The 55,113-nt window shown below is 70.9% G+C and carries 55 protein-coding genes; 27 read left to right on the forward strand and 28 right to left on the reverse strand.

From position 1 onward, the window contains the following. Positions 1-366 precede the first annotated feature (366 nt). The 6 genes from ACFXMF_RS21525 to ACFXMF_RS21550 all read left to right on the forward strand — a co-directional run bounded on the left by ACFXMF_RS21525 (position 367) and on the right by ACFXMF_RS21550 (position 5,136). Positions 367-1,422, forward strand: coding sequence for an Ig-like domain-containing protein (locus ACFXMF_RS21525; RefSeq protein ID WP_379991445.1), 1,056 nt, complete (start codon positions 367-369; stop codon positions 1,420-1,422). Beyond that, positions 1,392-2,348: a hypothetical protein gene (locus ACFXMF_RS21530; RefSeq protein ID WP_379991444.1), complete on the forward strand. Its 957-nt coding sequence runs from the start codon at positions 1,392-1,394 to the stop codon at positions 2,346-2,348. Before ACFXMF_RS21525 ends, ACFXMF_RS21530 begins: the two co-directional genes overlap by 31 nt. After that, the gene (locus tag ACFXMF_RS21535; protein WP_380017956.1) at positions 2,345-2,605 is read left to right on the forward strand and encodes a hypothetical protein; all 261 of its coding nucleotides are present in this window, start codon (positions 2,345-2,347) and stop codon (positions 2,603-2,605) included. Before ACFXMF_RS21530 ends, ACFXMF_RS21535 begins: the two co-directional genes overlap by 4 nt. Before the next feature lie 172 nt (positions 2,606-2,777). After that, positions 2,778-3,233, forward strand: coding sequence for a tellurite resistance TerB family protein (locus ACFXMF_RS21540; RefSeq protein ID WP_360310322.1), 456 nt, complete (start codon positions 2,778-2,780; stop codon positions 3,231-3,233). 152 nt (positions 3,234-3,385) lie between these two features. After that, positions 3,386-3,973 carry a hypothetical protein gene (locus tag ACFXMF_RS21545; RefSeq protein WP_360310320.1) on the forward strand — a complete coding sequence of 196 codons (588 nt, stop codon included), beginning with the start codon at positions 3,386-3,388 and terminating at the stop codon, positions 3,971-3,973. Beyond that, complete coding sequence (locus tag ACFXMF_RS21550) at positions 3,970-5,136, forward strand: PrsW family intramembrane metalloprotease (protein ID WP_379991443.1); 1,167 nt, start codon at positions 3,970-3,972, stop codon at positions 5,134-5,136. The genes ACFXMF_RS21545 and ACFXMF_RS21550 overlap by 4 nt, the downstream gene beginning before the upstream one ends. A gap of 349 nt (positions 5,137-5,485) precedes the next feature. Here ACFXMF_RS21550 and trxA read toward each other — a convergent pair whose 3' ends face one another. Next, positions 5,486-5,857 (reverse strand): thioredoxin, encoded by a 372-nt coding sequence (gene trxA / locus ACFXMF_RS21555; protein ID WP_360310316.1) that lies wholly within the window; start codon positions 5,855-5,857, stop codon positions 5,486-5,488. 272 nt (positions 5,858-6,129) lie between these two features. On the opposite strand from trxA, the gene ACFXMF_RS21560 reads away from it, so the two are divergent. Further along, positions 6,130-6,390, forward strand: coding sequence for a hypothetical protein (locus ACFXMF_RS21560; RefSeq protein ID WP_020554669.1), 261 nt, complete (start codon positions 6,130-6,132; stop codon positions 6,388-6,390). Positions 6,391-6,502: 112 nt separating this feature from the next. On the opposite strand, the gene ACFXMF_RS21565 is transcribed toward ACFXMF_RS21560, so the two are convergent. The 4 genes from ACFXMF_RS21565 to ACFXMF_RS21580 form a co-directional block, all read right to left on the reverse strand. After that, positions 6,503-7,363: a hypothetical protein gene (locus ACFXMF_RS21565; RefSeq protein WP_379991442.1), complete on the reverse strand. Its 861-nt coding sequence runs from the start codon at positions 7,361-7,363 to the stop codon at positions 6,503-6,505. Positions 7,364-7,492: 129 nt separating this feature from the next. Next, positions 7,493-8,305: a serine hydrolase domain-containing protein gene (locus tag ACFXMF_RS21570; protein ID WP_360310312.1), complete on the reverse strand. Its 813-nt coding sequence runs from the start codon at positions 8,303-8,305 to the stop codon at positions 7,493-7,495. 11 nt (positions 8,306-8,316) lie between these two features. Then, entirely contained in the window at positions 8,317-8,850 is a 534-nt protein-coding gene (locus ACFXMF_RS21575) for a hypothetical protein (protein WP_379991441.1), read from the reverse strand. Between the two features lie 29 nt (positions 8,851-8,879). Further along, complete coding sequence (locus ACFXMF_RS21580; RefSeq protein WP_360310308.1) at positions 8,880-9,185, reverse strand: GNAT family N-acetyltransferase; 306 nt, start codon at positions 9,183-9,185, stop codon at positions 8,880-8,882. Between the two features lie 211 nt (positions 9,186-9,396). Between ACFXMF_RS21580 and ACFXMF_RS21585 the strand changes: the two genes are divergently transcribed. Then, on the forward strand, positions 9,397-10,218 hold the full coding sequence (locus tag ACFXMF_RS21585; protein WP_360310306.1) for an SDR family oxidoreductase: 822 nt from the start codon (positions 9,397-9,399) through the stop codon (positions 10,216-10,218). Positions 10,219-10,435: 217 nt separating this feature from the next. Then, positions 10,436-11,080: a restriction endonuclease gene (locus ACFXMF_RS21590; RefSeq protein ID WP_360310304.1), complete on the forward strand. Its 645-nt coding sequence runs from the start codon at positions 10,436-10,438 to the stop codon at positions 11,078-11,080. An 82-nt stretch (positions 11,081-11,162) separates the two neighbouring features. On the opposite strand, the gene ACFXMF_RS21595 is transcribed toward ACFXMF_RS21590, so the two are convergent. Continuing rightward, positions 11,163-11,375, reverse strand: coding sequence for a zinc ribbon domain-containing protein (locus ACFXMF_RS21595; protein ID WP_360310302.1), 213 nt, complete (start codon positions 11,373-11,375; stop codon positions 11,163-11,165). A gap of 41 nt (positions 11,376-11,416) precedes the next feature. Then, entirely contained in the window at positions 11,417-11,737 is a 321-nt protein-coding gene (locus ACFXMF_RS21600) for an antibiotic biosynthesis monooxygenase (protein WP_360310300.1), read from the reverse strand. A gap of 215 nt (positions 11,738-11,952) precedes the next feature. Between ACFXMF_RS21600 and ACFXMF_RS21605 the strand changes: the two genes are divergently transcribed. Continuing rightward, a complete protein-coding gene (locus ACFXMF_RS21605) occupies positions 11,953-12,231 on the forward strand; it encodes a hypothetical protein (RefSeq protein WP_360310298.1) in 279 nt (92 codons plus the stop codon). A gap of 64 nt (positions 12,232-12,295) precedes the next feature. On the opposite strand, the gene ACFXMF_RS21610 is transcribed toward ACFXMF_RS21605, so the two are convergent. Further along, positions 12,296-14,590 (reverse strand): collagenase, encoded by a 2,295-nt coding sequence (locus ACFXMF_RS21610; protein ID WP_380020726.1) that lies wholly within the window; start codon positions 14,588-14,590, stop codon positions 12,296-12,298. Positions 14,591-14,921: 331 nt separating this feature from the next. On the opposite strand from ACFXMF_RS21610, the gene adh reads away from it, so the two are divergent. Beyond that, positions 14,922-16,439, forward strand: a complete 1,518-nt coding sequence (gene adh / locus ACFXMF_RS21615) for an aldehyde dehydrogenase (RefSeq protein ID WP_380020728.1) — start codon at positions 14,922-14,924, stop codon at positions 16,437-16,439. Further along, positions 16,439-16,870, forward strand: a complete 432-nt coding sequence (locus ACFXMF_RS21620) for a DUF779 domain-containing protein (RefSeq protein WP_360310292.1) — start codon at positions 16,439-16,441, stop codon at positions 16,868-16,870. Before adh ends, ACFXMF_RS21620 begins: the two co-directional genes overlap by 1 nt. A gap of 60 nt (positions 16,871-16,930) precedes the next feature. Here ACFXMF_RS21620 and ACFXMF_RS21625 read toward each other — a convergent pair whose 3' ends face one another. Both ACFXMF_RS21625 and ACFXMF_RS21630 read right to left on the reverse strand, forming a co-directional pair. Further along, positions 16,931-18,220 carry a prenyltransferase/squalene oxidase repeat-containing protein gene (locus ACFXMF_RS21625; protein WP_380020731.1) on the reverse strand — a complete coding sequence of 430 codons (1,290 nt, stop codon included), beginning with the start codon at positions 18,218-18,220 and terminating at the stop codon, positions 16,931-16,933. A 156-nt stretch (positions 18,221-18,376) separates the two neighbouring features. Next, entirely contained in the window at positions 18,377-19,417 is a 1,041-nt protein-coding gene (locus ACFXMF_RS21630; protein ID WP_360310288.1) for an MBL fold metallo-hydrolase, read from the reverse strand. A gap of 311 nt (positions 19,418-19,728) precedes the next feature. On the opposite strand from ACFXMF_RS21630, the gene ACFXMF_RS21635 reads away from it, so the two are divergent. Together ACFXMF_RS21635 and ACFXMF_RS21640 are read left to right on the forward strand one after the other, a co-directional pair. Then, complete coding sequence (locus tag ACFXMF_RS21635) at positions 19,729-21,192, forward strand: aldehyde dehydrogenase (protein WP_360310286.1); 1,464 nt, start codon at positions 19,729-19,731, stop codon at positions 21,190-21,192. Between the two features lie 81 nt (positions 21,193-21,273). After that, on the forward strand, positions 21,274-21,504 hold the full coding sequence (locus tag ACFXMF_RS21640; RefSeq protein WP_380017961.1) for a ferredoxin: 231 nt from the start codon (positions 21,274-21,276) through the stop codon (positions 21,502-21,504). 54 nt (positions 21,505-21,558) lie between these two features. Here the strand turns inward: ACFXMF_RS21640 and ACFXMF_RS21645 are convergent, their stop codons facing one another. Beyond that, complete coding sequence (locus ACFXMF_RS21645; RefSeq protein ID WP_360310283.1) at positions 21,559-22,164, reverse strand: TetR family transcriptional regulator; 606 nt, start codon at positions 22,162-22,164, stop codon at positions 21,559-21,561. A gap of 197 nt (positions 22,165-22,361) precedes the next feature. Here ACFXMF_RS21645 and ACFXMF_RS21650 point away from each other — a divergent pair, with 197 nt between their 5' ends. From ACFXMF_RS21650 to ACFXMF_RS21665, 4 genes are all read left to right on the forward strand, one after another. Further along, a complete protein-coding gene (locus tag ACFXMF_RS21650) occupies positions 22,362-23,777 on the forward strand; it encodes a glycosyltransferase family 4 protein (RefSeq protein ID WP_379991972.1) in 1,416 nt (471 codons plus the stop codon). Positions 23,778-23,842: 65 nt separating this feature from the next. Further along, on the forward strand, positions 23,843-24,610 hold the full coding sequence (locus ACFXMF_RS21655; protein ID WP_379991968.1) for a class I SAM-dependent methyltransferase: 768 nt from the start codon (positions 23,843-23,845) through the stop codon (positions 24,608-24,610). Continuing rightward, positions 24,607-25,740, forward strand: a complete 1,134-nt coding sequence (locus tag ACFXMF_RS21660) for a prenyltransferase (RefSeq protein ID WP_360310279.1) — start codon at positions 24,607-24,609, stop codon at positions 25,738-25,740. Before ACFXMF_RS21655 ends, ACFXMF_RS21660 begins: the two co-directional genes overlap by 4 nt. A 289-nt stretch (positions 25,741-26,029) precedes the next feature. Then, positions 26,030-27,847 (forward strand): serine/threonine-protein kinase, encoded by a 1,818-nt coding sequence (locus ACFXMF_RS21665; protein WP_379991969.1) that lies wholly within the window; start codon positions 26,030-26,032, stop codon positions 27,845-27,847. 82 nt (positions 27,848-27,929) lie between these two features. On the opposite strand, the gene ACFXMF_RS21670 is transcribed toward ACFXMF_RS21665, so the two are convergent. The 7 genes from ACFXMF_RS21670 to ACFXMF_RS21700 form a co-directional block, all read right to left on the reverse strand. Then, positions 27,930-28,943 (reverse strand): LLM class F420-dependent oxidoreductase, encoded by a 1,014-nt coding sequence (locus ACFXMF_RS21670; RefSeq protein ID WP_379991970.1) that lies wholly within the window; start codon positions 28,941-28,943, stop codon positions 27,930-27,932. A 192-nt stretch (positions 28,944-29,135) separates the two neighbouring features. Beyond that, positions 29,136-30,020, reverse strand: a complete 885-nt coding sequence (locus ACFXMF_RS21675; protein ID WP_360310273.1) for a hypothetical protein — start codon at positions 30,018-30,020, stop codon at positions 29,136-29,138. A 180-nt stretch (positions 30,021-30,200) separates the two neighbouring features. Further along, positions 30,201-31,196, reverse strand: a complete 996-nt coding sequence (locus ACFXMF_RS21680) for a hypothetical protein (protein WP_379991971.1) — start codon at positions 31,194-31,196, stop codon at positions 30,201-30,203. Between the two features lie 111 nt (positions 31,197-31,307). After that, positions 31,308-32,312, reverse strand: a complete 1,005-nt coding sequence (locus ACFXMF_RS21685; RefSeq protein WP_379988402.1) for a hypothetical protein — start codon at positions 32,310-32,312, stop codon at positions 31,308-31,310. A 238-nt stretch (positions 32,313-32,550) separates the two neighbouring features. Next, positions 32,551-33,666: an N-acetylmuramoyl-L-alanine amidase gene (locus tag ACFXMF_RS21690; protein ID WP_379988400.1), complete on the reverse strand. Its 1,116-nt coding sequence runs from the start codon at positions 33,664-33,666 to the stop codon at positions 32,551-32,553. Beyond that, positions 33,656-34,918 (reverse strand): hypothetical protein, encoded by a 1,263-nt coding sequence (locus tag ACFXMF_RS21695; protein WP_379988399.1) that lies wholly within the window; start codon positions 34,916-34,918, stop codon positions 33,656-33,658. Before ACFXMF_RS21695 ends, ACFXMF_RS21690 begins: the two co-directional genes overlap by 11 nt. Before the next feature lie 214 nt (positions 34,919-35,132). Then, positions 35,133-35,771: a class I SAM-dependent methyltransferase gene (locus ACFXMF_RS21700; protein ID WP_360310263.1), complete on the reverse strand. Its 639-nt coding sequence runs from the start codon at positions 35,769-35,771 to the stop codon at positions 35,133-35,135. A 206-nt stretch (positions 35,772-35,977) separates the two neighbouring features. Here ACFXMF_RS21700 and ACFXMF_RS21705 point away from each other — a divergent pair, with 206 nt between their 5' ends. The 3 genes from ACFXMF_RS21705 to ACFXMF_RS21715 all read left to right on the forward strand — a co-directional run bounded on the left by ACFXMF_RS21705 (position 35,978) and on the right by ACFXMF_RS21715 (position 40,247). Next, on the forward strand, positions 35,978-38,182 hold the full coding sequence (locus ACFXMF_RS21705; RefSeq protein ID WP_360310261.1) for an acyl-CoA dehydrogenase: 2,205 nt from the start codon (positions 35,978-35,980) through the stop codon (positions 38,180-38,182). A gap of 76 nt (positions 38,183-38,258) precedes the next feature. Further along, positions 38,259-39,461: a lipid-transfer protein gene (locus ACFXMF_RS21710; protein ID WP_379988398.1), complete on the forward strand. Its 1,203-nt coding sequence runs from the start codon at positions 38,259-38,261 to the stop codon at positions 39,459-39,461. Between the two features lie 393 nt (positions 39,462-39,854). Continuing rightward, entirely contained in the window at positions 39,855-40,247 is a 393-nt protein-coding gene (locus ACFXMF_RS21715) for a hypothetical protein (protein WP_379988397.1), read from the forward strand. Between the two features lie 34 nt (positions 40,248-40,281). On the opposite strand, the gene ACFXMF_RS21720 is transcribed toward ACFXMF_RS21715, so the two are convergent. Further along, positions 40,282-41,580, reverse strand: coding sequence for an NYN domain-containing protein (locus tag ACFXMF_RS21720; RefSeq protein ID WP_380017669.1), 1,299 nt, complete (start codon positions 41,578-41,580; stop codon positions 40,282-40,284). A gap of 181 nt (positions 41,581-41,761) precedes the next feature. Here ACFXMF_RS21720 and ACFXMF_RS21725 point away from each other — a divergent pair, with 181 nt between their 5' ends. Beyond that, positions 41,762-43,444 (forward strand): long-chain-fatty-acid--CoA ligase, encoded by a 1,683-nt coding sequence (locus ACFXMF_RS21725; RefSeq protein WP_360310255.1) that lies wholly within the window; start codon positions 41,762-41,764, stop codon positions 43,442-43,444. Between the two features lie 73 nt (positions 43,445-43,517). Here the strand turns inward: ACFXMF_RS21725 and ACFXMF_RS21730 are convergent, their stop codons facing one another. The 6 genes from ACFXMF_RS21730 to ACFXMF_RS21755 all read right to left on the reverse strand — a co-directional run bounded on the left by ACFXMF_RS21730 (position 43,518) and on the right by ACFXMF_RS21755 (position 47,385). After that, entirely contained in the window at positions 43,518-43,865 is a 348-nt protein-coding gene (locus ACFXMF_RS21730; protein WP_360310253.1) for a helix-turn-helix transcriptional regulator, read from the reverse strand. 23 nt (positions 43,866-43,888) lie between these two features. Next, the gene (locus ACFXMF_RS21735; RefSeq protein WP_379988396.1) at positions 43,889-44,245 is read right to left on the reverse strand and encodes a type II toxin-antitoxin system RelE/ParE family toxin; all 357 of its coding nucleotides are present in this window, start codon (positions 44,243-44,245) and stop codon (positions 43,889-43,891) included. A gap of 166 nt (positions 44,246-44,411) precedes the next feature. Continuing rightward, entirely contained in the window at positions 44,412-45,062 is a 651-nt protein-coding gene (merB, locus tag ACFXMF_RS21740; protein WP_360310251.1) for an organomercurial lyase, read from the reverse strand. Continuing rightward, positions 45,059-46,039: an EamA family transporter RarD gene (rarD, locus tag ACFXMF_RS21745; protein ID WP_379988395.1), complete on the reverse strand. Its 981-nt coding sequence runs from the start codon at positions 46,037-46,039 to the stop codon at positions 45,059-45,061. Before rarD ends, merB begins: the two co-directional genes overlap by 4 nt. Positions 46,040-46,138: 99 nt before the next feature. Beyond that, on the reverse strand, positions 46,139-46,999 hold the full coding sequence (locus tag ACFXMF_RS21750; RefSeq protein ID WP_379988394.1) for an SDR family NAD(P)-dependent oxidoreductase: 861 nt from the start codon (positions 46,997-46,999) through the stop codon (positions 46,139-46,141). 92 nt (positions 47,000-47,091) lie between these two features. Continuing rightward, positions 47,092-47,385 carry a hypothetical protein gene (locus ACFXMF_RS21755; RefSeq protein WP_379988393.1) on the reverse strand — a complete coding sequence of 98 codons (294 nt, stop codon included), beginning with the start codon at positions 47,383-47,385 and terminating at the stop codon, positions 47,092-47,094. A 157-nt stretch (positions 47,386-47,542) separates the two neighbouring features. Here ACFXMF_RS21755 and ACFXMF_RS21760 point away from each other — a divergent pair, with 157 nt between their 5' ends. Continuing rightward, complete coding sequence (locus ACFXMF_RS21760) at positions 47,543-48,157, forward strand: TetR/AcrR family transcriptional regulator (RefSeq protein WP_379988392.1); 615 nt, start codon at positions 47,543-47,545, stop codon at positions 48,155-48,157. Positions 48,158-48,388: 231 nt separating this feature from the next. On the opposite strand, the gene ACFXMF_RS21765 is transcribed toward ACFXMF_RS21760, so the two are convergent. Together ACFXMF_RS21765 and ACFXMF_RS21770 are read right to left on the reverse strand one after the other, a co-directional pair. Then, complete coding sequence (locus tag ACFXMF_RS21765; protein ID WP_379988391.1) at positions 48,389-49,345, reverse strand: tetratricopeptide repeat protein; 957 nt, start codon at positions 49,343-49,345, stop codon at positions 48,389-48,391. Beyond that, a complete protein-coding gene (locus ACFXMF_RS21770; RefSeq protein WP_379988389.1) occupies positions 49,342-49,719 on the reverse strand; it encodes a hypothetical protein in 378 nt (125 codons plus the stop codon). The genes ACFXMF_RS21765 and ACFXMF_RS21770 overlap by 4 nt, the downstream gene beginning before the upstream one ends. A 379-nt stretch (positions 49,720-50,098) precedes the next feature. Between ACFXMF_RS21770 and ACFXMF_RS21775 the strand changes: the two genes are divergently transcribed. The 3 genes from ACFXMF_RS21775 (at position 50,099) to ACFXMF_RS21785 (ending at position 53,203) form a co-directional block, all read left to right on the forward strand. Further along, positions 50,099-51,133 (forward strand): Scr1 family TA system antitoxin-like transcriptional regulator, encoded by a 1,035-nt coding sequence (locus ACFXMF_RS21775; RefSeq protein ID WP_379988388.1) that lies wholly within the window; start codon positions 50,099-50,101, stop codon positions 51,131-51,133. Further along, positions 51,112-51,216: a DUF397 domain-containing protein gene (locus ACFXMF_RS21780; RefSeq protein WP_379988403.1), complete on the forward strand. Its 105-nt coding sequence runs from the start codon at positions 51,112-51,114 to the stop codon at positions 51,214-51,216. Before ACFXMF_RS21775 ends, ACFXMF_RS21780 begins: the two co-directional genes overlap by 22 nt. 421 nt (positions 51,217-51,637) lie before the next feature. Next, entirely contained in the window at positions 51,638-53,203 is a 1,566-nt protein-coding gene (locus ACFXMF_RS21785) for an ABC transporter substrate-binding protein (protein ID WP_360310235.1), read from the forward strand. 61 nt (positions 53,204-53,264) lie between these two features. Here ACFXMF_RS21785 and ACFXMF_RS21790 read toward each other — a convergent pair whose 3' ends face one another. Continuing rightward, a complete protein-coding gene (locus ACFXMF_RS21790; protein ID WP_360310233.1) occupies positions 53,265-53,966 on the reverse strand; it encodes a PaaI family thioesterase in 702 nt (233 codons plus the stop codon). 149 nt (positions 53,967-54,115) lie between these two features. Between ACFXMF_RS21790 and ACFXMF_RS21795 the strand changes: the two genes are divergently transcribed. Then, positions 54,116-54,976: a MaoC/PaaZ C-terminal domain-containing protein gene (locus tag ACFXMF_RS21795; protein WP_379988385.1), complete on the forward strand. Its 861-nt coding sequence runs from the start codon at positions 54,116-54,118 to the stop codon at positions 54,974-54,976. Positions 54,977-55,113: the final 137 nt, after the last annotated feature.

Consider the following 55,113-nt stretch of genomic DNA (forward strand, 5'->3'; position numbering starts at 1 on the left):
CTGGAATACCAACTCCGATGCCGCGCCGGGATTTCTTTCCCGGGCGCGGCTTCGTGCCGTGCCGGGCTTGGCGGTTGCATCCAGGCGGTGTCGACACCGTCACACCCCGCCCGGGCATGGGGAATTGCTCCGCATTGTTACTGTTGAACGATTCCCGGTCGTCCAGATTCGTGAGGTCAGCACGTGCGAAAGCCCCTGATATCCGGCTCCCGCAAGGGAATTCGTGTGGTTGCGCTGCCGTTGGCGGCGGCTGCCGTACTGCTTGCGGGATGTGGCTCGGGAGGGGCCGACAAAGCGGCGAAGTCGGACGCGGCACAGGCGAAGCCGGGCTCGGACGAGAATGAGGCGAAGGACACACCGGCGCGGGTGAGCGTGGATCCGGCGGACGGCACCCAGGGCGTGGCGCCGGGCAAGCCGGTCACGGTGACCGCGGACGCCGGCACGCTGGCCTCGGTGCGCGTGGTGGACGCGGACAACCGGGCGCTGGAGGGCACGGTGGCGCCGGACGGCCGGACCTGGACCTCGACCACCCGGACCGTGCCGGGCGCGGCCTACACGGTGACCGCCACCACGCGCGGCAAGAAGGGGGCGGAGTCCTCGGCCACCACCCGGTTCGGCACCCTCAAGGCCGACATCGTGAACAAGGTCACACTGCGACCGGCCAACGGCGGCACGTTCGGCGTCGGCCAGCCGGTGTCGATCATGTTCGACCACGCGGTCAAGGACAAGGCCGAGGTCGAGCGCAACCTCAAGGTGGCCACGAGCACGAACGTCGAGGGCTCGTGGGGCTGGACCAAGGACCAGTCCGGCAAGGACCGGGTCGACTGGCGGCCGCGCGAGTTCTGGCCCAGTGGTACGAAGGTCACTCTGAACGCGAACCTGGCGGGTGTGGCCAGCGCTCCGGGCACCTACTTCGCCCGCGACTACGAGAGCACCTTCACGGTCGGCACGAACCGGGTCGTCGAGGTGGACATCACCAAGAAGCGGCTGACCGTGGTCGAGGACGGCGTCGCGGTCAAGACGCTCAAGATGTCGGCCGGTTCGAGCGAGTTCCCCACCCGCGGCGGCACGCACGTGATCCTGAACAAGAACGCCAAGGAGACGCTCGACTCGACCACGGTCGGCCTCGGCGACAGCTACAAGCTCCCGGACGTCCCGTGGGTGGTGCACTTCACCTCGTCGGGCACCTTCTTCCACTCGGCCGACTGGAACACCGCCAACATCGGCGTCGCCAACACCAGCCACGGCTGCGTCGGGATGACCATCCCGGACGCCGAGTGGTTCTACAACCGGGTCCAGGTCGGCGACCCGGTCGTGGTCAAGGGCTCGTCCAACACCGAGGCCACCGAGCCCGGCAACGGCTTCGGCAACTGGCAGCTGACCTACGACCAGTGGAAGGCCAAGAGCGCCCTGGCGGGCTGACCCCCGACCGCCGAACCGCTCCCGAACCGATCTCGCTGCGCGAGGCGGTCCGGACGCACGGACCGCTGTCCGAGGAGGCGGTCCGGGCGCTGGGCGCCGGGCTCGCCGCCGCGCTGGTGACCGTGCACGAGGTTCGGCTGGTGCATCGCGACCTCAAGCCCTCCAACGTGCTGCTCACGCTGGACGGTCCTCGGGTGATCGGCTTCGGGATCGCCCGGGCCGCCGACGCCACCGCGCTGACCACCACCGGGGTGTTCGTCGGGTCGCCCGCGTTCATGTCGCCGGAGCAGGCCGACGGCCGGGAGGCCGGCCGGCGACGTGTTCTCGCTCGGTTCGGTGCTCGTGCACGCGGCGACCGGCGTCGGGCCGTTCGGCGAGGGGCGCACATGTACCGGGTGATCGGCCACGAGCCGAACCTGTCCCGGGTGCCCTACTCGATGCACCCGGTGATCGAGGCGTGCCTGCACAAGGACCCGGAGCAGCGCCCGACCCCGGAGCAGATCGTCGCGGCGCTCGCTCCCGACGGGAACCCGCGCGTGTTGTTCGGGCCCGGTTGGCTGCCGGGCGGCGTGGTGGAGGTGATGGCCCGGCGGGCGGTGGACCTGCTGGAGATCGAGACCGAGCCGGAGCCGGCCGCCGATCTCGCACCGACCCGGGTGGCGGGCGCGGAGCCCACGCGCGTGGCGGGGGAGCAGGGGACTCGACTCGCCCCGGAGTCGACACCGGCGGGCCCGGCGCGGCCGAGCGGGAGCCGGCGCGGATGGTGGTGGAAGTACCCGCTGAGGACAAGCCGGCCGCGCGAAAGGCGCCGGAGCCGCAGGTCTCGGCACCGCTGGAACTGCCGATCGAGTTGGCGCACAAGTGGGAGGGGATCCTTCCGGCGACCGAGGACCCCAATGTGCCGCTCAAGATCGTGGTCACGATGAGCAAGGGTCGGATCGGCGATCCGGTCGGCCGGGTCACGTACATGAACCGCTACAACTCGGTGATGTGCGAGGCGCCGATGAGCCTGAAGGAATACACCAGGGGTCGGATCGTGCCGGGCGGCGGCATTCGGCCGGACAACTTCGGCTTCTGCACGCGCAACGACGTGGTCCTGTCGATCGTGGCCGACGGGACGCTCGAATTCGCCTCCACCGACAGCTACAACCGGACCTTCGCCGCGACGCTGGGCGGGGTGTGAGCGCGCCGCCGGCCGGATCGGTCGGCGGTCGGCCGTCGGGTCGGTCGTCCGGCGCGGCGCCGGTGGATTGCCGAATGGATTCTGCAACCCTCGTGGGGGAGAGGTATCTTCTACGAGTCTGTAGATCAACGGCTCGAAGCGTACCTGCGTGTGCGAGAGACAGAGGACTCCGATGGCTCTGTGGGACAAGTTCAAGCAGTCGGCCCAGACGATGCAGGGGCAACTGGAGGCGAAGAAGAACGAGTTGAAGAGTGGTGGCTTCCGGGACGCGAGCATGGCGATCTGTGCGCTGGTGGCCGCGGCCGACGGCTCGATCGACCCGGCCGAGCGGCAGCGGGTCACCACGCTGATCACCACCAACGACGTGTTGCGCAACTTCGCCGCGAGCGACCTGGAGCAGCGTTTCGAGGCATACCTGGCCAAGCTCACCGCCGACTTCGAGCTGGGCAAGGTGTCCCTGCTCCAGGACATCGCGAAGGTCAAGAAGAAGCCGACCGAGGCGCGTGCGGTGGTCCAGATCGGCATCGTTATCGGCGGCGCCGACGGCCACTTCGACAAGACGGAGCAGGCCGTCGTGCGGGACGCGTGCTTCGCACTCGACCTCGCGCCGGTCGAGTTCGGGCTCTGATTCAGGTCGGGCCCCCGATTCCGCTCGGACCCTGATTCCGGGTGGGTTCGCCGGCGGGGCGTGCGCACCCGTCAACCCTTTCGAGGGATCGATTCCGCCCGACGGCCGATGTTCGTCGGGCGGAATCGGGGGGCCCGTCGGACGTTGGAGACATGACCGACGCCCGCATGCGTTCCGGGCCGCGGCGGGCTCGCTGGTGGGGGCCGCTCGCGGTTGCCGCCGTGTTGGTACTGCTCGCCGGCGGGTGGCCGCTGATCGGGTCGTGGATCTCCGGGGACGAGCGGATCACGACGGGCACGGTGTTCCGGGTCGGGCCGGACGGGCACCGCGCGTGGTTTCGGGTCGGCTCCGGGTGGACGTTGGACCAGGCGGCGACCACGCCCTCGCGGGTGTTCGTACTGCGGCACGGCGACGTGGACCTGTCGATCGCATACATCTCACTGCCCCGGGCCGAGGACGCGGACGCGTTGTGGAGCGGGCTGCGCAGGACGATCCGGGTCGGCGACCCGCATGCCCGGCTCGGTCCGCCGGCGCCGTTGATCGCCGACGCCGGGGCGCAGGGCATGGCCGGCACGCTGATCCGGGGCGGCGACACCGGGCGGGCGGTGATCTATCCGGGCCCCGAGGACGCGTTCGCGATCCGGCTGCTCGCGCTCGCGCCGGCACGGACCACCGACCCGCAATGGTTGCCGGTGCGGGACGTGCTGCGGTCGCTGACGTTCACCGAGGAGGCCGCGTGAGCGCTGTCCCGGTCCGGCCGGCCGGCGAGCGTCCGGCGCCGATCGCCGGGACGGTGGCGCTGCTCGGGTGCCTGTTCGGCCTCGCGGTGATCGGTTACGAGTACCTCGACGTGGTGCGGGTGTTCCCGGCGGCGGCCGCGCTCGCGGGCTTTCTGCTTCTGCTCACCCTGGGCGTGGGCTATCTGTTGCCCCGGCGGATCCGACCCGTCGTCGCGCCCGGGCACGCGGCCTCGCTCGTCTGCGTCGGCTGGGGGATGACCGCCGCGACCGGGTGCGCGATCCCGGCCAACAGCGGGCTCGGCGGGATCTGGGCCAAGACCCTGGGCGTCGACTTCGCCGACGCGTGGGGCGCCGCGTCGACCGCGCCGTTCAACGAGGAGACGCTCAAGGTGTGCGGCGTGCTGATGCTCGCGCTGATCGCCTCGCGCGTGATCCGCGCGCCGATCGACGGGTGGGTGTACGGGGCGCTGGTCGGCCTGGGCTTCCAGGTGGTGGAGAACCTGCTGTACGCGCTGAACGCCATCCTGTTGGACGGTGCGACCGACCCCGGCGCGTCCGTGAACGCGTCGTTCGTACTGCGCGTGGGGATCACCGGGTGGGGTTCGCACTGGGCGATGAGTGCGGTGGCCGGCACCGGTATCGGCTACCTGGTCGCCCGCGACGGTCGACCGCTCGGCCGACGGGTGGTGGTCGCGCTCGGCTGCTGGGGGACGGCGATGGGGATGCACTGGCTCTTCAACGCGCCGGTCCTGCCCGGGTGGCGCGGCACGGTGCTGAAGGTCGTGGTGAACCTGGTGATCGCGCTGTTGGTCTACCGCTCCGCCCGCCGGCACTATCTGGCCCGGTTCCGCGAGGTGGCCGCCGAGGAGGCGGCGACCGGTGCGATCCGCCCGGAGGAGGCCGCGTTGTTGCCGCGCCGACGCGGTCGCCGACAGGCCCGGGGCGGCCCGCGTCCCCGCGCGACGCGGGTGCTGATCGGCGAGATCGAGGATGCCCAACTCGCGCTCGTGGCCGCCCGAATCGCACGCGCGGACCCGCCGTCCCGACCGCCGGCCGAGGACCTGCGTGTGGAGATCGCGACCCTGCGTTCGCACCTGCGCGGGACCCGGACCGGTGGCCGGCCGGCCGGCCCGGACGCACCCGGCGCGGCACCGGGGCCGTGAGGGTGTGCGGGGAGCCTTTGCAAGTTCGCGGCGGTGGAGTTCTACTTGAGGGAGCGAGAGGGGTCCGATACGGATAGACGCGGAGGAGCGGTCGAGATCGGGCCGCGCACCGCGCAATCAGGATCCGCGAGAAGTGGATGGGCCCCTCTCGACCGCCTCGTCGTGCGTCGTGGTTGCGCGGCCGGGCGGGTCGGTGACCCGGTTCGACGACTCGGTCACCTGGAGCAGGCGACACGGAAGCCCGCCGGACATCGGTCCGACGGGCTTCCGGGCTGTCGGCGATTTACTTGTCCGCGCTGTTACGGACCCACTGCCGCGGGCCGCCACCGACGCGGCCGGGGCGCGAGGGTCAGCCCTGGGCGGCTATCTTGCGCTTGACCTCGTCCATGTCCAGGCCCTGCGCCTGCTTGATCAGGTCGACGAGTGCGGCCTCCGGGAGCGCGCCCGGCTGCGAGAACACCACGACGCCGTCCCGGACCAGCATCACGGTCGGGATGGACTGGATCGAGAACGCCTGCGCGAGATCGGTTTCCGCCTCGGTGTCCACCTTGGCGAACACCACGTCGGGGGTCGCCTCCGAGACCTTTTCGAAGGTCGGCGCGAACGACCGGCAGGGCCCGCACCACGACGCCCAGAAATCGAGCACGGTCAGCCCGTCGCCGGATACGACCTCTTCGAAGTTCTCCTTGGTCAGTGCGACCGTGGCCATGCGTCCTCCCAAACGTTCGTGCCCCGTGTGTTGCCTGTCCGGCGGTACGTGCCTGTCAACAGGCGCGGGGGCGCGGGCATTCCTGGACTCCTTCCCCGGCTCGACCGAGCGACTCCGGGAGCGGGTCACGAGTCGGCGCCGAGGCGGCGGGGTCCGTCGGGAGCTGCCGGGGCCGCGGACGATACGGCTGTGTACGCCCCGTGATCCCAGCCGTCACACCCGCACCATAGGCTTGTTCGGACCGGTGCCGAACGCCGGTTTCCGTGCAGCCGAGGAGTCCCGCCATGCGCTACACCCGCCGCAGCGTCGTCAGTCTCGCCCCGGCCGAACCCGGCTGGGACGTCGAGGTGACCAAGGCCGGCGAAGAGGCCGTTCTGTGCCCCGTCATCGGCTGGGCCATCGTCGTGCTCGACACCAGCGCCGAGGGGCTGACCGAGACCGCGATCGAGCCCGCGTTCGTCTACGACGGTGCCGTGTACACCCCGGCCGAACTGGCGCACTCGATCGGTGAGCTGGACTACCAGATCATCGAACCCGAGGAGTGATCGGGCCGCGATCGGGCGCCGCCCGGTCGTGGTGTCTCGGCTCGGATCGGCTCGGATCGGCTCCCGTCGCACGGTCGGCGGGAGCCGTCGGCATGTGGTGGCTCGCCCGGCCCTACGGATTCGACTCGTCGGGCGGGTGGGCGCCGTCGGGCTCGCCCTCGGCGAATCGGGACAGGGCGATCGCGCCGGCCACGGCCAGCACGAAGCCGGCCAGGGCGAGCGGGACGTACGGGCCGGGGCGGCTGTGGTCGCCGAGGAAGAGCAGGCCGACGCCGGCGGGCAGCACGGTCTCGCCGACCACGAGTGCGGCGGCCACCGAGGTGACCGCGCCGCTCTGCAGCGCGACCGTGTACAGCAGGAAGGTCAGTGCGGCGCCCAGGAGCAGCGCGTAGGCGGCCGGGTCGCGAAGCAGCGCGGCCGGGGACAGGTCGGTGAGCACGCGCGTGGCCAGCGCGATCAGGCCGAAGCCGAGTCCGGAGAGCAGGCCGAGCAGGCGTGAGCGCCAGGGTTCGCCCGCTCGCGCGCAGCCCCACCCGGCCAGGCCCAGCAGCGCGACGCAGCCCAGGAGCGACCAGCGGAAGGCGGCGTGGGTGTGTGCGGGCCCCTCGTGTCCCGCGGAGACGCCGAGCAGGGCCAGGCCCGCGCAGACGGCGGCGACGGCGCCCCACTCGCGGCTGTGCAATCGGGCGCCCAGGACCGGGACGGCCAGCACCGCGGTGACCGCGAGGTTGGCCGACTGGGCGGCCTCGACGGCGAAGATCGGCAGCTCGCGCAGCGCGACGAACTGGCAGACGTACCCGGCCAGATCGAGTCCGATGCCGAGGACGAAGGGCCATTGCCCCAGGGCCCGGACCAGGACCCTGGGGTCGAGCCCGCTCGCGCTCGCGGTGCGCCGCGCGCCCAGGGCCTGGAATACGGTCGCGACGCCGTAACAGAGCGCGGCGGCGAGCGCCGCGAGCACGGAGAACAACACGGTTCGACGGTATGCGCCGCCGGGTCCGGGTCGGCGCAGGACGGGCGGGGCGAAGGGGTGACTCGGCGTGCGGCCGCCGCCCCGCAGCGAACTGCCGCTCCGGGACGCCCGGTTGGCCGGATCGGCGGATCAGCGCAGTTCGGCGACCACGGCGTCGTTGAGCACCGGCCAGACCTGGGCGGCCCACGGGCCGAACTCGCGGTCCGTCAGGCACACACAGGCCGCGTCCAGCTCCGGGTCCACCCACAGGAACGTGCCGCACGCGCCGAAGTGGCCATAGGTCGCGGGCGAGTTGGTGGTCCCGGTCCAGTGTGGCGACTTGTGGCCGCGGATCTCGAAGCCCAGCCCCCAGTCGTTGGGCCGCCGGGTGCCGTAGCCCGGCAGTACGCCGTCCAGGCCGGGGAAGACCACACCGGTGGCCTCGCGCACCGTCTCCGGGGCGAGCAGGCGCGGGGCGAGCAGCTCGGCCGCGAACCGGCTCAGGTCGCGCACGGTGGAGATGCCGCCGGCCGCGGGGGAGTCGCCGATCGTGGTCTCGGTCATGCCCAGCGGCGCGAAGACCGCCTGGCGGACGTACTCGCCGAACGGGATGTCGCACGCCTTCTCGATGGTGGCCCCGAGCAGGTTGAAGCCGGTGTTCGAGTAGATGCGCTTGCGACCGGGCCCGGCGAGGACGCGGTCCTCGTCGAAGGCCAGGCCCGAGGTGTGCGCCTGGAGGTGGCGGATCGTGGATCCCGGTGGGCCGGCCGCGTCGCCGGGATCGATCGCGCCCTCCTCGATCGCGGCGAGCGCCGCGTACGCGGTGAGCAACTTGGTCACCGAGGCGAGTCGGAACGGCTCGTCCACCGGGCCGTGCTCACCCTTGACCACCCCGTCCCGGGTGATCACGGCGGCAGCGGCCTTCCCGACGGGCCAGGTGTCGATCATGCGCAGGCTGTTCACGGGAGTCGAGCCTACGGTGAGCCCACGCGGGCGCCCAACCGAGGGAGCAGATCATGCATCAGGGCGGCCAGTTCGTGCGCACACGCGACGAAATCGGCGACCTCGCCGCCGCCCGGGTCGACCACGTCCTCCCAGTCCGGTTCGAGTTCGACCGAGGCGAGGTCGAGCCCGGCGAGCCGAGGGGCCAGGGGTCGGTCCGTCGGGCCGGCGGCGGGCAGGTCGCGGACCAGGCGTTTGAGCGTCGCGGTGCGGGCGGCGCCGTGCGGGTGGTGCCGACGGATGTACTGGACCTGTTGGTACTCCTGGGTGATCACCAGGTCGGCGGCGGCCACGTGCGCGTCGGTGAGTTGGGTGCTGCGGTGTCCGGGCGCCCGCAGGCCCAGTTCGGCCAGGGCGCTGCGGGTGCGCCAGCTGATCGCCAGGCCCTCGACCACGAAGGTGCCGGCCGTGGCCACCGGCCAATCGGGTCGGGCCGTCCGGGCGAGCTCGCCCGCGATCACCGAGCGGGTGGCGTTGCCGGTGCAGACGAAGAGCAGCGAGGTCATCCGCACATGATGGCCTCGTGGGTGCGGGGTCAGTCGGTGACCTTGCTCGGCGGGGCGTCGTAGACGAGGTCGAAGTAGTCGGGGTGCCTGCCGATCCAGGTCTTGACGAAGGGGCACAGCGGCAGGACCTTGCGATTGCCGGTGCGTACCCGATCGAGTGCCCCGCGGACGAGTGCGCTGCCGACGCCCTTGCCCTCGAACCTCGGGTCCACCTCCGTGTGGGTGAACACGATCAGCACGTCGGTGGTCATGTAGTCGGCGAAGCCGGCCAGGTCGCCGTCGATCCGGGCCTCGAAGCGGTTCTGTGCCGGGACGTCCTCGACCGTGATGTCCATGTGATCCCTCGTCTGCGTCGGTGTGGGGGTCGGCCGGTGCCGACCCGTCGGTCTCTCGAATCCATTCGAACGTATACCGGGGCGGGTCGCGACCGCGTCGATCGGCACTCCGGTGATCGTTTGCCGGGGCACCGCCGTTGACCTCGTGGGCGACCTGGGAGAGCATGCGCAGATCTGACGCATCGTCACATTCGCCGAGGAGGCACCATCCATGCTTGATCCCGAACCCCTCGCCGGTCAGGTCGCGGTCGTCACCGGAGGCGGCGCGGGCATCGGCGGCGGGGTCTCCCGGCTGCTGGCCCGAGCGGGTGCGCTCGTGGTGCTGAACGACATCGACGCGGATTGGGCCGAGCAGGCCCGAAAGGACATCGAGGCGGCCGGCGGCCGGGTGCGGGTGGTGCTCGGCGACATTCGCGAGTCGGCCACCGTGGAACGGCTGCGGGACGCCGCCGCGGCGGCGGGCGGCGCGGACGTACTCGTGAACAACGTCGGCGACTATCGGCCCTCGACCACCTTCCTGCGCAGCACGGAGGAGCAGTGGCGGGCGCTGCACGCGATCAACTTCGAGCATGTGTTGCGGGTCACCCACGCGGTGCTGCCGCAGATGATCGAGCGTGGCTCGGGAAGCATCGTGAACGTGTCCACCGTCGAGGCGCTGCGGGGCATCCCGGGCTGCCCGGTGTACTCCGCCTACAACGCGGCGATCATCGCGTTCACCAAGAGCCTCGCGGTGGACGTGGCGCGCAAGGGGGTCCGGGTCAACGCGATCGCGCCGGACATGGCGAACACGCCGCAGACGACATATGAGGCGAAATTGCGGGACCGTGACCCCGAGTTGATCGGTTCGTGGGTGCCGATGGCGCGATTCGGCGAACCCGATGACTACGCGAAGGTTGTGCTCTTCCTGGCGAGTGCCGCATCGTCGTATGTGACGGGTCATCTGATCCCGGTGGACGGCGGTACGACCGCCGCGAGCGGTTGGTACGGCAAGGCGGACGGTCGCGGGTGGACCAACCTGCCGGATGGTGCGTGAGTGGCATTTCGTAGGGTGTCCGGTTGTTGTTCGGGGCGGGAACCGAGCAGGTGTCCCAAACGTCGGGACAGCAATAGGGGAACGATGGTGTGACCGACCGAGTCGGTCGCGCCGATCGGATCGGGACGGCGTGAACGACACGAGCACGACCACGAATACGACGATGAGTACGACCACGTGCACGACCGGCCGAAGCGTCACCGGGGGGACGACGGACATGGCACGTACGAGGGTGAGGGCCTACCTCAATCTGGCCATCCTGGTCGCCGGGCTCGAACTCCTCGCCGTCGGGATCTGGTTCGTCCTCGAGGGTCTTCGGTTCGACCAGTCCGACGCCATGATGGTGGTCTACGTCGCGGCCGCGGCGGTGCTCGGTTCGGTCATCTGGCTGGTCGGATATCGGCCTCGGGCCGGGGAGTCGGCCGAATATTGCGACGACACCGCGCTGCGGGACGCGAAGGCCCGCCTGGACCGGATGGACCCGACCCGGCTGGCCGAGCACGTGGCCGAACTGTGCGAGCGGGACGGGCTGGCCGAGGTCGAGACGGTGCGCGTGGTCGAGGACGCGTACGCGGTGGACATCCACGCCAGGCGCGGCGACGGCACCCCGGCCCTGCTCCGCTGCCGCAGCGCGGAGGGCCCGGGCCCGGTGGCGGGCGGGGTGGTCGAGGACTTCGTATCCGCGCTCGCCGCCGGCCCGGACACGAAGCGGCCGGGGCCACTGCTCCTGGCGACCACGGCGGGCTGCTTCTCCACCAAGGCCGAAGCCCTCGCGGCCGGCGCCGGGGTGATCCTCCTCGACCGCTCGGCCCTCGCCCACTGGGAATGCGACAAGGAGATCCCGGAGGTCCTGGCCGCGTAGGCGTGGTCCACCCGGTGGGTCCTACCGCCGGGCGGTGCCGATCGTCGAGGGCTTCGGCGCGATGTGTCGGTCGGGCCGAAGGTCAGGCGCAGCAACCTCCGCCGCAGCAGCCTCCGCCGCCTCCGCCGCCCGTGCTGGGGGCGGAGGCGCCCGTTGCCACGGCGACGGTCGACAGGAGCTTTGTGCTGTCGGTGTGGCCGTCCGGGCAGGTGGCGGGGTCGTTCGCCGCCGACATCGGGCGGTTGAGTTCGTAGGTGAGTCCACAGGCGCGGCAGCGGTAGTCATAGCGAGGCATGGCGCCAAGGCTAGTACCGGGGCAGGCGTCGGCGGAGCGGGTCAGGCTTTCGGGCCGTTGCTTTGCACGACCTCGAAGGACCACAGGGCCGAGTCGGTGGAGGCGGGCTTGGGGCGCTCGGCGCCGTCGCCCTGTGCGTGGGCGGCCTGCATGTTCCCGGCCATCCACGCCTTGAAGTCCTCCTCGCTGCGCCAGCGGGTGTAGACGAGGTACTTGTCGGTCCCTTCGACCGGGCGCAGCAGCTCGAACCACTCGAAGCCGTCCTGCGAGTCCACCATCCCGGCGCGCGACGCGAATCGCTGCTCCAGGGTCTCCCGCATCTCGGCGGGTACGGTCAGCGCGTTGATCTTCACCACAGACATGACCCCAGTGTGCCCGACACGCGCCGGCGTGCCGCCCCCGCCCGGTGTGGCGCCGGCTCAAGGATTGCCGGTCATTCGGAACGGTCGTGCCAGGCCCCGGGGTTCCCCGGTGGCCATCCAAGCGACCGCCCAGGAGGGTCGGGCATCCGCGCGTCCGGGTTTGTCGCGCGAGACGTACGCTCGGAGATCCGGCTGCCGAGGAATACGCCGGAGAGGTGATTGCTCGGCTCGCACCGAAGGAGCCGGAAGGAAAATTGGTGCGCCGGGCCGCAGTCGCGCATCTCGACCCGGCCTTGATTCTGCTTGGCGTCGGCAAAATCGACGAGGCGTGCGACGCAGCCCGACGCGCCATCTCCTCGCGCAGGGTCGTGCCGTCCGGCCACTGGCGGGTGCTCGACGTCGTGAAGGTGGTCGAGGGCCGCCGTATGCCGGAGGCCGCCGACCTCAGGGCCGCCTATGACGGCTTGAAGCAGTCCGGGACCGCCTCCACCTGATCGGGCGTGGGACGGCCCCGGGCGCGGGGTGGGCAGCGCTCGGGGCCGTCGATCGGGGGTGTGGTCAGGGGCGGAGGGGGCCTTCGCAGGTGTAGGGGGAGGTGGCGGCGAGGGTGTTGGGCCAGGGGACCGGTGGGGCGAAGTGGCAGTTCATGTCGGCGAGGTTGTTCAGGGCCGCGCCGGCGCGGGTGAGGATGAAGTAGTCGACCGTGGCGGCCATGTCCTTGTGCATGCGGCCGGGGTCGGTCGAGCCGATGTTCGCGGTGATCGAGCCCTTGCAGGTGAAGCGCGGCTGGGCTTCCCGGGTCGCGGTGCACGAGGTCGGGTCGTTGGCGGTGGCCTGGCGGAAGACCTGGCGGATGTAGTCGGGCCCGGTCGCCGAGAGTCGGGCGGTCGGGGTGTAGGTGGCCACCGGGACGATCAGGTTGTCCACGCCGGCGATCTGCCGGTCGAGGTAGGTGTCGAACTCGGCCTGGAAGGTCGGTCCGCTGACCCGGTCCAGGAAGGCGTCGTAGCCGGCCACGTCGTTGCCGCGCAGGTGGGTGTACATCTCGGTGAGCAGGTCGGGGTGGTCGCGGCCGAGCATCGAGAAGAACGAACCGGAGTAGGCGTAGTAGCGGAAGAAGTAGCCGTCGTCGTCGTACTCGAAGTGCAGGGTCTCGCGGACGGTGGGTCGGCTGCCGTACTTCTGCACGTCCGAGATCACCTTGGTGACCAGTGACTTGCGCAGTTTCACGCCCTGGTCACGGGTCGAGCCGGCCAGGTATTCGGCCATGCCCTCGTCGAAGGCCGTCGTCCGGTTCTCCGCGTACCAGGGTCCCTGGCCGAACGAACCGGGCACCGCCCAGCGGCCGTTGAGGTAGTGGGTGTACTCGTGGCGGAACAACTCCTCCAACTGGAGGAGGGAATCACGCGGCACGACGCGCTGGTACGTGTAGAAGGTCGCGCCCTCCTCGATGTACAACCCGCCGTTGCCGGTCGAGTAGCCGTACAGGAACGGCTGGTAGGTGTGGTAGTCGGCCATGCTCGCGTAGAGCCGGACCGTCAGCTTGTGGTTCGGGTCGCCGGCGAGCGGCAGGTCGCTGCCGATCGTGCGGAAGAACTGCTCCTTGACCTGCTTGGACGCGTAGTACAACTGCTCGACGGTGGCCCGGTCGAGGGACGTGTGCACCTCGATGTCGCCCAGGTCGTAGGTGTACGTGTTCGGGAAGACCATCGCCTCGACGTCGGCCCGACACACGCCCGCGGCATGGCAACTGCCGTAGTTCTCCAGCCAGTGCGCGACCTCGCTCCACGGCACGGAGAACCGGCCGTACCAACCCTCCGTGTCGGTGAGCAGCGTGCCCAGGCCGGCCACGGTCTCCGCGGTCAGGCTCCCGATCTGCCCGAGTCGGCCGTACTCCAGCACGCCGTTGCGCAGCAGCCCCGACGTGCCCGGCGTGTTCAGGTGCCGGTAGCCGACGAATGCCTTGAGCCCGGCCCGGTACGCCGGATCGGCCTGCACGGCGGCGATGAAGCCCGCGTCGTGGTTGTAGATGCCGTGGTAGGCGATGTTCTGCGCGGCCAGCGTGGCGGCCGGGCGGTTCGGGCTCTGCCAGGCGTTGGTGCTGCCGTCCATGTCCCGGAACACCCGGGTAAGCAGCGGCAGTTGGTGCTGACGGACGCCGTCGACGTCGGCGCTGATCAGCACCTCGCGCAGCAGCGCGCCCGAGGTGGGGGTGACGTCGAACGCGTGCGGCCCGGCGCGGAAGGCGTCGGCCGCCGTGTTGATCGCCGCCACCACCGCCGGTCCGCGCAGGTCGATCGCCGGGTTGTCCCAGTCGAGATAGAGCGCGGCGTGCGTGAAGTACCAGAGTTCGTACAGGTGCGACGCGTTGGTGCCGTCGTAACCGGGCGCCAGCGCGGTGATTCGGGCCAGTACCGCCTGGAGGTGAGCCGGCGTCAGCACCCGGCCCAACTCGGGCGTATAGGTCCACAGGAAGCCGCGCAGGCAATCGGGTCCGACGTCGGCGCGGGTGAGGAAGTCGACCAGCGCCGGTGGGGACAGTGCGGAGAACTCGGCGAGGGTGCACCCCGGCACCGCGGCGGCGGTCGTGGCGCGCTGGTGCGCGGGCGGGCCGAGCGGGAGGTCCGCCGGGGACGGGCCTCGGCCGGGTGCCTCGGCGTTGCTTGCGTCGGCCGGCCCCGGACCTCGGTCGGGGCCGAGTGAGAGCGGCGAGCCGATCCGGTCGACCTCGTCGCCCGGATCGGCCGCCGTCGCCGTGTTCGCTTGCCCGACCCGCGAGTTCGCGCTCGGGACGGGGGCGGCCGAGGCCGCCGCCGGTACTGCGATCGGCAGTACCGCGACGGCCAGCGCCAAGAGGGGAACGCTTGTGGCAAACCACTTTCTCCGGCGTACGTGAGCACTCATGTACGGCCCTTCGGGCACGGGTGGACCACGGTCGGTGGTCCACGGTGAGAACACGACGACGAGTACAATGGCATATGTCACACGTGACATCCAGATGAATGCGCGTTGAATCGGCGACCGACCACTGCGCCGGAAGCGGGTATTCCCCCGGCGAACCCGTGACCGCCGGCTCCCGAGCGACTAGCGTCGGCCGCAGGCGCCCCGAGCCGCGGCACGGCCCGGGTGAATGCCGCTGATGGTCCGTCATGCCCACTGCACGGCAACGGAAGCGGAGGCTCGCGTGGTCTACAGTCAGCCCGGCCAACCGGACAGCATCGTCACCTTCGAACCCCGGTACGACAACTACATCGGGGGCAAGTGGGTGCCGCCCGTGCAGGGCCGGTACTTCGACGACATCACCCCCGTGACCGGACAGCCGTTCTGCGAGGTGGCCCGCTCCACCGCCGAGGACGTCGAACTCGCGCTGGACGCCGCACACGCCGCCGCCGACGCGTGGGGACGGACCAGCGTCACCGAGCGGTCGCTGATCCTGCTGCGGATCGCCGATCGCATCGAGCAGAACCTCGAACGCCTCGCGGTCACCGAGTCGTGGGAGAACGGCAAGCCGGTCCGCGAGACATTGGCCGCCGATCTGCCGCTGGCGATAGACCACTTCCGCTACTTCGCCGGGGTGATCCGGGCCCAGGAGGGCTCCATCTCGCAGCTCGACGAGGACACCGTCGCGTACCACTTCCACGAGCCGCTCGGCGTGGTGGCGCAGATCATCCCGTGGAACTTCCCGCTGCTGATGGCCACGTGGAAGCTCGCACCGGCGCTCGCGGCCGGGAACTGCGTGGTGCTCAAGCCCGCCGAGCAGACCCCGGTGAGCATCCTGGTGCTGATCGAACTGATCGCCGACCTGCTGCCGCCCGGCGTGCTCAACGTGATCAACGGCTTCGGCTTCGAGGCCGGCAAGCCGCTCGCGAGCAGCAACCGGGTGGCCAAGGTCGCCTTCACCGGCGAGACCACCACCGGTCGGCTCATCCTGCAGTACGCCTCGCAGAACATCATCCCGGTGACCGTCGAACTCGGCGGCAAGAGCCCGAACATCTTCTTCGCCGACGTGGCCGACCAGGACGACGACTTCTTCGACAAGGCGATCGAGGGATTCGTGATGTTCGCGCTCAACCAGGGCGGGGTCTGTACCTGTCCGTCCCGGGCGCTGATCCACGAGTCGATCTACGACCGGTTCATCGAGCGCGCGTTGGCGCGCACCCGGGCGATCGTGCAGGGCAACCCGCTCGATCCGGCGACCATGGTCGGCGCGCAGGCGTCCAACGACCAGTTGGAGAAGATCCTCTCCTACCTCGACATCGGCCGGCAGGAGGGCGCCGAGATCCTGACCGGCGGCGGGCGCAAGGTGGTCGAGGGCTTCGAGGACGGCTACTACGTCGAGCCGACCATCTTCAAGGGCAGCAACGACATGCGGATCTTCCAGGAGGAGATCTTCGGCCCGGTGGTCTCGGTGACCACCTTCCGCGACGACGCCGAGGCGCTGCGGATCGCCAACGACACGCTGTACGGCCTGGGCGCGGGCGTGTGGACCCGGGACGCGACGCGGGCCTACCGGTTCGGCCGGGAGATCAAGGCCGGCCGGGTGTGGACCAACTGCTACCACGCCTACCCCGCGCACGCGGCGTTCGGCGGATACAAGGCGTCCGGCATGGGTCGGGAGAACCACCGGATGATGCTCGGCCACTACCAGAACACCAAGAACATGCTGGTCAGTTACTCGGCGAAGAAGCTCGGATTCTTCTGATGGACGAACCGGTGCGGACGCCGAGCGGGCCCGAGGGGTGGGCCGGTTCGGTGGAGAAGGTCGCGATCACCGCGGCCGCCGCCGACCTGGTGGCCGAACTCGCGGCCGAACACGGGCCGTTGTTGTTCCACCAGTCGGGCGGATGTTGCGACGGGTCGTCGCCGATGTGCTACCCGCGCGGGGAGTTCCTGGTCGGCGACGCCGACGTGTTGCTGGGCTGGGTCGCGGAGCAGCCGTTCTACATGTCCGCGGCGCAGTACGAGTACTGGCGGCACACCCACCTGACCGTGGACGTGGTGCCCGGGCGGGGCGGCGGATTCTCGGTCGAGGCGCCCACCGGCAGGCGATTCCTGATCCGCTCCCGGGTGTTCACCGACGACGAGGCACGCCGACTGGAGACGCACGAGGTGACGCCGGGCCGCAGGCACTGAGCGGACCCGGACACCGGAACGGGGGCGGCCCGGCCGGGCCGCCCCCGTTCCGGCAGGCGCTCAGTCCTCGCGGCGACCCCGCCGCATGCCCAGGATCAAGGTGGCGGCCAGCAGCACCGCGATCACCGCGCCCACCGTGTCCCGCAGCGTGTGGTCCTCCGGGCCGTCGATCAGATTGCTCTGATTGGTCATGTCCGCGGTCGGCGTCGCGGCCGGGCCGGTGGCCGCGAGCAGGTTCGGCAGATCCAGGCCGCCGAACGTGGTCACCGTGCGGTTCGTCGCCACGGCCGCCAGGATCAGCGACGCGAGCCGGACCGGGTCGTTGCCCGCCATCGTCTTGGCGCCGGCGGCCAGCCAGTCGGCCGCCGCGCCCGCCTCGGCCGGGTGCCCGGTCGCCGACAGCGCCTGCACCGCGGCCACCGTGGCATCGAAGTCGGTCGGCCCACCGATGTGGTTGCCGCCCGCCTTCAGCTTGGCGATCAGCCACGCCGCGCCGCCCTGCGCCGCCGCCTGCCGGTTCGGCTCGGCGCCGGGGCACACCAGCGGCGTGATCGCGATCGAGGGTGCGGGGACCGCCGGTTGGGTCCCGTAGCCGAGCGCGAGCACCGAGCGGCCACTCAGCAGCGGGTCGACCGGTGCCCCCGGGCCCGCCGCGAACGCGCCCCGGTCCGGCTCCGGCGCGGTGCAGCCCAACTGGGCGGCCCTGAGCGCGTCGGTCGGCGTGCGGCCCTGCGGCGACTTGAGCAACTCCGGCGAGCGGCCGGCGGTGACGATCGCGCTGATCGCCGCCGCCGTCGCGGTCGGATCGCCGATCGCGTTCGGACCGGGGACGGCCGCGAACGAGCCGTCCGGGAGTTGCTTGGACCGGAGCCAGTCGCCCCCTCGGGCGACCCGCGTGTCGTACGTACGCAGCGCGCGCAACGCCTCCATCGCGGTCGCCGTGGCGACGGTGTCCTCCCGATCGGCGTCGCACGGCGCGGCCGGATCGGCGCGGTAGGCGGTGAAGCCGCCGTCCGCGCACTGCTGTCCGAGCAGCCACTCGATCGCGGTCGGGGCCGGCGTGCTGTCGGTCGAGGCCAGCGCCAGGATCGCCAGCGACTGCCGGTAGACCCCGTCCGCGCTCGGATCGCTCTTCCCGTACAGCGCGGGCGGCACGGGGCCGGACTGCGCCTTGCGGGCCGGAACGGGCGAGAGCGCCACTATCGGCCGGACGGTGGACCCGGAGATGGTCGTGGGCGGCGCCGAGGCGCCCATGCCCGCCCCGAGCGCACCGCCGGGCGGCGGCGGCGTCGGCGCGGCGCCGGCCACACCCCCCGTCCAGACCGAGCACAACAGTGCCGTCGTGAGCACGGAGGCCGCCGCGGCGCGCCCGCGACGTCGGGGGGAGGGCATGCATGGCCTTTCGCTGAACGCTGTGCGGATCGCACCGCGCCCCACGGATCGCACCGCGGGGCGACTGTCGAGAGTCCTCGCCACCCTACCCGGGCGTCCCGCGGGCCCCGAGCGTCACACGGCCGTATAGCGCACGGGGTCGGCACCGGACTCGGCCGTCGCCCGCCCGCGCTTGACCAGGTGACGCAGGTGCGCGGCGGCCTCGCTGAGGGCCAGTTGCCGATTCTGCGCGCCCAACCGCGCCCACGGCCGGTTCCAGTCCATGCCCTCGGCGATCTGCCACAGGGTCAGCGACGCCGCGCGCAGCCGGGTGTGCAGTGCCGCGAGCCGCACCTCGTGCAACGCGGCCACCTCCGCCGCCCGGCCCGCGGCGTCCGCGAAGGCGTGTTCGTGCGCGGGCAGCACGCCGGTGATCGGCAACCGCGCGACACGTGTCAGCGAGGCCAGGAAGTCGCCCAGCGGGTCGGCCTCCTCGGCATCGTCGTAGAGTCCGATGTGCGGCGTGATCGAGGGCAGCAGGTGGTCGCCGGAGAGCAACCGCCCGTCGCCGCCCTCCAGGTGCAGGCAGACGTGGCCGGGCGTGTGGCCGGGCGTCCACACCGTGCGCACCGTGCGGCCGGGCACGGGCGCGAGCTCGCCGTGCACCAACTCGCGGTCCGGCACCGCGTAGTGCAGGCGCGGGCGGTTGCCGGCCGCGGCGGTGCGCAGGCCGGTGAGCGCGTCCAGGGCCTCCTGCGGTGCGCCCGCGAGGGTGAGCACCTCCAGGTGGTGCCGCAGCCACGCGGCGCGCGGCGCGCTGTTGATCTGCTCGACCTGCTCGGCGTCCGCCGCGTGCAGCGCGACCCAGGCGCCGGAGACCTCGCGCACCTTCTCGGACAACCCGTGGTGGTCGGGGTGCGCGTGGGTGACCAGGACGCCGTGCACGTCCTCGATCGAGGTGCCGACCTCGACCAGGCCGTCGACCAGGGCCCGGTAGGAGACCGGGTCGTCCCAGCCCGAGTCGACCAGGACCGGTCCCGCGTCGGTTTCCAGCACATAGACGAGCGTGCAACCGAGCGGATTGTTCGGGATCGGAACCGGGACGGTCCACACTCCGTTGCCCAGATCGGCGACACGGGGAGCGGGTGGGATGGGGCGGTCGGGCGCGGTGGTCACGGGCGGCCTCCTTCTCGACGGTTCTCGAAGTGGCGCCAGCCGAAGGCCGGATGCCCGCCCGGCTTCGTTGATCACCATAGAACACGTTCTCTCATACACCACCGCACGGGTGACTTGAGGGGTCGTCAGATCGAGATCCGACACGTACGATCCTTACCTGTCAGCCGATGAGACTCCAGTCTCATTCGAGCCCCGAATGCGTTGTTCCCTCATCGGCAAACTGATATCTGTTCTAGTCAGAGTTCTGCTCATAGCCCGCAAGCCCCTGTATCGCGCAGCGTGTGTGCACGCCCGCACCGAGGAGGACCGTGATGACGGATATCGTGGAGCACAGCCAACTGGTCATCGGCGGCAAGCTGGTGGACCCGATTGGCAAGGACACGATCGAGGTCGTCTCGCCCCACACCGAAGAGGTCATCGCGCGTGTTCCGCACGCCTCGACCGCGGACGTGGACGCCGCGGTGGCCGCCGCGCGCAAGGCGTTCGAAGAGGGCCCGTGGCCGCGGATGTCGTTGGACGAGCGGATCACCATCCTGGAGAAGATCCGCGACGGCTTCATGACGCGTTCGCAGGAGATCGCCGAGGTGGTCGGCTCGCAGAACGGTTCGCCGGTCGGCTGGGGCCTGTTCGCGCAGGCCATCGGCGCCGGGATGATCTACGACACGGTGGCCAAGATCGCCCGCGACTACCAGTGGGAGGAGAAGCGGGCCGGCCTGCTCAACCCGCTGCTGATCCGCCGCGAGCCGGTCGGCGTGGTGGCCGCCGTGGTGCCGTGGAACGTCCCGCAGTTCGTCACCGCCGCCAAGTTGGCGCCGGCGATCGCGGCCGGCTGCACGATCGTGCTCAAGCCGTCCCCGGAGACCCCGCTCGACTCGTACATCCTGGCCGAGATCTGCCGGGAGGCCGGCCTCCCGGACGGCGTGCTGAGCATCGTCGCCGCCGACCGCGAGGTCAGCGAGTACCTGGTCGGCCACCCCGGCATCGACAAGGTCGCGTTCACCGGCTCGGTCGGCGCGGGCAAGCGCATCATGGAGGTCGCCGCGCGCAACCTCACCCGGGTCACCCTGGAACTGGGCGGCAAGTCGGCGGCGATCATCCTGCCGGACGCCGACCTGGAGCACACCGCCACGACGCTGCTGCCCAACTCGTACATGAACAACGGCCAGGCGTGCGTCGCGCAGACCCGCATCCTGGCTCCGCGCAGCCGCTACGACGAGATCGCCGAGCGCTTCACCGCGTGGGTCGGCGAGCTCAAGGTCGGCGACCCGATGGCGGCCGACACCCAGGTCGGCCCGCTGGTGGCCAAGCGGCAGCAGCAGCGTTCGTTCGACTACATCCGGATCGCCCAGGAGGAGGGCGCCAAGCTGCTCGCCGGCGGCGGTCGGCCCGAGGCGCTGGAGAAGGGCTGGTACGTCGAGCCCACGCTGTTCGGCGACGTGGACAACGCGATGCGGATCGCCCAGGAGGAGGTCTTCGGCCCGGTCGTCGCGCTGATCGCCTACGACGACGAGGAGCACGCGATCGCGCTGGCCAACGACTCGGACTTCGGGCTGTCCGGCAGCGTGTGGACCAACGACACCGAGAAGGGCATCGACGTCGCCCGCCGGATCCGTACCGGCACCTACTCGGTGAACACGTTCGGCCTGGACTTCTTCGGCCCGTTCGGCGGCTTCAAGAACTCCGGCATCGGCCGCGAGTTCGGCATCGAGGGCCTGGGCGCGTACACCGAGGCCAAGTCGATCGCGTTGCCCGCGGGCTACGACGCGCAGATCTGACCGTCGCCGCCGGCCCGCCCAAGCACGGGTGGGCCGGCGGTTCCAGGCCCCGCGAGGCCGAGCCAAGAAGAGGTGTTCCTGATGGGTGATCGCTGGCGCGTCGAGGTCGACAGAGGCGTCTGTATCGGTTCGGGCATGTGCATCGGCAGCGCCCCGACCGATTTCAAGCTGGACGCGGGTCGGCAGTCGCATCCCAGGGCCGAGGAGATGGACGCCTCGGACGCGATCCTGGAGGCGGCCGAGAGCTGCCCGGTCGAGGCGATCTCGATCATCGAGGTGGGCTCGGGCAAGGTCGTTTTTCCGCCGGACTAGGCGAGGCGGCTGCGACGCCGGGGCGGGTCGGAGCGGCCCGCCCCCGGCGTGGGCTCAGTCCTCCGGGATCAGCCGGCAGACCGTTTCGATGTCGGTACGGACCTGGGCGATCGAGGCGCGGCCGTTCAGCCACGCGATCAACGACGAGTGCCACGTGTGGGTGATCACCCGGATCACCGCGAGGTCCTCGGCGGTCGGCTCGGCCGCCGGCTCGTCGCCGCTGATCGCCTCCAGGATCATCGTGGTGGTCTCCCGGCTGACGGTGTCCACCTCCGCGCCCACCGAGCGGTCCGCGAACTGGAGCGCGCGCATCATCGCCTCGGTCAGGTGCGGCTCGCGCTGCATGCCCTTGAACGCGCGCAGCAGGGTGTCCACCACCCGCTCGCGCGAGTTCGCGCTGCGCGGCGGTCGTCGGCGAAGCTGGGCGTGCAGCTGGTCGAGCTGGTCGTACATGGTCGCCACGAGCAGGTGCACCTTGGACGGGAAGTACCGGTACAGCGTGCCCAGCGCGACCTCGGACAGCTCGGCGACCTCGCGCATCTGGACCGATTCGTAGCCGCCACGGGCGGCAAGCTGGGTGGTCGCCCGCAGGATCCGCCGGCGGCGCGCCTCCTGCCGCTCGGTGAGCGGCGCCCGGTCGGCCTTCGTATACGTCGTCATGTCAGCCTCTCGGTGCGCGGCGGTTCGCCGGCCGGTGTGTTACGGGTCACGCGGTGCCCGTCGCGGTGGGTACCCGGCGGTATCTTGGCTGGTCTCCGACGAGCAGTTACTGAAACTTGTTCTAGATTACGCGACTACTATGCTCCGACGAGGGCAGCGATAGGGGGCCATTCGTGATCCGGGAGACCGCAACCGCCGTGGACGCCCGGGTGGACCCGGCGCGGACCTCCCCGGAGCGACCCCTGCGAATCGCCCTGTTGGCGTATCGCGGCGATCCGTACTGCGGCGGACAGGGAGTCTACGTCCGCCACCTGTCCCGCGAACTCACCCGGCTCGGCCACCAGGTCGAGGTGATCTCCGGCCCGCCGTACGCGGTCGTGGACGAGGGCGTGAAGCTCACCACACTGCCCAGCCTGGACCTGTATCGCGACCCGGATCCGTTCCGGCTGCCCGGGTTGAAGGAATACCGCGACTGGATCGACATCCTGGAGGTCGGCGGCATGCTGACCGCGGGCTTCCCCGAGCCGCTCACCTTCTCGCTGCGCGCGTGGCGGCACCTGGCGGCCCGGCGCGGCGAGTTCGACATCGTGCACGACAACCAGACGCTGGGCTACGGCCAACTCGCGCTGCCCCGACTCGGGTTCCCGCTGGTGACCACGATCCACCACCCGATCACGGTGGACCGCGCGCTGGAGATCGGCGAGGCCACCACGCTGCGGCGCAAGGCCACGCTGCACCGCTGGTACGGGTTCACCACCATGCAAAAGCGGGTGTCCGCGCGGCTGAGCGACGTGCTCACCGTGTCCGGCTCCTCCAAGGCGGAGATCGTCGACCACCTCGGCGTCTCGCCGAGCCGGGTCACCGTGGTCCCGGTGGGCGCCGACACCGATCGGTTCGCGCCGGACCCCGCGGTGGCCAAGGTGCCCGGCCGGATCGTCACCACCGCGAGCGCGGACGTCCCCCTCAAGGGCCTGATCCACCTGGTCGAGGCGCTCGCCAAGCTGCGCGCCGACCACGACCACGTCGAACTCGTGGTGGTCGGCCGTCCCAAGGGGGACGGGCCGGTGCTGCGTGCGATCGACCGGCTGGGCCTGACCTCGGCGATCCGGTTCGTGTCCGGACTCACCGACGACGAACTGGTCGACCTGATCCGCAGCGCCGAGGTCGCCTGCGTGCCCTCGCTCTACGAGGGCTTCTCGCTGCCCGCCGCCGAGGCGATGGCCTGCGGGACCGCGCTCGTGGCCAGCACCGGCGGCGCGATCCCCGAGGTCGCCGGCCCGGACGGGGAGACCTGCCTCGCGGTGCCGCCGGGCGACCCGGAGGCCCTGCGCGCCGCGCTCACCCGGTTGCTGGAGGACCCCGAACTGCGCGCCCGACTGGCCGAGGCGGGCCGGGCCCGGGTGCTGGAGCGGTTCACCTGGCGCAACACGGCAGTGCGTACCGTGGAGAGCTACCGGGCCGCACTCGCGGCCGGTCCCACCGCGCCGACCACGGCCGGCCCCGGTAGACGCGGGCTCACCGAACGGGCGAGCGATGTACTGCTCGGCCGCTCGCCGTTCGGCCGCCGGCTGCCGCCGCCCGCGTCGCACGGCGTCGGATCCGCAAACCGCTGACCACAGCCCATCCCCGCCGGCCGCCCCCGCAACCGGTTCGCGCAATACGAGACGGAGTCGCCGACTTGCTCACCGTGGATTTTTCCCGCTTTCCCCTGGCCCCGGGGGATCGGGTCCTGGACATGGGTTGTGGTGGCGGCCGGCATGCCTTCGAGGCGTACCGGCGCGGCGCCGACGTGGTCGCCCTCGATCGGAACGCGAAGGACATCGCCGAGGTGGACGCGATGTTCGCCTCGATGCTGGCCGCCGGTGAGGTTCCCGAGGGTGCGCGAGCCGAGGCGCTCGTCGGGGACGCGCTGGCGCTGCCGTTCCCGGACGACAGCTTCGACCGGGTGATCATCTCCGAGGTGCTGGAGCACATCCCGGACGACAAGGGCGTGTTGAACGAGCTGTTCCGGGTGCTCAAGCCGGGCGGCCTGGCCGCGATGACCGTGCCGCGCTACGGGCCGGAGAAGATCTGTTGGGCGCTGTCGGACGCCTACCACGAGGTCGAGGGCGGGCACATCCGGATCTACAAGGGCGACGAATTCGCGGCCCGGATCCGCGAGTCCGGGCTCCGGCCGTACGGGACCCACCACACGCACGCCCTGCACTCGCCGTACTGGTGGATCAAGTGCGCGGTGGGCGTGGACAACGACAAGGCGCTCCCGGTCCGGGCCTGGCACAAGCTCCTGGTGTGGGACATCATGAAGCGCCCGCTGGCCACCCGCCTCGCGGAGAAGGCGTTGGACCCGCTGATCGGCAAGAGCCTGGTGGTCTACGCGACCAAGCCCCGGCCGCACGGCGAGACCGAGGCCGGCGCGGACGGCGACCTCGCCGGGGCGAGCGCGTGAGCGTCGCGGGCCGCCGTCGCGGCTCCGAGCCCGCGCTCGAACTGCTGGCCCTGGAAGGCGTGTTGACGCTCGACCAGGTGGCCGTGACGATCGACGGGATCGCCGCCGTACAGCGACCGGACGGGTCGATCCCGTGGTTCGTCGGCGGACACCTGGACCCGTGGGACCACACCGAGGCCGCGATGGCGCTCGACGTGGCCGGCCGGCACGACGAGGCCGAGCGGGCGTATCGCTGGCTGGCGAGTCGGCAGGAGCGGGACGGCTCGTGGTACGCCGCGTACGTGGACGGCGTGGTGACCGATCGCAACAAGGAGGCCAACTTCACGGCCTACCTGGCGGTTGGCCTGTGGCACCACCATCTCCTCACCGGGAGCGAGGAGTTCCTGGTTCGGATGTGGCCGAAGCTGCGCGCGGCGATGGGCTTCATCCTCGATCTCCAGGCGCCCGGCGGGGAGATCCGCTGGAAGCGCGACGAACACGGCGTGCCGGTGCCGGACGCGTTGCTCACCGGGTCGGCGAGCATGTACCAGGCGCTGCGGTGTGCGCTGGCGATCGCCGAGCACCTCGGCGAGCCGCAGCCGGACTGGGAGTTGGCCGCGGGGCGGTTGGGCCATGCGGTGGTATCGCATCCCGAGCGGTTCCTGGACAAGAACCGATACTCGATGGACTGGTACTACCCGATCCTGGGCACCGCGCTGCGGGGGCCGGCGGCGGACGAACGGATCAAGGCCGGCTGGGACACCTTCGTGGTGCCGGAGCTGGGCGTGCGGTGTGTCTCCGACCGGCCCTGGGTCACCGGCGCGGAGAGCTGCGAACTGGCCATCGCGCTCTGGGCGTTGGGGGAGAGCGACCGGGCGGTGGAGATCGTCTCGTGGATCCAGCGGCTGCGGCACGAGGACGGGCTGTACTGGACCGGGTACGTGTTCGAGGACGATGCGATCTGGCCGGTGGAGCGGACCGCGTGGACGGCGGGCGCGATGATTTTGGCTACCGCCGTGCTGGGCGGGGAGCCGGCCACGACGGCGGTGTTCGGCGGGGCGGCTTCGGCGTTCGAGGGGGATTTCCTGCCGGTGGGGCTGGATCCGGCTCAGGTGCGGTGTGGGTCGGAGCTGTGTGTGGACGGGGTCTGAGTCGGGGGTCCTCAGGCGCCGGACGGGCTGGGGTTGTTTGGCTTGGGCGTGATGGGGCGGGTTTCGGGCTTGTCCTCAGGTGTCGGGCGGGCTGGTTTTGCTTGGCTTGGGGGTGCGTGGGGTGGTTTGCGGGCTTGTCCTTGAGTGGGGGCGGGCCGGGTTGCCGGCTTCGGGTGGGCTGTTCTTGCTTGGGTGACGAGTGGGGGCGGTGTGCTCGGTTGTTGGGGCAGGTCGTGGCGGCAATAGGGTTCGCGTGGGGGGCTGGGCGACTCGCGTGACGAGGGTGGGTATGGCGGCTGGGTTGGAGCCGGGGGATCGAATAGGTCCCTACACGGTGGTGGGATTGCTGGGCGCCGGCAGCCCCGGGTGGGTGTATCTGGCGCGAACCGCTGCCGGGCGGCCGATGGCCGTGCGGATGTTGTACGGCGAGCAGCAGGGCATCAAGCGGGCGCAGAAGGTGCGCGGGCCCGGCGTGATCGAGGTGATCTCGGCCGGTGGCGCGACCCGCAATCCGTGGGTGGCCTCGGTGTACGTGCCCGCGCCGTCGCTCGGCGACCTGGTGATCTCGTGCGGACCGCTGCCGCCGGACGCGGTGCGGTGGCTCGCCGCCGGGATCGCCGAGGGGCTGGTGACGATTCATCAGGCGTCGCTGACGCACGGAGATCTGCGACCGGCGCAGATCGTGGTGGCCTCGGACGGGCCGAGGGTGACCGGATTCGGGATCGAGGGCGCGGGCAGTCCGCTCGCCGCGCCCGGCTACCTCGCGCCGGAGCAGGCCCGAGGCGAGGACCCGGGGCCGGCGTCCGATGTCTACGCGCTCGGCGCGCTGCTCTGCTTCGCGGCGACCGGGCGGCCCCCGCACTCCGGTACCGGCGAGGCGGCGATCCGACGCAGTGTGGCCACCGGCGAGCCGGAACTGGCCGATGTGCCGGAAGAGTTGATCGCGCTGATCCGCTCCTGTCTGGCCCGGGACCCGGCGGATCGGCCGACCCCGCGTGCGCTGCTCGACGAGGTGGCGCTGGATTCACCGGGTTCGGCGGATTCGCCGGATTCACCGGATTCACCGGATTCGGCGGATCGTCGGGGGGCGTACGGCGCCGCCTCGTGGTTGCCGGGGCCCGCGTTGGAGCTGATCGACGCGTACCACCGGCGCGGGCGCCTGGTCGGTGACCCGCCGACCGTGCCGCTCGCCGATCGACTCGACGCCCAGGCGAAGGGCGGTTCCGCGCACGGGGGTTCGGTCGGTGACAAGGTCGGCCCGGTCAAGCCGGTCAAGCTGGTCGAGGCGAAACCGGCGAACGCGGGAGCGTCGACGAAGCCTGCTGCGGCGGAGCCGGCCGGGGCCTCGGCCGACGAGCCGGCGGTCGCCGAGACGATGCAACTGGCCCGGATCGTCGAGGCGATGGTGCCGCGCATCGACGACAGCGACGATCGGCCGGACACCTACGACCTGCCCGCCCCGCCCGAGCCGCACGAGGGTGGCGGGGCCGGCTGGTGGCTGGTCGCCGTGCTCGTGGTGATCGCCCTGGTGGGCGGCCTGTTCGGCGGTGTCGCCTACGAGCGTGGACGCGAGGACCGGGATCGGGGCAAGGCGGGTGCGGCCGATGCTCGTTCCTCCGGCGCGCCGACCGATCCGATCGCCGCGTTCGTGGCGAGCGCCCCGGTGGGCGCGTGTGTGGACTTCGCGAGCGACGGCACGCCGGGATGGCGACCCGCCGCGTTTCGCACCTTGCCCTGCGAGGACCCGGCGGCGCGGCAGCGGGTGTTGGCGCGTACCTCGGCCGGCGCCGGCACGACGGACTGTATGAGCACCGACGGGCGCAGTCGCTGGCCGACTACCCCCGGCGTGGTCGCGCTGTGCCTGGAGCGGGTCTTCCACCCGGGCGAGTGTGTGCCCGCGGAGACGCGCGACGGCCGGCAATGGGCCTTCCTGGCCTCGCTGGTCGCGTGCCAGGGCCCCCTCCCGCCGGATCGCCAGGGCCGCCTGCGGATCGACGAGGTGCACCCGCTGGCCGCCACGAACGCGACCAGTTGCCCGGGTCGTTCGCCGGTCTACTACCCGTTGCCGTCGCGCAATCAGGAACTGTGCATGGCGCCGTTGCCCTAAGCCCTGTCCGGGCCCCTGACCGGGGTGGGCGGTGGAGCGGCGGGGCCGGCGGGTGGATCGGCGGCCCGGCCGCTCCCGGTGCTCAGGTGGCGAGTTCGGCCAGGAGTTCGAGGGCCTCCAGGTTGCGGGTGGTGACGATCATGTCGGTGACGTGCGGGTCGGCGGCCCAGGCGGTGAAGCGCTCGCGGATTCGGGCCGCCGGGCCGACCAGCGCGATCTCGTCGACGAAGGCGCTCGGGACGGCGGCGATCGCCTCGTCCCGCTTGCCGGCCATGAACAACTCCTGGATCCGGTCCGCCTCGTCGGCGTAGCCGAACCGCCGCATCAGGTCGGCGTGGAAGTTCTTGTTCTTCGCGCCCATGCCGCCGACGTAGAAGCCCATCGCCGCCTTGATCGGGTACATCGCCTGTTCGACGTCGTCGCCGAGGGCCACCTGCACCATCGGCGCGATCCGGAAGCCGGCCGGCTTGTCGCGCAGGGCGTCCGCGTACACCTCGGGGCGGGTCGGCGCCCAGTGCAGGGGCAACCAGCCGTCCGCGATCTGCGTGGTCAGGTGCACGTTCTTCGGCCCCTCGGCGCCGAGGAAGATCGGCAGATCGGCCCGCAGCGGGTGGGTGATCGACTTGAGCGACTTGCCCAGTCCGCTGCCGTCCTCGCCGGTGTAGGGGTGGCGGGCGTAGCGGCCTTCGGCGACCACCGGTCCCTCCCGGCGCAACACCTGGCGGATCACGTCCACGTATTCGCGGGTGAAGGTCAGCGGGCTCTTCGGGAACGGCCGTCCGTACCAGCCCTCGACCACCTGCGGGCCGGAGAGCCCCAGGCCCAGGATCACCCGGCCGCCGGAGAGGTGGTCCAGGGTCAGCGCGTGCATCGCGGTCGCGGTGGGCGTGCGTGCGGTCATCTGGGTCACCGCCGTGCCCAGCTTGATGCGTGAGGTGTGGGCGGCGATCCAGGTCAGCGGCGTGAAGGCGTCCGAGCCCCAGGACTCGGCGGTCCACACCGCGTCGAACCCGAGTTGCTCGGCCTTTTGGGCCGACTCGACGAAGCCTGCGGACGGGCCTCGGCCCCAGTATCCGAACGTCAGACCCAGCCTCATGGCGTTACCTCCACGGAGTAGCACGGCGAATCGCCTCCGCAGACTAGAACACGTTTTACTTTCCTGGGAGGCCGCCTCCCCTCGGGCGCCCGCTCCGGGCATGCGACAGGGCGCCGTCCGATGTGGACGACGCCCTGTCGTATTGCCGAGTCGCGGTGTCTCGGTACTACCGGTTCCTCGGGAGCACCGGTGTCACGAGCGCTGGATGCCGATCGTGTTCTGGAGCACGCCGCGCACGTTGTCGACCTCGACCAGCAGGCCGTTGGGGTGCTCGGCCACCGCCAGGTACCAGACGCCCGTGTTCAGGACGCCCTTCTCCTGGTTGGTGTGCTCGTCCAGCATCGGACGCGAGTCCGGCACCGAGAACCAGAAGGGCTGGAAGGGTGCCTGGCCGCCGGGGGCGGGCTGCTGCATGCCGCCGGGGCCCTGCGGACCCTGCGGGCCGGGGCCGCCGAAGCCGGCCTGCGGACCCTGCGGCGCCGGGCCGCCGAAGCCGCCCTGCTGCGGGGCGCCGCCGTACGACTGCGGACCCTGGGGGCCCTGGGGACCCTGCGGACCGCCGAAGGGCGCGCCTCCGTACTGCTGCTGCTGACCCTGCGGGCCGCCGTACTGACCCTGCGGGGCCGCCGCGGGGCCGGCCGCGCCGAGCAGCGGCGCCTGGAGGGCGGGCGCCACGGTGGTGGCGATCATCGTCGCGACGAGGACGATGACCAGCAGGATGAGGAAGATGCCACCGATCCCCATCTCGATGCCGAGGTCACTGTCCGCCTGCGCGATCGACCACAGCGCGGAGATCGGCGCCAGGATCGTGAGCGGCAACGCCCACTGACGTGCGGTCAGACCGAGGATCTGCTTGTCCTGGAGCTGCGGGAGCAGGCCACCGAGGATGAACAGGACGGCCGCGATGATCGGCGTGAGGACCACGGCGAAGAGGGTCGGCGCGAGGTGCGACGACCACGCGTTGACACCATCGGACGAACGCGTCGACTTGACGTAGTTCAGGAACGAGAAGATGAAGATGAGCACGGCGGCGACCCCGATGACCGCGTCGCCACGCGAAAGCTTTCTGACGTCCACTAATACTCCTCCCGAGGGGGATGGGCGCCGACAGCGTACGGGGGCGACCCATGTCGTGCCACCGACGTCGCCCCCGCGCGTCCTCGGTGCATTGGTCCGGGGACACTGTGCCAGACGAGGGAACGATCTGTGTCCCGGCCCCACACGACGCGCCGTATGGGGGCATTTTCTCGAAGATGTCTACTCGCCGCGCTGAACACCCGTCAGATCGGTCAACAGGCCCTGTAGGCCGTCGAGATCGATGACGACGCCGCCGTCTCGAACACCCACCGCGAGATACCAGACGCCCGGATGCAGGGTGGCCGGCGCGTCACCGGCGTGGTCCAGCGGGTGCAGCGGCCTCGGTTCGGGAACGGCCAGCCAGTACTGCTCGAACGTGCCCGGGTCGCCGGATTCCGGCTCGCGTTCGAGGGCAGCGGGCTCCGGGGAGTCGTCCTGCTTGAACAGCAGTACCGGCGGCTGGACCGCGGGCGGCTGTATCGGCGGTGTCTGCGGCGGGGGAGTGTTGCCCGACGGCCCGTAGACCGGCGGCGCGACGGGCGGCGGGATCGGGAAGCCACCGGTGCCGGGCGGGCCGGGCGGATACCCGCCGGGAGCGCCGGGGAAGCCGCCGCCGGGGTAGCCCTGCCAGTTGTTCTCGCGCGGGCGCACCAGCGGGACGTTCAGCCCGCCGATGCGATCCACGGTCAACAGCAACAGGGCCTGGAGCACGGCGAAGCCCGCCAACCCCCACGCACCCCAGCCGTGTCCGGCGTCCACGCTCGCCTGCGGGTCGCCGGCGCGGGCGACCTCCTGGGCGTAGCGCGCCAACTTCTCGTAGCCGCCGTCCGCGCCGAACACGGCCCACACCGCGCTCCACGCCGACGCGACGCCCAGCGCGACGCCCCATTGCCGAAGAGCCAGCCCACAGAACTGGATCTCGGTCGGCTGCGGCGATCCGGGCCGGAAGGTGTAGCGGCCGATCAGCAGCAGCACCAGCGAGATCGAGGACAGCAGCACGACCGCGGGCGCCAGCGGCGTGAAGTCGCCGATCCAGGCCGAGTAGTCGGTGGTTCCCCCGACGATCTGTTTGCCCTTGGCGGTCACCGTGTACCAGGGGAGAAACGAGAAGACCAGAACTCCGATCGCCGCCACGGCGACGATCAGATCACCTCGGGTGACGCCCTTGCGTGGCATCGTGCTCCTCCCTGACAGGGCTTTCGTACTGCTCGGAATTGCCGTGCGGCGGCCGGACCGTCGCCGGTGCCGGCGCGGTCGCCCGCGCCGGCACCGGCGGTTGACGTACCGTCATTCTCCGCGCTGGATGCCGGAGACGTTGCTCAGGACCCCTCGAACACCATCCACCTCGACCAGGACGCCGCCCGGGTGCGGGGCGACCGCGAGGTACCACTGGCCGGTCTGCAGCGTGGCCACCGGTTCCTTGGACAGCCCCTCGGCGGGCGCCAGCGTCCGGGCCTCCGGGACGGCGAACCAGAACTGGGCGAACTCCGGTGCGCTCGACCCGGTCGCGGCCGGAGCCGGCTGTCCGGGGACCGGCGCGACGCCGGTCCCGGTGCCGGCGGCGCCGGTGACGTCCGGCGGGGGCATGTGCGCTGGCACGCCCGCCATCGGCGCGCCCGCGCCCGCGCCCGCGCCCGCGCCCGTGCCGGTGCCCGGTGCCGGGTAGGCGGGCGCCGGGTAGGCGCCGGTGGCGTTCGGCAGCGGGTAGCCGGTGTTCGGGTCGACCGGGGCCGGGTAGCCGCCCGTGCCGTTCGGCGGGTAGCCCCACGGCTGCTGCGGGACCGGGCTGAACAGCGGCGCGGCCAGGCTGGGGATGCGATCCCCGATGAGCAGGAAGAGCGCCGCGATGAGCCCGGCCACCATCATCAACCAGGCGAAGACGGTGGGTCCGGCATCGACCGTGTCCGAACCCTTGACGATGTCGCCGATCACGCCGCCCGCCCCGAACGGGGCGAAGAAGCCGCTGATCGCGCCGGTCACGCCGAACGCGATCGCCCACTGGCGCGGGGCCAGGCCGAGCACCTGCCGGTCCGGCTGGGCCACGAAGCGGCCGATCACCAGGAGCAGTGCGGCCAGCAGCGGGACCAGCACCACGGCGGGCATCAGCGGATAGAAGTTGACGGTCCAGGCGTTCCAGCCCTGACTCCGGCTGCGCCCGCTGAACGGACCGTCGCTGTCTTCGCTGCTCAGGGATTCGCTGATTTCGTAGTATTTGAAGAACGAGAAGATGAAGATCAGGACGATCGCGAGAATGACGATCGCATCGCCCCTCGTGATCCCTTTCCGGTTCAACGTTTCTCCTTAACAGGTACGGAGGGGACGTGTGTCGGCGGCGCGGGGCGCGCCGGACGACATGCGGTGCGTGGACGGCTCGCGCCGGGCCCGATCGTGCGGTTCACGGCGGTCGTTGCCCGACCCGGAACCGTCCGGTGGTACATGGCGCGCGTGGGCGCCGCGAACCGGGGACCGTCAGCGGCGCGGGGGCGACGAGGACGGTCGGAAAGACCCTAGGGGACAGCCGACTCGGGGCTCACGTCCCCTTCAGCAGATAGGCCGTGATGCCAGTCGCGATCCCGGACGCGGCGCGTTCGCGCCAGTTCGCGTCGGTGAACTGCGCGGCGTCCGTGGCGTTGCGCATGTTGCCGCATTCGATGAACACCTTGGGTCGGGTGGACAGGTTCAACCCGCCGAGGTCGGTGCGGGTGACCAGACCGTCCTGGGTGCCCAGGTAGGTCGCGGGGCCGGTGCCGGTCGCCGCCCGGAAGGCGGCGGCCAGGTTGGTGCCCAGCGCGCGTGAGGAGGCCAGGATCGGGGTGGTGTCGACGCTCTTGTCCTTGACCGTGGCGGGCAGGATGACGTGGAAGCCGCGTCCGCCCGCCGGTCCGCCGTCCGCGTGGATGGACACGATCGCGTCCGCCGCGGCCGCGTTGCCGCGCGCGGCCCGCTCGTTCACGCACGGGCCCCACGCCTCGGTCTCCCAGGTGTAGAGCACCGTGGCGCCCTGGGCCTCCAGGAGGCGTTTGGCCCGGTGTGCCACGTCGAGGGTGAACTCGGCCTCGGTGTAGCCCTTGTCGGTCTCGGTGCCGGTGGTGTCGCACTCCTTGGTCAACCCGCCCGCGTACACCTGCTTGTTGATCTCGCGGGAATGCGCACCGTTGCCCGGGTTGTGGCCCGGGTCGATCATCACGACCCGCCCGGAGAGCGGCAGTCCGGCGGTTCCGGCGCGCGGTGCGGGTGGGCCGGCCGAGGTGGCGGGGGCGGCGGTCGTCGGTGCGGCGGACGGTTGTTGCCCACCCGCCGGGGTGGTCAGCGCCGGGACCGGTGCACCGCCGGCCGCCGCGGGATCGGGCCCGGAGCCCGGCACGGCGGAGGTCGTGCTGCCGCTCGCCGTCGGCCGGTCGGCGCTCGCGTGCCGGGCGTCGGAGCCGTCCGGCCAGGCCACCGCGATCGTGGTGATGCCGGTGGCGGCGAGCGCGAGCGCCAGCACGGTCAGGGTGACCCGCCGGCGCCGGCGCAACCGGTCGTGCGCGGCCTCCAGTCGGGCCTCGTGCGAGGCGGAGTGGCCGAAGAAGCCGTCCGCGGCGCGGGAGTGCGCGGCGTGCGGGTCGTCGGGACGGCCGCGGTCGTCGCGGCGGTCAGAGGTCAAGTTCACTCCTGGACGTGAGGCCGTACTGCGGCGCGACGGAGTTCCAGGTGTCGACGAAGGACTTCTTGGCGCCGGACGCCTCGGCGCTGATCGTGGCCCCGTCGTCGTACAACGAACGGGTGCCCGGACAGCCCGAGTCGGCGGCCGACTGCGCCCATGCGGCGAAGGCCCGGTCGGCGCGGGCCGAGGCGGTCCACGCGGTGCGCAACGTCGGCGCGGCGGCTTGCAGTTGGGGCACCCCGTCGAAGCGCATCGTGTCCAACTGGGCGACCAGTTGGTCGCGTTGGGTGGCGGCGTCGAGCAGGGCGGTGCGGGAGGCGGCCAGCGCCGAGCAGGAACCGACGTTGTTCACCGCGTCGATCACCGACTGCCGGGACGAACCGCTGCGGGAGAGCAGCGAGTCCAGCGCGGCGGCCTGCGTGCGGGCGTCCGGTGGCGCGCTGGTCGGCGGCTGCGTGGTCACCACCGGGTTCTGCGACGGGGGCGTGGCCGGAGGCAGCCCCTGCTGCCCGCCCGAGCCGCCGTCGGAGGGGATCGGCGAGCCGGGCGCGGACTGCCCGGGGCTCGTCGCGCCGTGCGCGGCCGGCGTCTTCTTGTCGTCCTCCCACGGTCGCAGTGCGAACAGCGTGCCCAGCGCGGCGACGAACACCACGGCGACCACGATGAACAGCAGCGTGCGTTCGAACGAGGGGCCGGGCGGGGCCGGGGACAGCGGGCCGGGCGGCGGCGGGGTGGCGCCGCGATACCAGTCCGGCGCGGGAGGCACGTCGCGCGCCGGGGGCATGCCGTAGCCGTGCACGGGCGTGTGCGCCGCGTCGGCGAAGGTGCCGCCCGGGGGCAGCGGCGAGGGGCCGCGCTCGTGCTGGAACCAGTCGGCGGGCGCCGGCTCGCCGGGCGGTTCGGTCGGCCGGGGCGCCGCCGGCGGGGCGGGAACCGGCCACGCGGGCGGCGGTGGGCCGGCGGGCAGGCCGCGGGCGGCCGGATTGTCCACCGTGTCCTGGTCCTGCGGCGGAGCAGGCGGACCGGGCTGCCCTCCCGGTCGGGGCGGGCCGGCGGCCGGCAGGTGTGCGGTCGGCTGGTGGTACGGGCGTGGCGGCACGTCCGGATTCACCGCGGTCGGGGCCGCGGTGACCCGGCGGCGCACCCAGCCGCCCACGCCGCCGTTGGCGGACCGGTCCCAGACGGTCTCGAACTGTTCGCCGTCCGCCGCAGGTTCACCGGGCCGGTCGTCGTGCTGGTGTCGATCGGACATCAAGATCCCCCCGCGTCCTTCCCCGGATCGGCATTGTCCCAGCAAACCGGACCCGCGCGGGACCGGATCCGATTGCTTTCGGGAATCGAATCAGGCTCGAATCGATCTTGACCGGATGTGCCGTCACCTGGTCGACATGGCGACGTGGCCGCTCGGCGCTCGGGCGTCGTGCCGCCGGCCGTCGTGCCGCGCGGGCGTTCGGTCGTCGTACCGCTCAGATGCCGGGCGCGATGCGCCGCAACACCCGCAGCGACCCGTCGCCGGGCAGTTCCTCGAAGGCGCCGCAGGCCAGCGCGCGCAGGTAGACCCGGTACGGCGCCTGGCCACCGTCGGCCGGATCCGGGAACACGTCGTGGATCAGCAGCAGTCCGCCGACCGCCACGTGCGGCGCCCAGCCCTCGTAGTCGCCCTGCGCGTGCTCGTCGGTGTGCCCGCCGTCGATGAACACCAGGCCCACCGGGGTGTTCCACAGCGGCGCGACCACCCGGCTGTGGCCGACCAGGGCCACCACGTACGGCTCCAGGCCGCTCTTGTACAGCGTGCGCCGAAAGCGCGGCAGCGTGTCCATCACGCCGACCTCGGGGTCGACCAGGGTCGGGTCGTGGTACTCCCAGCCCGGCTGCTGCTCCTCGGAGCCGCGGTGGTGGTCGAGGGTGACCACCACGGTGCCGGCGTCGCGGGCGACCGCGGCGAGCAGGATCGTCGAGCGTCCGCAGTAGCTGCCCAGTTCGACCAGCGGGCCGACCTTGGCGGCCTCGGCCGCCGCCGCGTACAGCGCGTCGCCCTCGTTCGCGGGCATGAATCCGGTGGCGGCCTCGAACGCGGCCCGCACGGCGGGGTCGATGGTGCTCATCCTGGGGTTCTCCTTGATCGAGGCCGTGCGCGGCGCTCCGGGTCGGTGCGACCCCGGGGCGGCCATGCTGCCGCAGCCCGGGTCGCGGCACCGTGTCGGGGGCCACATTCGAGGCCCTCGACCCGACTTCGGTCTCCCGATTAATTGAAACGGGTTCTACTATCGCAAGTACTGGACCGAGTCACGGAAGTCATGGAAGGCGCGATATGGCCATCGGCATCACGGAGGAGCATCGCTCCCTGGCGGAATCGGTACGCGGATGGGTGCAACGTGTTGCACCCATCGGAGAGGTGCGCCGGGTGCTGGAGGCGGAGGCCGAGGAACGGCCCGGTCACTGGGCCGGCCTGGCCGAACAGGGCCTGCTCGGCATGCACGTCGCGGAGGAGTTCGGCGGCGCGGGCTACGGCCTGGTGGAGACCGCCGTCGCGCTGGAGCAGGCCGGCCAGGGCATGCTGCCCGGCCCGTTCCTGCCCACCGTGCTGGCCTCGGCGCTGATCCAGGCGGACGGCGGCGACGCGGCCAAGGAACTGCTGCCGGGCCTGGTGGACGGCACCCTGATCGGCGCGGTCGCCCCGAACCCGGGCACCGTGCTGGCCGCCGAGGAGGCGGGCGGCCTGCGGGTGAGCGGGGTGGCCACGCCGATCCTGGGCGGTGCGCTCGCCGACGTGCTGGTGCTGGCCGCGCGCCGGGCCGACGGCACGTCGGTCCACGTGGTCGTGGACGCCGCGGCCGTGAGCATCCGGGCGCTCAAGAGCGTGGACCCGACCCGGCGCAGCGCCGAGGTCACCGTGGACACCGTGGTCGCCCCCGGGCGGGTGCTCGGCGGTGTGGACGAGGACCTGGCCCGCGACCTGGCGGCCGTACTGCTGTCCGCCGAGGCCTGCGGGGTGGCCGAGTGGGCGCTCACCACGGCGACCGAATACGCCAAGGTGCGCGAGCAGTTCGGCCGCCCGATCGGGCAGTTCCAGGCGATCAAGCACCTGTGCGCGGACATGCTGGTGCGGGTCGAGCAGTCGCGAGCGGTCACCTGGGACGCGGCGCGCGCGATCGACGCGGGCTCGGACGCGCCGACCCGGTCGCTGACCGCGGCGATCGCGGCGACGTACGCGATCGAGGCGGCCTTCACCACCACCAAGGACTGCGTGCAGATCCTCGGCGGGATCGGCTTCACCTGGGAACACGACGCGCACATCTACCTGCGCCGGGGCCTGACCCTGCGGCAGTACGCCGGGCCCGCCGCGTTCTGGCGGCTGCGGGTGACCGAGCTGGCGAGCGCCGGGGCGCGCCGCGAGCTGGTCCTGGACCTGCCCGCAGAGGCGGAGAACCTGCGCGACACCGCGCGGGCGATCCTGACCGAGGTGGCCGGCGAGTCCGGCGCCGAGCAGCGTGCCCGGTTGGCCCCGCTGGGCTATGCCGCGCCGTACCTGCCCAAGCCGTACGGCATCGGCGCCGGGCCGGTCGAGCAACTGGTGATCCAGCAGGAGATGAAGGCGCTCGGCGTGCGGCTGCCGGACATCACCATGGGCAACTGGGTGATCCCGTCGCTGATCGCCTACGGCACCCCGGCCCAGCAGGAGCGGTTCGCGCCGCCGACGCTGCGCGGCGAGATCCAGTGGTGTCAGCTCTTCTCCGAGCCGGGCGCGGGCTCGGACCTGGCCGCGATCAGCACCCGGGCGACCCGGACCGAGGGCGGCTGGCTGATCAACGGCCAGAAGGTGTGGACCTCGCGGGCCCGCGAGTCGCAGTGGGGCATCCTGCTCGCGCGCACCTCGCCGGACAAGCCCAAGCACGAGGGCCTGACCTACTTCATCGTGGACATGGCCGCGGCGGGTCTGGACATCCGGCCGCTCAAGGAGATCAGCGGCCTGGCGATGTTCAACGAGATCTTCCTCGAAGACCTCTTCGTGCCGGACGACATGGTGGTCGGCAAGGTCGACGAGGGCTGGCAGGTGGCCCGCAACACGCTCGGCAACGAGCGGGTGCACATGGGCGCGGGCAGCTCGTTCGGCGCGGGCATCGCGAATCTGGTCGCCTCGGTGAACGGGCCGGCGGGCGAGTTCGTGGACGGCGGCTTCCGGGAGCGGTTGGGCGCGCTGGTGGCCGAGGCGTCCTCGCTCGCGCTGATCGAACTGCGCACCACGCTGGCCCGGTTGTCGGGTCTGGAGCCGGGCGCCGGTGCCTCGGTGCGCAAGCTGGTCGGCACGCCGCACCAGCAGCGCGAGTCCGAGCTGTCCCTCGAACTGCTGGGCCCGCTGGGCGCGGTGGACGAGGGGGCGGGGCAAAAGGCCGCGTTCGGGTTCCTGATGAGCCGCTGCCTGACCATCGCCGGCGGCACCACGCAGGTCCAGCTCAATGTGGTCGGCGAACGCATCCTGGGGCTGCCGAGGGACCCGCAGCCCACCGAGAAGTAGTCCGTTTTCGTTCTCGTTCCTCTCGTCCTCGTTTCGCTCGTTCTCGTTCCGCATTCGTTCAGTGGGAGTTCGCGACATGGCACAAAAGGCATTCATCGTCGGCGTCGGCATGACCAAGTTCGAGAAGCCGGAGAGCCGCGACTGGCAGTACTGGGACATGGTCAAGGAGGCCGGCGACAAGGCCCTGGCGGACGCGGGCGTCGGCTACGACCTGGTCGAGCAGGCGCCGGTCGGCTACTGCTTCCAGGCGTCCACCGCCGGGCAGCGTGCGGTGTACGAGCTGGGTCTGACCGGGGTGCCGGTCTACAACGTCAACAACAACTGTGCGACCGGCTCGTCCGCGCTGATGATGGCTCGTCAGTTCGTCGCCGGTGGGCTGAACGACTGTGTGCTCGCGATCGGCTTCGAGAAGATGAAGCGCGGCTCGCTGGGCGGGGGCGGCGAGGGCGACTTCTCCACGTCGCCGGTCGCCGCGCACTACAAGATCATGGGCGACGCGCACGGGTTCTCGATGACCGCGCCGCCGACCGCGCAGATCTTCGGCAACGCGGCCCGCGAGCACATGGCCCGCTACGGCACCACCGCCGAGCAGATCGCGCACGTGGGCGTCAAGAACCACCGGCACTCGGTGAACAACCCGTACGCCCAGTTCCAGGTCGAGTACTCGCTCGAAGAGGTGCTCGGCGCCAAGGAGATCCACGCGCCGCTCACCCGGCTCCAGTGCTCGCCCACCTCGGACGGCGCCGCCGCGGCGCTCGTGGTCAGCGAGCGCTTCGTGCGCGAACACGGCCTGCAGGACCAGGCGATCGAGATCGTCGCGCAGTCGATGACCACCGACACCGAGGAGAGCTTCGCCTCGAAGTCGTGCATCGACGTGGTCGGCAAGCCGATGTCGGCGGCGGCCGGTCGACAGGTCTTCGAGCAGTCCGGTCTGGGCATCGAGGACGTCGACGTGATCGAGCTGCACGACTGCTTCTCGATCAACGAGATCCTCACCTACGAGGCGCTGGGCATGTGCGGCGAGGGCGAGGGCGGCAAGCTGGTCGCCGAGGGCGCCACCACCTACGGCGGTCGCTGGGTGGTCAACCCGTCCGGCGGGCTGATCTCCAAGGGCCACCCGCTCGGCGCCACCGGCCTGGCCCAGGCCGCCGAGGTGAGCTGGCAACTGCGCGGCCTCGCCGAGGGTCGCCAGGTCGCCGACGCCAAGGTCGGTCTGACGCACAACATCGGCCTCGGCGGCGCCGCGGTCGTGGGGCTGTACCGCCGCGGGCAGTTCTAGGGCTTGCCGGTCCGCCGTCCGTGGCCGTGTTCGTCTCGGTCACGGCGGCGGACGGTGCTCCCGGGGCGGCCCCGGTCGGGTCGTTCCGGGGGCCTCGGGTACGGGATTGAGTACGCGGGCTCACGCGACGGGGCGGCGTCGAGAGCCAGGGTGGAGCTGTTCCCGAGGCCCCGACGAAAGTGAAACCCCGTGTTCCCGAAGCGAGTTCGTGCGGTGGTCCTGGCAGCGGCGCTGATGGTTTCCGGCGCGGGATGTGGGCTGGGCAGTGCGTTCGACATGCCGAAGCGGTCGACCGAGCCGGCGCCGGTGCACAACGTCGAGGAGATGCGGCGGAACGTTTCGGGATATGCGTCGGACATCACGGGGTGGATCGGTAACGGACCCTTCGAGGCCGTGTCCACGAAAGTGTGGTCGGATCCGGTGCAGTGCTACGACGACTGGGCCGCGGGCGGATCCGGGGTCGAGAGTGTGTTCCGGGTGCCGCTGGCGGGCCCGTCGCACCCGGACGCCTACGAGCGGGTGCGGGCCGGGATGCGGGCGCGCGGGATCGACATCTGGTTCGACGGGGCGGGCGGACCGGGACCGGCTGCGGTGCTGAACGCGAGTGACCGCAAGAGTGGCTATGGGCTTCGGCTCTTCTCGGCGCTCGTTACGCCGGATCGGCCGGTGTCCGACGCGATCGTGATCGAAGTCACTTCGCCGTGCTTCACCGCGGCGGGGGCGTCGGTGCCGTCGTCGACTCCGACGTCCGTTTCGACGTCGGTTCCGCTGGCTCCGACGTCCTGACGGGTGCGGTGCGGGACCGCACCCGTCGGTGGGGTCAGGTGCCGTTGACGCCCGGGACGGTGGTCAGGTCGGGGGCGATCAGGGTCGGGGCGGCGGGGGTGCCGTGCAGCCACTCGGTGAGAAGGGCGCGTTCGGTGTCGTTGAGGTAGAGGCGGGCGTTGGCGCACAGGGTTTCGACGTTGCGCAGGAAGGCGTCGGCCAGGTCGTCGGCGGAGGCGACCGGGTGCGCGGTGGAGGACCAGTAGCCGGAGTAGACCAGCCCGGTGGTCACGAACGCGATCGCCTTGCGGGCGATCGTCTGCATGCGTTCGGCGCATCGGTCGCGGACCGCGCCCGAGGTCTGGTTGCCCTGGAAGCCGTTCTCGCTGACCTCGGCGTGCAGTTCCTCGAAGAGTACGTGGTACTCCTCCGGGGAGAGCCGGGGTGCCCCGGTGACCGTGGCCACCCGGTCGATCAGGTCGCGGACCGGCTCGCGCACGTGGTCCATCCGGCCCTGGCCGTTGGGGCGGGCCGAGGGCGCCTGATGTCGGGTGCGGTCGTAGATGTAACCCGGTGGCACCCGGCTGATCAGCAGCTTTTCGTCGCTGCCCTGCTCCAGCATCAGTTCGAGCAGGGACGAGAAGGTGGCCGCCCCGCCCCAGCGGGTGCGGGTGACCTGTTCGCGGCCGACCTGCTGGAGCACCGAGTGGGCCAGCGTCGCGAGCACGATCGGCTCCTCGGATCCGCCGAGTTGCGCGCGCACGTGTGCCATCACCTGCTCGCGCACGCCCTCGTCGGCCGGCGCGACGTCGATCTCGTCGCGCAGCGCCCGTTCGATGAACTCCTGGTCGCTGATCACCACGTCGCCCGCCGCGACGTACGCCTGGGCGGCCGGGCCGCTGGCGATCACCATGGTGCGCCGATCGTGGCTGCGCAGTCGCAGCAGCACGGGCGTGAAATCCGCGTCCGCGCTCATGATGATGACCTCGTCGAAACGGGTCGAGTGCTGGAGCGTATCCAGGACATCCATCACCATGTGGATGTCGGCGCTGTTCTTGCCCCGCCCCGTCAACGGCGGGCAGTCGATCACGCGAAAGGCCGACCGCGTGAAGAAGGCCCGGTAACGGTCGTGCATGACCGGGTTGAGATAACAGTTGCGCACAAGCAGGGATCGGCGCAGGCCACGCTCGATCGCCTCGTTCTCCAACCACTCCAACCACTGGGAGGGCTTACGGGCGAAAATCTCCGCCGAAGCCCGATCCGTCTCACGCAGCCCGCTGTAAATATTGTCAAAGTCAAGAAAAAGCGCGCTGCGAATTCTGCCTGGTATGCCCGAATCCATACTCATGTCCATGCCTGCCTCCCCCGATGCGTACGGCTTCAATCTGTCCGACGCGTCACGTGTGGGCAAGCGAGACCACCTACGCCCCGATTTCGATCTTGGTCGTCTTCCGATCCACGCGCACCCGGGTTAGGTTGCGAAGCGAAAGCTTGATCGTGCCATGTACGTGTGTCTGTCCGTCAGGAGTCGTGCCGTGTCCGGACGTTGGAGCACCACCCTGGACGTACTACTGCGTGAGCGGGCCGCGGATGCGAGCCCCGGGCTCCGCCACGAGGACCGGGTCTGGTCGTGGGCCGAGGTGGTCGCCGAGTCGGCCCGGCGGGCGGCCCTGCTGCGCGCGCTGCGGGTCGAGGGTCGGCCGTGGCACATCGGGGTGATGCTGGAGAACGTGCCGGAGTTTCCGCTGCTGCTGGGCGCCGCGGCGCTGTCCGGCGCGGTGATCGTCGGGCTCAATCCGACCCGGGTCGGCGCCGAACTCGCCCGCGACATCGACCACACGGACTGCTCGCTCGTGATCACCGACGCCGCGCACCTGGCGCAGCTCCGCACTGCGGCGCCGGACTTCCCGGCGGACCGGCTGCTGTGCGTGGACGACGCGTCCTGGGCGGCGGCGCTGGAGCCGTACGCGGGAGCCGAGCCGCCGGCCGAGCAGCCGAGCGCCGACGACACCTTCATGTTGATCCTCACCTCCGGGACCACCGGACACCCCAAGGCGGTGATCTGCTCGCAGGGCAAGATCGCCGTGCAGGGGGCGAGCGTGGTGGACCTGGAACGGCTCACCGGCGCGGACGTCGCGTACTGCGCGATGCCGCTGTTCCACTCCAACGCGATCGTCACGTGCTGGGCGCCGGCGGTCGCCTCCGGGGCCGAACTGGTGCTGCGTCGACGCTTTTCCGCGTCCGGCTTCCTGCCCGACGTGCGGCGCTTCGGGGTCACCTACGCCAACTACGTGGGCAAGCCGCTGTCGTACATCCTGGCCACGCCCGAGCGTCCGGACGACGCGGACAACTCGCTGGCGCGGGTGTTCGGCAACGAGGGCGGGCCGCAGGACGTCGAGCGATTCGCCCGGCGGTTCGGCTGCACGGTGCGCGACGGGTTCGGCTCGACCGAGGGCGGCCTGTCGTTCCAGCCGGTCCCGGGCATGCCGCCGGGTGCGCTGGGGCGGCCCAACGGCGAGATCCGGATCCTGAACCAGGACACCCGCGAGGAGTGCCCGCCGGCGGCCTTCGACGCCGAGGGCCGGATGACCAACCTGGAGGCCGCGGTCGGCGAACTCGTCAACATCGGCGGTGCGGGTTCCTTCGAGGGCTACTACAACAACCCGGCGGCGACCGCCCAGCGCATGCGCGAGGGCTGGTACTGGAGCGGCGACCTGGCCTACCGGACCGAGGACGGCCTGGTCTTCTTCGCCGGCCGCAGCGGGGAATGGCTGCGCGTCGCCGGGGAGAACTTCGGCGCGGCGCCGGTCACCCGGATCCTGTCCCGGCATCCGGACGTCGCGGTGGCCGCGGTGTACGGCGTGGCCGACGAGGCGGCGGGCGACCAGGCGATGGCGGCCCTGGTGCTGCGCGAGGGCGCGAGCTTCGAACCGGCGCGGTTCGCGCAGTGGTTGACGGCGCAGTCGGACCTGTCCGGGGCCTGGCACCCGCGCTACGTCCGGATCGCCGCGACGCTTCCGCAGACCAGCACGAACAAGATCCTGACCCGGGTCCTGGTCCGCCAGGCCTGGTACACCGGATCCGACGAACTGTGGTGGCGCGAGGGCAGGGACGGCCCGTACCGACCCTTCACCGAGGCGGACCGCAAGACCCTGGAGACGGCCTTCGCCGACCGGGGGCGGGCGCATGTGCTGGCGCTGCTGGATCGGGAGGGGTAGGGGCGGGCCGGGGTCGGTCGGAGTGTCCTGTGCCGTCCTGGGATACCGCAGGCGGTCGACGACCCGAGACGCCTCAGGCGCTTCGAAGGTCGCCGTGAGGGACGAAGACGGCGGTGGTGGAGTCGTCCACACCGAAAACGACATTGAGGTCCGCCTGTAGAGCGCGGGCCAAACGGTGCAGCACGGGGGGAGTCGGCATGGTGCCGCCGCCTTCCACCCGGGAGATCGCCGCCTGGTGCATCCCGGCGCGTTCTGCCAACGCCGTCTGGGAGAGGCCCAGTTCGGTGCGTCGGTCGTAGACGGCCTGGCCGAGAGCGAAGGCGGCGCCGGCCGCGTCATATGCCGCCTGTTGGGCTGGATCGCGCTCGGCGTCGCGTTCCCAACGGGCGTGGCCACCTCGGATCGCGTGACGGGCTTCCATGATCAGTCCTCCTGAGCGCCGGCCTACCTGCTGTAGATGTGCGTTGCCGCACTGTGCGTCGTCTCGCATTCGTGCAGGGCGCGCCGGGCGCGATCCACTTGAGCTGTTTCGACTATCCGGGTCTTGGCAAACACGGTCGGTAGGATGATTCGACGCCCGGGCGCGAGCCGGTATGTGATGCGGATCGGCCGCCGATCGAGGTGGAAGCGGAGTTCACGCAGTCCGCCGCCCAGGTGCCTGGCGTAGGGCTCTCCGAGTGTTGTGGCCCGGTCGGCAAGCATGTCGGCCGCGCGTTCGACGTGACCGTACTCGGCCGGTGTCAGGCGCGCGAGCCATGCCTGCACTTCCGGCTCGATCCCGATGTCACACCGGTCAGCCATGACGATGAACTTATATGACGCATCCTGCATAAACGGCTCGGTTTGTGTCGCTCGTCCGGGTGAATCCGGCACCGGGAGCGCTCTCCATCATGATCGAGTCCTGGCTGCGACGTCGGACGACGGCGGAAGGAGCCGGGTCGCGCGGTGCGGCGTCGTTCGGGTGCGCTCACAGGCCCCAGAAGCGGCCTTCCAGGCCCACCGAGGCGAAGTAGGTCGCGGCCGAGGACGGGTCGCGGCGTTCGTAGCCCCGGTGCAGGCGTCCCTCGTACCAGTGCTCGGCCAGCCGCCACAGCCTGGTGAGGTCCAGGACGTAGCCGCGTGTCTGGCCCGTGTGGGCGAGCCAGTCGTCCACACAGCCCTCGTCGCAGAACAGTCGTTGATTGCCGCACGCGTGCACCACGTCGTCCCACAGCGTGGTGATCGGCACCAGGAAGTGCGCCACCTCGTCGCCCTTGGGCGGTTGTTCGGTGCCCACGGTCCAGGCGAGGGCCCGCTCGCAGCCGGGGCAGCGGGTCGCGACCAGGACCTCCTCGCCCACCAGGTGCGGCACCGCGAAGGAGTCCCACGCGCAGCCGCCCCACCACAGCGTGCGCGGACCCATCACCGAGAAGCCCAGCGGCACCGCGCTGAACGGGTGTGCCATCACGATCGCACCGTCGCGCAGCACGATGTGTCGCTGCTCGTGCAGGGCCCACAGCCCCGCCCGCACGGTCGCCTCGGAGACCCCCAAGGTCATTGCCAACTCCGGGTCGGACGGCGCCCGTCCGGTCTCGGCGAAGCCTCGGTAGACCGCCAGGCGCAATTGCTCGACGCTCACGAGGCCACCTCCCGCTCGGGCTCGGGCACGACCGTGATCGGGGCCGGTTCGGCGGCGCCTGCGGCCTCGGGCACCCGCGCGGTCGGGATCGTGGCGACCCGATTGCGCCGGGACTGGCGGATCGCGTCGTAGGTGAGCACGGCGAGCGCCGTCCACACCAGGGCGAAGCCCGCCCACCGCGCGGCGGGCATCGGCTCGTGATAGACCGCGACTCCGATCCCGAACTGGATGATCGGGGCCAGGTATTGCAGCATGCCGATCGTGCTCAGCGGCACCGTGTTCGCCGCCACCGCGAAGCACAACATGGGGATCACGGTGATCAGGCCCGCCGTCATCAACATCAGCGCCTGGGGCGTGCCCTCGTGCCCGAACGTGCCCTCCCCGGTCCAGGCCAACCAGGTCAGGTAGCCCAGCGCGGGCAGGAACATCACGGCCGTCTCGATCGTCATCGAGTGGGTCGCGGGCAGGTTCATCCGCTTCTTGATGTAGCCGTACGTCGCGAACGAGCAGGCCAGGGTCAGCGCGATCCACGGCACCCGGCCGTAGGCGACGATCAGCACCACCACCGCCGTGACGCCCATCCCCACGGCGGTCCACTGGATCGCCCGCAACCGCTCGCCGAGCACCACGACACCGATGCCGATCAGCACCAACGGCGTGATGAAGTAGCCCAACGAGGTCTCCACGACCTGGTCGTGGTTCACGCCGTAGATGTAGGCGCCCCAGTTGATCGAGATCATCACGGCCGCCAGCGTGACCGTGACCAGCTTGGCCGGCGTGCGGACGATCTCGCGGATCCACGACCACTGCCGCAGTGCGGCGAGCAGGACGACCATGCACAGCAGCGACCAGGTCATCCGGTGGGCGAGGATCTCCACGGCGCCGGCCGGCTTGACGTGCGGCCAGTAGAGCGGGAAGAGGCCCCACATGGCGTAGGCCGCCGTGCCCAGGAGCAATCCGCGTCGTTCTGAACCCATGCCGCCGACCGTACTGGCGAATTGGCCTGCCGTCAGGAGCCAATCCGGAATGAGTGGATTCACCACGCCCGGGCGCGCCCCCGAGGCGTGCTCCGGGGCTCAGTCGCCCTCGCGGCTCAACGCCTCCCATCGGGTGTACTCCTCCCGGCGGGCCCGGTCGAGCTCGGCGACCATGTCGAAGGCCGCGCCGCCGAGGATGATCCGGCGTGGTGGCTCGGGCAGATCGACGACGCGCAGCAGGACCGCCGCCGCCTTGGCCGGGTCGGCGTCCTTCGATTCGCCCCAGATCTGCGCCAGTTCGGTGCGCAGCGGTGCGTACGCCTCCTTCTCGGTGGTCATGGTCAGGCCGTGGGTGAACAGCGCCGTCTCGTAGCCACCGGGCTGGACCAGGGTCACGTGCACCCCGAAGCCCGCCGCCTCCATGGCCAGGGCGCCGGTCACGCTGTCGAGGGCGGCCTTGGCCGCGCTGTACAGACCCGTGGACGCGAAGCCGACGGCGGAGCCCATCGAACCGATCTGGAGGATGTGCCCCGAACCCTGCTCGCGCAGGTGGGGGATCACGGCCTGGCTCACCCACAGCGCGCCGAAGAAATTGACGTCGAAGTGCGCCCGGGCCTGCTCCTCGGTCACCTCCTCGATCATCCCGATCAGGCTGACGCCCGCGTTGTTGACCACGATGTCGAGCCGACCGAAGGCCGCGACGGCGCGGGCCACGGTGCGGAACACCGCGTCGCGATCGGTGACATCGAGGGAGAGGGCCACGAAGCGGCCGTCGTACTCGGCGGTGAGGTCGGCGAGCGGCCCGACATCGCGAGCCGCGCCGACGACCCGATCGCCCGCCGCGAGCGCGGCCTCGGCGAAGGCGCGCCCGAGACCCCGGGACGCACCGGTGACGAACCAGACGCGGGGTTCGCGGTCGGTGGGGTCGGTGGTGGTTGTGGTGAGGGTGGCGGTGGTCATGAGGGTGGGCTCCTGTGCTTTTGCGGGGTCGGAACGGGCACTGCGTTCGGATGGTGTCGGCGAGACGGTTCGCGAAGTCGTCGGGATCGCACTCACCTCGGTCGACAGCCGGACGAGGTCGCCGTGCGGTGGTCGGTCTGCACGGGTCGCGGGGCGGCGATCCGCGACCCGGCGATCCGGTCTTCGCGCCGAGGGCGCGGCCCGGCGGGTGTTGCGGGTGCGGCGAGGCCCCGGGCGGCGGCAGCCTCGGCGGTGATTCGCAGACCGGTCCCGGTGGTGGTGCGCACGTCGACGACGGAGAACGTGTCGGATGCGGATGCGGATGCAGAGGTGGAGGTGGAGGTGGAGGTGGTGAGCGGTGCGGCGGCGGCCGGGGTGCGGAACAAGAGCGACAACTCCTCGGAGATGCGATGACGTGCGTCATGCGGGATCAATGCCAAGTGAGACGAGACGGTTCGTCTCGCTTCGAGATTCAGCATGCACCGTCCGCGACTCCAAGTCAAGACGAGACGGTTCGTCTCGCAGATCGGCTATGCTGTGCCCATGACCACCGACAGCACCGATGCCGGCACCGCCGCGAAGCCGAACCCGTCCCGCCGCAGCGAGCAGTCCCGCCGCGCGATCCTGGCCGCCGCCCGCGAGTTGGTCTCCGAGGTCGGCTTCGCGAAGCTCTCGATCGAGGCCATCGCGGCGCGCGCGGGCGTCGGCAAGCAGACCATCTACCGGTGGTGGGGCTCCAAGGGCGAGGTCGTCTTCGAGGCGTTCCTCGCGCTGAGCGACCCGGGGGAGGGCATCGTGCTGCCCGACACGGGCGACGTCGAGACGGACCTGCGGCATCTGATGCGCGAGACCGTCGCCGAGTTCGCCGACCCCGCGTTCGAAGGCCCGATCCGCGCCCTGAACGCCGAGATCATCAACGACCCCAAACTGGCCAGGCTCTACCACGAGAAAATGGCCGCCCCCGTCGACGAAGCCAAAAAGGAACGCCTCCGCAGCGCCCAACGAGCCGGCCAGATCGCCCCCGACCTCGACCTCGACCTGGCCCTCGAACTCCTCTACGCCCCCCTCTACCAACGCTGGCTACTCCGCTCCGGCCCCCTCACCCAGGACTACGCCGACAGCCTCGTCGCCCTGACCCTCAAGGCCCTGCGCCCCTGACCGACCCGCGAACCGCCGACCCACGACCGGCAAGGGCGCGCCACGGGCCGCCGGGACGGGCCAAGGCCACGCCGTCGTCGAGGCTGCTCGTCCGCCGCGCTGGGGCCGCGCTCGGGGCGGTTGCCCACGCTCTCGTCGGGTGGCGTGTGGCCGATCCTCGGTCGTGGGCGTCCCAAGGCGCGCCGTGGTTCCTCGACGTGAGGCGGGCTCGTGGCCGGGCGCGGGTTCCGGTCAGACGGCCACGGTGCCGGTCCACGGGGGCAGGGCGGCAATGGCCTCGGCACGGGAGAGCGCGGTGGTGATGGCTTCGGCGACACGTCCCCGGCCGATCAGCAGGGAAGCCAACGTGGTGACGTCCCTCCTGGGCGCGTCGACAGTGGTCAGCACCGCGATGGCCTCGTCCACGCGTCCCGCGTCGGCCAGGAGCGTGCCCAGGGGGTTCGCCAGGTACCAGTCGCCGACCTTGGGATGCGCACTCAGAATGGCGATCGCCTCGTCTTTCCGGCCGCAGTAGGCAAGCAGCTTGACGCGTTCGAGGAACAGCTCACCGTCCCGACCGCATGCCCGCCGGGCCACGTCGTCGTCGAGGAACGCGAACGCCTCCTCCACCCGCCCCAGGTCGACCAACCGCGTCCACAACACGCTTACGACCCAAGCGAGTTCGGCTCCCGAGGTCGGCAATACGCGCAGTACCTCGATCGCCTCCTCGATCCGATCCAGCCGCGTCGACAACTCGGCCGATCTTGCGGCCACTTCGAACTGCTCACCTCGTGCCACGAAAGGCCGCAGCGCCTCGACGGCCTCGGCCACCCGCCCCTGTTCCTCCAGCGCGTCGGCCATCCGCCAGGCAACCCACGTGTCGTCGCACTCCGGCAACTCCCGCAACTCGTCCCATCGATCGTGGCGGACCAGCATGTCGGCGAGGCCCTCCAGCACGTCGTGGTAGACGGCGCCCTCGTGATGGACGTAGGCCCGCAGTAGCGCCATCGCCTCCTCGACCCGCCCGCGTCGCTCCAGCACCCGGGCCACCGAACCCACGACGTCCCGCCCCCGGGTGGACCACGTATCGGCGGCAACGGTGGGCAGGAGGGCCGCCACCTCCTGCTCCCGACCACACCCTGCGGTCGACTCGACCAGTGCCTCGGCGATGTTCCGGTCCTCGGCGCGCGGCCCCAACAACGCGATCACCTCGTCGACGCGCCCCGCCGCGCCAGTAGTCCGGCCAGTCGGCGCAGTGCGTGGCCGTCCCGTGCGTCCACGAGTGGGCGCACGAGAGCGATCGCCTCGTCCGCACGCCCCCATGCGTCCAGGAGCCCGGCAGCGGTCCCGACCGCCTCCCACCAGCCACTGCGGACGAACGGCGCAAGGACCTCCAGGCCGGCATCGCGCCGGCCCTGCCCGATCAGGACGTTCGCGAACTCCCGCGCGCAATACCAGTCCCAGTCGCCCGCACGCCGGCGCACTTCGCCGAGATGGCCGTGCTCGACGAGCAGCGTCGCCACCTCCGGCGGGATCCAGCCACGGCAGGTACGAAAGCGTCGGTCGAGCTCGGCGGCGTCCACGACGACGGACCCTGATCACCGGCGAGCGATCGCGACCTCTCGGCCGCGTGCACCGACGCTCACGCCCAACGGAGAGCCCGCCGACCTGTCCGCAGCGGGGGCGACAAAGCCGCAGCCTGGACGAACCGGATCGGCCAAGGTCGCGCGGCGCCGGGCTTCGCGGGCCCTGCACGACCGCAACTTGGCCGTGCCGAGGGAGCCGGGTCCGGACCATGAGGGGCTGGGCGGATGGGTCGGGGCGGCGACGCAGGGGAGGAACGGCTCTGGGTGAGCCGTGCCGGCGCATTGTCACCGTCTGCCGTCTGTGAAATATCGTGAACCGACCAAATCGGCCGATCAAGGTTGTTACCGTGTGTTTGGTGACCACCTTGGGGGCGTTGTGAAACGTTCGATCCAGCCGGGCAATCCGGTATTCGTCGCCGCGCGGCACCAGCGTGGGTGGCACTCGCAACAGCGGCTCGCAGACGCGTTCGAGCAGCGAGCCGCCGAATGCGGATTTCGCATCGCCGTCAGCGTGCGGCAGGTGCGGCGCTGGGAGAGTGCCGAGCCGCCGTGGCCGTCGAGCGACTATCAAACGGTTCTGGAGTCGCTGTTCGGATTGCCGCTGACCATGCTGGGCTTCTCGCCACCGGTCGGCTCGCGCCGGTTCGAGGACGAGGTTGCCAGTGCACAGGTGATCGACATGGTCGAGGGCCTGCACGAGGGCGAGCAGTCCGGATGGTGGCGGACCGACCCGAGTGAAGGTTCCGGTGCCCGCGTCGATCGCCTCGTCCGGGTGGAGCAACGGGCAGCCGTTACCCGTGCCTACGAATCCAGTCTGATCCCAGGGCCTCTCCAGGTGTACGAGTACGCGGTCGCGGCGATCCGTGCGTACGTGCCGGCGTTGCCCGAGGACGAGGTGATTCAGCGAGCGCGAGGGCGCACCGAGCGACTGGGACACCTCCAGGCGCTTTCCGACGGATCGCGCGTGTTGCTGTTTCTGATCGACGAACCCGTCCTGCATCGTCCCGTCGGCGGCGAGGCCGTACTGCGTGCCCAACTTGCCCATTTGCTCATCACGGTCTCCGCACTGCCCCATGTGCAACTCCAAGTTTTGCCCCTCTGCGCCGGCGGGCACCCCGGCATGGCGGGTCCCTTCACCCTGTTCGACTTCGGGGACAGGCGAGTCGTGTACACCGAAGCGCTGACGGGGGCTTCCTGGACTTCCCGACCGGCCTGTCTCGCGGCGTACTCGCTCGCCTACGATCGACTCCAGGCAGCAGCGCTCGGTGCGGACGACTCCATGCAACTCGTCGCGCAGAGACTCGCGGAACTGGAGACGGCATGGATGCTCGCGGGCGATGGACGACCAGCAGTCACAGCGGAGGAGAGAACTGCGTCGAGGTCGCGGTTCTGGATGCCGCCGTCGGAGTGAGGGACAGCAAGGTCGTCGACTCGCCAGTGGTCATCGTTCATCCGGCTGCGTGGGCTCGTCTCGTGGACCGCGCCGCCCGCTGAACCCACGGGAGACTTGAGCAGACCCCATCGGCCGGCATCGAGAACTCGGTCCGGGACGCCTCGTGTCGCCTGCGTGCGATGTGTGGCGTCGCCATTCGGCGACGGTGAACGCGAGTGGTGGGGCGCGGCTGTGCTCGGTGCGGTGAGGCGCCCCACCCGCTTCCGGTGGCCATGCGGCGTGCGAACTTGCCCCCAGCCCCCATGGTGGACGGTTCCTGACGGAGCGTCACTTCGATCGGTGGATTTTGGGGATTGGGGCTGCGGTACCGTCACGGACGGTGCCGAATTGTTATTTGACGGACCGTCAGATTTCTCCATACCGTGGCCGTATATCCACGTCTGGATCAAGGAATCGACGCCACCCCGCTCCCGGGACGGCGTGCCTTGTGCTTCCCGAACGCAGGAGCGTCCCGTGCGAACCGTGAACTCCACACCCTTCAAAACCCGCCTGCTGCGCCGCTCCGGCGTACTGGCGGGCCTCGTCGGCCTGACGCTCGGCGCCACCGCGTGTGGTGGCGACGACGACTCCGGCAGCGGAGCCTCCGGCTCGATGACGGTGCTCATCACCCAGGAGGCCAAGGGCATCGACCCGATCATGACCACGGTGTCCTCCCTCACCGGCGGCAACCAGGCCGCGGCCGTGTTCGACATGCTCTTCTGGATCAACCCCAAGACCGGCAAGGCCGAACCGCAGATCGCCGAGAGCGCGACCGCCGGCGAGGGCAACTCGGTCTGGACGATCAAGCTCAAGCCCAACGTCAAGTTCTCCGACGGCACCGCGCTCGACGCCGAGGCGGTCAAGTTCAACTGGGAGCGGCACGCCGACCCGGCGAACAAGTCGGTGCAGTTCACCGCCGTCAAGGGGATGAAGTTCGACGCGGTCGACGCGCAGACCGTCAAGGTCACGCTGCCCGCGCCGAACGCCCACTTCGACCTGGTCGTCGCGCACAACCTGGCCTTCATCGGATCGCCCACCGCGATCCGGGCCGACCCGAAGCTGTTCGCGCAAAAGCCGGTCGGCGCGGGGCCGTTCAAGCTCAAGACGTGGATGCGCGACTCGCAGCTCACCCTGGAGCGCAACGCCTCGTACTGGGGCCAGGGCAAGCCCGCGCTCAAGGAATTGATCTTCAAGCCGGTGATGGACCAGAAGCAGCGCCTGGCCGCGCTGTCCTCGGGTCAGGCCCAGCTCATGACGACGGCGCACTTCCCGTCGACCGAGCAGGCCAGGAAGGACGGCATGACGGTCACGCTCGATCCCAAGAGCGGCGGCTTCATGACCATGTTCGACACGTCCAAGCCGCCGTTCAACGATCCGCGTGCGCGCCGCGCGTTCGCGTTGATCATGAACCCGGAGGACCGCAACCAGACCATCCAGGGCTCGCCGGGGCAGACCCTGAAGAGCTGGTTCCAGCCCGCGTCGCCGTTCGCCAACCCGGACGCGGTCTACGCGACCAACAACCGCGTCGAGGGGCAGAAGCTGCTCGACGAACTGGCGGCCGAGGGCAAGCCGTTGAGCTTCACCTACACGACCAACAGCAGCGCGAGCGCGCGGATGACGGCCGAGTACTGGCTCACCCAGATCAACGGCATGAAGAACATCACGATGAAGACCGAGTTCCTGGAGGGCGCGGCCTACATCCAGAAGGTGCTGATCAACAACGACTTCCAGGCCTCGGAGTTCGTGATCACCTTCGACGAGCCGGAGCCGGTGTTGTACAACTTCACCCACTCCAAGGGCTCGGAGAACCGCACCAAGTGGAGCAACCCCGTCGTGGACAGGGCGCTCGACGACGCCCGCAACAGCGATGACCCGGCGGTGCGCAAGGCCGCCTACCAGAGCGTGCAGGCGGAGATCGTCAAGGAGGTTCCGTTCTTCTCCTACGAGAAGTCCTTCGCGGCGGCGGTCCAGGGCAAGAACAGCAAGATCGAGGGCCTGTCGCTGTTCGAGGACGGTCTGATCCTCTTCGACCGGATCGCGCTCAAGTAGTCGCCGGCACAAAAGTGACACCACGTCAGGGACGCACCCACCGTGCGTCCCTGACGCCGTGTCAGGCCCGCGACGGGCGGATGAACAGCGCCTCGGCCTCGGCGACCAGCTCGCCCTCGGCGTACGACCGGGCGGTGACCCACGCCTTGCGTCCCTCCACGCGCGAGACGCCCGCCTCGTAGTCGATGCGCGTGTACAGCGGCGTCGCCCGACGCATCCGCACGGTCAGCCACCCGGTCATCCCGAGCACCCCGGAGCCGGATTGCGCGCAGCCCATCACCTCGTCGAAGGCCGCCGCGACATAGCCGCCGTGCACCCGCCCGTACGGACCCTCGTAGGCGGCGCCGAAGGTGGCGTGCGCCCGGACCAGCGGCCCGTCGCCGGTGATCTGCATCGGCGGCGCGAGCGGGTTCGCCGCGCCCGCGAGCGGGCTGCGTTCGTGCAGGGCCAGATCGCGCGAGTTCGGTGTGCGGTCGCCCACACGAACCAGTGCGGCGATGCGATCGGCCAAATCTGATACATCGTCAGCTACGCTTTCCAGCGTGCTCTCGGCGTCCTCCGGGTCGACCGACTTCACCGCCTCGATCAGGCGGCGGGTCGCCTCGGCCAGCCGGTGCCGCGCCGCGCGTCCGGCGCTGTCCGGCTCCGGTCGGGGGGTCCAGGTCAGCCGCAACTCGCGCAACACGTCGGCCGGTATCGGCGGCGGAGCGAGGGCCTCGTCGGGCTCGCGGATGTCCGTGGGGTCGGGGGCGGCGGCGGTCATGACGGCTCCCGGAGGTGGAGTGGCCCTGGCTTCAGCCGGGCGAATGGCCGATCATTGCATGTAAAAAGAACGAGTTCTAGTTTTGACGGGCCGCCGTCGCAGGTGGCGCCGTCGTAGTACCGAACCGCAGTCACAGTAGAGGAGACGTCATGCCGATCGATGCCGCGAAGGCCACCGGAGCCGAGCCCCGCACGGGTGAGATCGCCTGGTCGAACAAGGACGTGATCCTCTACCACCTGGGCCTGGGCGCGGGCACCCCGGCCACCGGCGCGGACGAACTGCGTTACACGTACGAGAAGAACCTGCACGTCCTGCCGACCTTCGCGACGGTGGCCGGCACCAAGGTCGGCGGCAGCCTCTCCGCGCTGCCCGGCATCGACATCAACCTGCGCGCGGTGCTGCACGGCGGCCAGGAGATCGTCGTGCACAACCCGCTCCCGGCCAAGGCCAAGGGTGTCAAGGCCACCAGCCGGGTCTCGAACGTGTACGACAAGGGCAAGGCCGCCGTGATCGTGCTGGAGTCGTCGGCCGAACTCGAGGACGGGACCAAGCTGTACGACTCCCGCGCCGAGATCTTCGTGCGCGGCGAGGGCGGCTTCGGCGGCGAGCGCGGCCCGGTGACCAAGATCGACGTGCCCGAGCGGCCGGCCGACCACACCATCGACGTGCCCACCAGCGCGGACCAGGCGCTGCTGTACCGCCTGTCCGGCGACTGGAACCCGCTGCACGCCGACCCGGACTTCGCCAAGGCGGCCGGCTTCGACACCCCGATCCTGCACGGCCTGTGCTCGTACGGCCTGACGCTGAAGGCGGTCGTGGACAACGTGCTGGGCGGCGACGTCTCGCGGGTCAAGCGCTACCGCACCAAGTTCGCCGGCATCTTCTTCCCGGGCGAGACCATGCGGATCCGAGTCTGGGAAGAGGACGGCAAGCTGCTGATCAACACCTCCGCCGTGGAGCGCGACGACGCGATCGTGCTCTCCGACACGGTGGTCGAGTACGGCGCCTGACGACACGCGCCGCCGCCGAAGCGGCAAGGCAGGCCGGGGGGCCCCCGGGGCCCCCCCCCCCCAGGGACCCCCGCCAGGGTGCCGGTGAAGTATAAAAAAAAACAAGACCACCAGACAACCCAAAAACAAGTATTCAC

The organism is Embleya sp. NPDC059213 (genome assembly GCF_042754445.1).
GTDB lineage: Bacteria > Actinomycetota > Actinomycetes > Streptomycetales > Streptomycetaceae > Embleya.

Excerpts from the sequence above, each read along its gene's own strand:
- ACFXMF_RS21535 (WP_380017956.1), top strand. The coding sequence starts at position 2,345 with ATGAGCAAGGGTCGGATCGGCGATCCGGTCGGCCGGGTCACGTACATG.
- ACFXMF_RS21540 (WP_360310322.1), top strand. The coding sequence starts at position 2,778 with ATGGCTCTGTGGGACAAGTTCAAGCAGTCGGCCCAGACGATGCAGGGG.
- ACFXMF_RS21545 (WP_360310320.1), top strand. The coding sequence starts at position 3,386 with ATGACCGACGCCCGCATGCGTTCCGGGCCGCGGCGGGCTCGCTGGTGG.
- ACFXMF_RS21560 (WP_020554669.1), top strand. The coding sequence starts at position 6,130 with ATGCGCTACACCCGCCGCAGCGTCGTCAGTCTCGCCCCGGCCGAACCC.
- ACFXMF_RS21575 (WP_379991441.1), bottom strand. The coding sequence starts at position 8,850 with ATGACCTCGCTGCTCTTCGTCTGCACCGGCAACGCCACCCGCTCGGTG.
- ACFXMF_RS21580 (WP_360310308.1), bottom strand. The coding sequence starts at position 9,185 with ATGGACATCACGGTCGAGGACGTCCCGGCACAGAACCGCTTCGAGGCC.
- ACFXMF_RS21585 (WP_360310306.1), top strand. The coding sequence starts at position 9,397 with ATGCTTGATCCCGAACCCCTCGCCGGTCAGGTCGCGGTCGTCACCGGA.
- ACFXMF_RS21590 (WP_360310304.1), top strand. The coding sequence starts at position 10,436 with ATGGCACGTACGAGGGTGAGGGCCTACCTCAATCTGGCCATCCTGGTC.
- ACFXMF_RS21595 (WP_360310302.1), bottom strand. The coding sequence starts at position 11,375 with ATGCCTCGCTATGACTACCGCTGCCGCGCCTGTGGACTCACCTACGAA.
- ACFXMF_RS21600 (WP_360310300.1), bottom strand. The coding sequence starts at position 11,737 with ATGTCTGTGGTGAAGATCAACGCGCTGACCGTACCCGCCGAGATGCGG.
- ACFXMF_RS21620 (WP_360310292.1), top strand. The coding sequence starts at position 16,439 with ATGGACGAACCGGTGCGGACGCCGAGCGGGCCCGAGGGGTGGGCCGGT.
- ACFXMF_RS21635 (WP_360310286.1), top strand. The coding sequence starts at position 19,729 with ATGACGGATATCGTGGAGCACAGCCAACTGGTCATCGGCGGCAAGCTG.
- ACFXMF_RS21640 (WP_380017961.1), top strand. The coding sequence starts at position 21,274 with ATGGGTGATCGCTGGCGCGTCGAGGTCGACAGAGGCGTCTGTATCGGT.
- ACFXMF_RS21645 (WP_360310283.1), bottom strand. The coding sequence starts at position 22,164 with ATGACGACGTATACGAAGGCCGACCGGGCGCCGCTCACCGAGCGGCAG.
- ACFXMF_RS21665 (WP_379991969.1), top strand. The coding sequence starts at position 26,030 with ATGGCGGCTGGGTTGGAGCCGGGGGATCGAATAGGTCCCTACACGGTG.
- ACFXMF_RS21670 (WP_379991970.1), bottom strand. The coding sequence starts at position 28,943 with ATGAGGCTGGGTCTGACGTTCGGATACTGGGGCCGAGGCCCGTCCGCA.
- ACFXMF_RS21680 (WP_379991971.1), bottom strand. The coding sequence starts at position 31,196 with ATGCCACGCAAGGGCGTCACCCGAGGTGATCTGATCGTCGCCGTGGCG.
- ACFXMF_RS21695 (WP_379988399.1), bottom strand. The coding sequence starts at position 34,918 with ATGTCCGATCGACACCAGCACGACGACCGGCCCGGTGAACCTGCGGCG.
- ACFXMF_RS21700 (WP_360310263.1), bottom strand. The coding sequence starts at position 35,771 with ATGAGCACCATCGACCCCGCCGTGCGGGCCGCGTTCGAGGCCGCCACC.
- ACFXMF_RS21705 (WP_360310261.1), top strand. The coding sequence starts at position 35,978 with ATGGCCATCGGCATCACGGAGGAGCATCGCTCCCTGGCGGAATCGGTA.
- ACFXMF_RS21710 (WP_379988398.1), top strand. The coding sequence starts at position 38,259 with ATGGCACAAAAGGCATTCATCGTCGGCGTCGGCATGACCAAGTTCGAG.
- ACFXMF_RS21720 (WP_380017669.1), bottom strand. The coding sequence starts at position 41,580 with ATGGACATGAGTATGGATTCGGGCATACCAGGCAGAATTCGCAGCGCG.
- ACFXMF_RS21730 (WP_360310253.1), bottom strand. The coding sequence starts at position 43,865 with ATGGAAGCCCGTCACGCGATCCGAGGTGGCCACGCCCGTTGGGAACGC.
- ACFXMF_RS21735 (WP_379988396.1), bottom strand. The coding sequence starts at position 44,245 with ATGGCTGACCGGTGTGACATCGGGATCGAGCCGGAAGTGCAGGCATGG.
- rarD (WP_379988395.1), bottom strand. The coding sequence starts at position 46,039 with ATGGGTTCAGAACGACGCGGATTGCTCCTGGGCACGGCGGCCTACGCC.
- ACFXMF_RS21750 (WP_379988394.1), bottom strand. The coding sequence starts at position 46,999 with ATGACCACCGCCACCCTCACCACAACCACCACCGACCCCACCGACCGC.
- ACFXMF_RS21760 (WP_379988392.1), top strand. The coding sequence starts at position 47,543 with ATGACCACCGACAGCACCGATGCCGGCACCGCCGCGAAGCCGAACCCG.
- ACFXMF_RS21790 (WP_360310233.1), bottom strand. The coding sequence starts at position 53,966 with ATGACCGCCGCCGCCCCCGACCCCACGGACATCCGCGAGCCCGACGAG.
- ACFXMF_RS21795 (WP_379988385.1), top strand. The coding sequence starts at position 54,116 with ATGCCGATCGATGCCGCGAAGGCCACCGGAGCCGAGCCCCGCACGGGT.